The sequence below is a fragment of the Enterobacter cloacae complex sp. 385G4 genome (assembly GCF_057320665.1).
In genome coordinates, this window is sequence record NZ_JBXWDD010000002.1 from 400359 (window position 1) to 458029 (window position 57671).

44 protein-coding genes (2 of these 44 cut by a window edge) are annotated in these 57671 nt (G+C 55.7%); 32 read left to right on the top strand and 12 right to left on the bottom strand.

From position 1 onward, the window contains the following. Together clpA and AC2FAJ_RS09780 are read left to right on the top strand one after the other, a co-directional pair. Positions 1 to 1575, top strand: partial view of an ATP-dependent Clp protease ATP-binding subunit ClpA gene (clpA, locus tag AC2FAJ_RS09775; protein ID WP_028012550.1) — the 3' portion only. It extends 705 nt beyond the left edge of the window; the window shows 1575 of its 2280 coding nt (coding positions 706-2280); its start codon lies beyond the left edge, outside the window; its stop codon occupies positions 1573 to 1575. 724 nt (positions 1576 to 2299) lie between these two features. After that, positions 2300 to 2749, top strand: coding sequence for a hypothetical protein (locus tag AC2FAJ_RS09780; protein ID WP_045630016.1), 450 nt, complete (start codon positions 2300 to 2302; stop codon positions 2747 to 2749). Between the two features lie 70 nt (positions 2750 to 2819). Here AC2FAJ_RS09780 and infA read toward each other — a convergent pair whose 3' ends face one another. The 5 genes from infA to trxB form a co-directional block, all read right to left on the bottom strand. Then, positions 2820 to 3038, bottom strand: a complete 219-nt coding sequence (infA, locus tag AC2FAJ_RS09785) for a translation initiation factor IF-1 (protein WP_002211347.1) — start codon at positions 3036 to 3038, stop codon at positions 2820 to 2822. 284 nt (positions 3039 to 3322) lie between these two features. After that, the gene (gene aat, locus AC2FAJ_RS09790; protein ID WP_041910636.1) at positions 3323 to 4027 is read right to left on the bottom strand and encodes a leucyl/phenylalanyl-tRNA--protein transferase; all 705 of its coding nucleotides are present in this window, start codon (positions 4025 to 4027) and stop codon (positions 3323 to 3325) included. Between the two features lie 45 nt (positions 4028 to 4072). Then, the gene (gene cydC / locus AC2FAJ_RS09795; protein WP_047362713.1) at positions 4073 to 5794 is read right to left on the bottom strand and encodes a heme ABC transporter ATP-binding protein/permease CydC; all 1722 of its coding nucleotides are present in this window, start codon (positions 5792 to 5794) and stop codon (positions 4073 to 4075) included. Next, positions 5794 to 7560 (bottom strand): heme ABC transporter permease/ATP-binding protein CydD, encoded by a 1767-nt coding sequence (gene cydD, locus AC2FAJ_RS09800; protein WP_222566900.1) that lies wholly within the window; start codon positions 7558 to 7560, stop codon positions 5794 to 5796. The genes cydC and cydD overlap by 1 nt, the downstream gene beginning before the upstream one ends. 114 nt (positions 7561 to 7674) lie before the next feature. Then, positions 7675 to 8643, bottom strand: coding sequence for a thioredoxin-disulfide reductase (gene trxB / locus AC2FAJ_RS09805; RefSeq protein WP_028012555.1), 969 nt, complete (start codon positions 8641 to 8643; stop codon positions 7675 to 7677). Positions 8644 to 9187: 544 nt separating this feature from the next. Here trxB and lrp point away from each other — a divergent pair. The 10 genes from lrp (at position 9188) to AC2FAJ_RS09855 (ending at position 23220) form a co-directional block, all read left to right on the top strand. Beyond that, positions 9188 to 9682, top strand: coding sequence for a leucine-responsive transcriptional regulator Lrp (gene lrp, locus AC2FAJ_RS09810; protein ID WP_000228469.1), 495 nt, complete (start codon positions 9188 to 9190; stop codon positions 9680 to 9682). A gap of 135 nt (positions 9683 to 9817) precedes the next feature. Continuing rightward, a complete protein-coding gene (locus AC2FAJ_RS09815) occupies positions 9818 to 13513 on the top strand; it encodes a DNA translocase FtsK 4TM domain-containing protein (RefSeq protein ID WP_309258124.1) in 3696 nt (1231 codons plus the stop codon). A gap of 128 nt (positions 13514 to 13641) precedes the next feature. Then, complete coding sequence (gene lolA / locus AC2FAJ_RS09820) at positions 13642 to 14256, top strand: outer membrane lipoprotein periplasmic chaperone LolA (protein WP_028012557.1); 615 nt, start codon at positions 13642 to 13644, stop codon at positions 14254 to 14256. Between the two features lie 9 nt (positions 14257 to 14265). Next, the gene (gene rarA / locus AC2FAJ_RS09825; protein WP_045630019.1) at positions 14266 to 15609 is read left to right on the top strand and encodes a replication-associated recombination protein RarA; all 1344 of its coding nucleotides are present in this window, start codon (positions 14266 to 14268) and stop codon (positions 15607 to 15609) included. A gap of 92 nt (positions 15610 to 15701) precedes the next feature. Then, positions 15702 to 16994: a serine--tRNA ligase gene (gene serS, locus AC2FAJ_RS09830; protein WP_485454091.1), complete on the top strand. Its 1293-nt coding sequence runs from the start codon at positions 15702 to 15704 to the stop codon at positions 16992 to 16994. A gap of 211 nt (positions 16995 to 17205) precedes the next feature. Further along, on the top strand, positions 17206 to 19650 hold the full coding sequence (dmsA, locus tag AC2FAJ_RS09835; protein WP_485454092.1) for a dimethylsulfoxide reductase subunit A: 2445 nt from the start codon (positions 17206 to 17208) through the stop codon (positions 19648 to 19650). 10 nt (positions 19651 to 19660) lie between these two features. Further along, positions 19661 to 20278, top strand: coding sequence for a DMSO/selenate family reductase complex B subunit (locus AC2FAJ_RS09840; protein ID WP_280027403.1), 618 nt, complete (start codon positions 19661 to 19663; stop codon positions 20276 to 20278). A 1-nt stretch (position 20279) separates the two neighbouring features. Next, the gene (locus AC2FAJ_RS09845) at positions 20280 to 21143 is read left to right on the top strand and encodes a dimethyl sulfoxide reductase anchor subunit family protein (RefSeq protein WP_028012560.1); all 864 of its coding nucleotides are present in this window, start codon (positions 20280 to 20282) and stop codon (positions 21141 to 21143) included. A 275-nt stretch (positions 21144 to 21418) separates the two neighbouring features. Further along, positions 21419 to 22567: an MFS transporter gene (locus AC2FAJ_RS09850; protein ID WP_447088002.1), complete on the top strand. Its 1149-nt coding sequence runs from the start codon at positions 21419 to 21421 to the stop codon at positions 22565 to 22567. Positions 22568 to 22689: 122 nt separating this feature from the next. Further along, entirely contained in the window at positions 22690 to 23220 is a 531-nt protein-coding gene (locus tag AC2FAJ_RS09855) for an anti-virulence regulator CigR family protein (protein WP_047368209.1), read from the top strand. 36 nt (positions 23221 to 23256) lie between these two features. On the opposite strand, the gene pflA is transcribed toward AC2FAJ_RS09855, so the two are convergent. The 4 genes from pflA to ycaO all read right to left on the bottom strand — a co-directional run bounded on the left by pflA (position 23257) and on the right by ycaO (position 29559). Then, positions 23257 to 23997 (bottom strand): pyruvate formate lyase 1-activating protein, encoded by a 741-nt coding sequence (gene pflA, locus AC2FAJ_RS09860; RefSeq protein ID WP_028012563.1) that lies wholly within the window; start codon positions 23995 to 23997, stop codon positions 23257 to 23259. Positions 23998 to 24200: 203 nt separating this feature from the next. Further along, positions 24201 to 26483, bottom strand: coding sequence for a formate C-acetyltransferase (gene pflB, locus AC2FAJ_RS09865; protein WP_023338210.1), 2283 nt, complete (start codon positions 26481 to 26483; stop codon positions 24201 to 24203). A gap of 51 nt (positions 26484 to 26534) precedes the next feature. Further along, positions 26535 to 27392 carry a formate transporter FocA gene (focA, locus tag AC2FAJ_RS09870; protein WP_028012564.1) on the bottom strand — a complete coding sequence of 286 codons (858 nt, stop codon included), beginning with the start codon at positions 27390 to 27392 and terminating at the stop codon, positions 26535 to 26537. Between the two features lie 406 nt (positions 27393 to 27798). Further along, the gene (gene ycaO, locus AC2FAJ_RS09875) at positions 27799 to 29559 is read right to left on the bottom strand and encodes a 30S ribosomal protein S12 methylthiotransferase accessory factor YcaO (RefSeq protein ID WP_447088003.1); all 1761 of its coding nucleotides are present in this window, start codon (positions 29557 to 29559) and stop codon (positions 27799 to 27801) included. A gap of 127 nt (positions 29560 to 29686) precedes the next feature. Between ycaO and AC2FAJ_RS09880 the strand changes: the two genes are divergently transcribed. The 13 genes from AC2FAJ_RS09880 to AC2FAJ_RS09940 all read left to right on the top strand — a co-directional run bounded on the left by AC2FAJ_RS09880 (position 29687) and on the right by AC2FAJ_RS09940 (position 44613). Continuing rightward, entirely contained in the window at positions 29687 to 30379 is a 693-nt protein-coding gene (locus AC2FAJ_RS09880; protein ID WP_028012566.1) for a DUF421 domain-containing protein, read from the top strand. A 162-nt stretch (positions 30380 to 30541) separates the two neighbouring features. After that, complete coding sequence (gene serC, locus AC2FAJ_RS09885) at positions 30542 to 31630, top strand: 3-phosphoserine/phosphohydroxythreonine transaminase (protein ID WP_047362720.1); 1089 nt, start codon at positions 30542 to 30544, stop codon at positions 31628 to 31630. 69 nt (positions 31631 to 31699) lie between these two features. After that, positions 31700 to 32983, top strand: coding sequence for a 3-phosphoshikimate 1-carboxyvinyltransferase (gene aroA / locus AC2FAJ_RS09890; protein ID WP_047362721.1), 1284 nt, complete (start codon positions 31700 to 31702; stop codon positions 32981 to 32983). A gap of 185 nt (positions 32984 to 33168) precedes the next feature. Further along, positions 33169 to 33852 carry a (d)CMP kinase gene (gene cmk, locus AC2FAJ_RS09895; protein WP_013097305.1) on the top strand — a complete coding sequence of 228 codons (684 nt, stop codon included), beginning with the start codon at positions 33169 to 33171 and terminating at the stop codon, positions 33850 to 33852. 111 nt (positions 33853 to 33963) lie between these two features. After that, positions 33964 to 35637, top strand: a complete 1674-nt coding sequence (gene rpsA / locus AC2FAJ_RS09900; protein WP_008499966.1) for a 30S ribosomal protein S1 — start codon at positions 33964 to 33966, stop codon at positions 35635 to 35637. A 170-nt stretch (positions 35638 to 35807) separates the two neighbouring features. Then, positions 35808 to 36095 carry an integration host factor subunit beta gene (gene ihfB, locus AC2FAJ_RS09905; RefSeq protein WP_008499965.1) on the top strand — a complete coding sequence of 96 codons (288 nt, stop codon included), beginning with the start codon at positions 35808 to 35810 and terminating at the stop codon, positions 36093 to 36095. A 214-nt stretch (positions 36096 to 36309) separates the two neighbouring features. After that, a complete protein-coding gene (locus AC2FAJ_RS09910; protein ID WP_041910624.1) occupies positions 36310 to 38574 on the top strand; it encodes a ComEC family protein in 2265 nt (754 codons plus the stop codon). A 36-nt stretch (positions 38575 to 38610) separates the two neighbouring features. Beyond that, positions 38611 to 40359, top strand: coding sequence for a lipid A ABC transporter ATP-binding protein/permease MsbA (msbA, locus tag AC2FAJ_RS09915; protein WP_485454093.1), 1749 nt, complete (start codon positions 38611 to 38613; stop codon positions 40357 to 40359). After that, the gene (gene lpxK, locus AC2FAJ_RS09920; RefSeq protein WP_485454094.1) at positions 40356 to 41333 is read left to right on the top strand and encodes a tetraacyldisaccharide 4'-kinase; all 978 of its coding nucleotides are present in this window, start codon (positions 40356 to 40358) and stop codon (positions 41331 to 41333) included. The genes msbA and lpxK overlap by 4 nt, the downstream gene beginning before the upstream one ends. A 44-nt stretch (positions 41334 to 41377) precedes the next feature. Continuing rightward, positions 41378 to 42607, top strand: coding sequence for a winged helix-turn-helix domain-containing protein (locus tag AC2FAJ_RS09925; RefSeq protein WP_485454095.1), 1230 nt, complete (start codon positions 41378 to 41380; stop codon positions 42605 to 42607). A gap of 45 nt (positions 42608 to 42652) precedes the next feature. Continuing rightward, positions 42653 to 42835, top strand: a complete 183-nt coding sequence (gene ycaR, locus AC2FAJ_RS09930) for a protein YcaR (protein WP_006174474.1) — start codon at positions 42653 to 42655, stop codon at positions 42833 to 42835. Then, a complete protein-coding gene (kdsB, locus tag AC2FAJ_RS09935; protein WP_028012573.1) occupies positions 42832 to 43578 on the top strand; it encodes a 3-deoxy-manno-octulosonate cytidylyltransferase in 747 nt (248 codons plus the stop codon). The genes ycaR and kdsB overlap by 4 nt, the downstream gene beginning before the upstream one ends. 141 nt (positions 43579 to 43719) lie before the next feature. Next, entirely contained in the window at positions 43720 to 44613 is an 894-nt protein-coding gene (locus AC2FAJ_RS09940) for a YcbJ family phosphotransferase (RefSeq protein WP_028012574.1), read from the top strand. Here AC2FAJ_RS09940 and elyC read toward each other — a convergent pair. Continuing rightward, entirely contained in the window at positions 44590 to 45369 is a 780-nt protein-coding gene (elyC, locus tag AC2FAJ_RS09945) for an envelope biogenesis factor ElyC (RefSeq protein WP_028012575.1), read from the bottom strand. The two genes, AC2FAJ_RS09940 and elyC, sit on opposite strands and share 24 nt — an antisense overlap. Positions 45370 to 45493: 124 nt before the next feature. On the opposite strand from elyC, the gene cmoM reads away from it, so the two are divergent. From cmoM to AC2FAJ_RS09980, 7 genes are all read left to right on the top strand, one after another. Beyond that, on the top strand, positions 45494 to 46273 hold the full coding sequence (cmoM, locus tag AC2FAJ_RS09950) for a tRNA uridine 5-oxyacetic acid(34) methyltransferase CmoM (RefSeq protein WP_028012576.1): 780 nt from the start codon (positions 45494 to 45496) through the stop codon (positions 46271 to 46273). Positions 46274 to 46276: 3 nt separating this feature from the next. Further along, on the top strand, positions 46277 to 47599 hold the full coding sequence (mukF, locus tag AC2FAJ_RS09955) for a chromosome partition protein MukF (protein ID WP_041910621.1): 1323 nt from the start codon (positions 46277 to 46279) through the stop codon (positions 47597 to 47599). Further along, a complete protein-coding gene (mukE, locus tag AC2FAJ_RS09960) occupies positions 47580 to 48284 on the top strand; it encodes a chromosome partition protein MukE (RefSeq protein WP_008499954.1) in 705 nt (234 codons plus the stop codon). The genes mukF and mukE overlap by 20 nt, the downstream gene beginning before the upstream one ends. Then, positions 48284 to 52735 (top strand): chromosome partition protein MukB, encoded by a 4452-nt coding sequence (gene mukB, locus AC2FAJ_RS09965; protein WP_041910620.1) that lies wholly within the window; start codon positions 48284 to 48286, stop codon positions 52733 to 52735. The genes mukE and mukB overlap by 1 nt, the downstream gene beginning before the upstream one ends. A gap of 178 nt (positions 52736 to 52913) precedes the next feature. Further along, positions 52914 to 54737 carry a L,D-transpeptidase gene (gene ldtD / locus AC2FAJ_RS09970; protein WP_041910619.1) on the top strand — a complete coding sequence of 608 codons (1824 nt, stop codon included), beginning with the start codon at positions 52914 to 52916 and terminating at the stop codon, positions 54735 to 54737. A 174-nt stretch (positions 54738 to 54911) separates the two neighbouring features. Next, the gene (gene mepK / locus AC2FAJ_RS09975; RefSeq protein WP_028012580.1) at positions 54912 to 55463 is read left to right on the top strand and encodes a peptidoglycan L,D-endopeptidase MepK; all 552 of its coding nucleotides are present in this window, start codon (positions 54912 to 54914) and stop codon (positions 55461 to 55463) included. 20 nt (positions 55464 to 55483) lie between these two features. Then, positions 55484 to 56131: an MBL fold metallo-hydrolase gene (locus AC2FAJ_RS09980; RefSeq protein WP_028012581.1), complete on the top strand. Its 648-nt coding sequence runs from the start codon at positions 55484 to 55486 to the stop codon at positions 56129 to 56131. Between the two features lie 48 nt (positions 56132 to 56179). Here AC2FAJ_RS09980 and aspC read toward each other — a convergent pair whose 3' ends face one another. After that, the gene (aspC, locus tag AC2FAJ_RS09985) at positions 56180 to 57370 is read right to left on the bottom strand and encodes an aspartate transaminase (RefSeq protein ID WP_045630029.1); all 1191 of its coding nucleotides are present in this window, start codon (positions 57368 to 57370) and stop codon (positions 56180 to 56182) included. Positions 57371 to 57554: 184 nt separating this feature from the next. Further along, on the bottom strand, positions 57555 to 57671 hold the 3' portion of the coding sequence (locus AC2FAJ_RS09990; protein WP_041910616.1) for a porin. 990 nt of this gene lie beyond the right edge of the window; 117 of the gene's 1107 nt are visible here — the last part of the coding sequence; its start codon lies off the right edge, out of view; it ends in the stop codon at positions 57555 to 57557.

Consider the following 57671-nt stretch of genomic DNA (forward strand, 5'->3'; position numbering starts at 1 on the left):
GACGTGCCGGAAGTGATTGCCGACTGCACCATCTACTCGCTGGATATTGGCTCGCTGCTGGCGGGCACTAAATACCGCGGTGATTTTGAAAAACGCTTCAAGGCGCTGTTAAAACAGCTGGAGCAGGACACCAACAGCATCCTGTTTATCGATGAGATCCACACCATCATCGGCGCAGGTGCGGCTTCCGGTGGCCAGGTGGATGCTGCAAACCTGATCAAACCGCTGCTTTCAAGCGGCAAGATCCGCGTGATGGGCTCCACGACGTACCAGGAGTTCAGCAACATTTTTGAGAAAGATCGCGCGCTGGCGCGTCGTTTCCAGAAAATCGACGTCACCGAGCCGTCGGTTGACGAAACGGTGCAGATCATCAACGGCCTGAAAACCAAGTACGAAGCGCACCACGACGTGCGTTACACCGCGAAAGCGGTGCGTGCGGCGGTGGAGCTGGCGGTGAAATACATCAACGACCGTCACCTGCCGGATAAGGCGATTGACGTGATTGATGAGGCCGGGGCGCGTGCGCGCCTGATGCCGGCCAGCAAGCGTAAGAAAACCGTTAACGTGGCGGATATCGAGTCCGTGGTCGCCCGCATCGCGCGTATTCCTGAGAAGAGCGTTTCTCAGAGCGATCGCGATACGCTGCGCACCCTCGGCAATCGCCTGAAAATGCTGGTCTTTGGTCAGGATAAAGCCATTGAGGCCTTAACCGAAGCGATCAAGATGGCCCGTGCCGGCCTGGGGCATGACCACAAGCCCGTTGGTTCCTTCCTGTTTGCCGGTCCGACCGGCGTGGGGAAAACCGAGGTGACGGTTCAGCTCTCCAAAGCGCTGGGCATTGAGCTGCTGCGCTTTGATATGTCCGAGTATATGGAGCGTCACACCGTCAGCCGTTTGATTGGTGCACCTCCGGGCTACGTGGGCTTTGACCAGGGCGGCCTGCTCACTGACGCGGTGATCAAGCATCCGCATGCGGTCCTGCTGCTCGATGAAATCGAGAAAGCGCATCCGGACGTGTTCAACATCCTGTTGCAGGTGATGGACAACGGGACGCTGACCGATAACAACGGGCGCAAGGCGGACTTCCGCAACGTGGTGCTGGTGATGACCACTAACGCCGGGGTACGTGAAACCGAGCGCAAATCCATCGGCCTGATCCACCAGGATAACAGCACCGATGCGATGGAGGAGATCAAGAAGATCTTCACGCCGGAGTTCCGTAACCGTCTGGACAACATTATCTGGTTCGATCACCTGTCTACCGAGGTGATCCATCAGGTGGTGGATAAGTTCATCGTCGAGCTGCAGGTTCAGCTGGATCAGAAAGGCGTGTCGCTGGAAGTGAGCCAGGAAGCCCGCAACTGGCTGGCCGAGAAAGGCTACGACCGTGCGATGGGTGCCCGTCCGATGGCGCGCGTGATTCAGGACAACCTGAAGAAACCGCTGGCGAACGAGCTGCTGTTTGGCTCGCTGGTGGACGGCGGCCAGGTGACCGTGGCGCTGGATCAGGCGAAGAACGAGCTGACGTACGATTTCCAGAGTGCGGCGAAGCACAAGCCGGAAGCGGCTCACTGAGTTAAACGTTAAACGTAAAAACCGGGCGAATGCCCGGTTTTTTTATGCCTGCCAGGGTAAAAGCAAAACGACAACAGTGTTGTCGTTTTTAGTGTTTTCTCCCCTCCCTGTGGGCTGAGGAATCCCCAGTAAATTTTTTCCTGAACCGATGAACATTGCTTCAGAGAAATGAATAACTTACAGCGATGTCCTGGTCCGGCTGTAAATCGCTGAGGCGTTTGCCTTCCGCTCGTCCCCGACAAGCCGGAAGGAATAAGCCCAAGGCACCGCGAAGCGGCGATTGAGCCGCCCTGGCACGTTCACAGGTCATGTCATTACAGAGTAGCAAGGAACATAAAGTGAACGGAATGACCACCAGAGCCGTATGTTCCCCCTCACCCCAGCCCTCTCCCTCAAGGGAGAGGGGGTCGTCCGTGCTGGTATTATTTTGTGGGGATCCCTCAGCCCTGTGGGAGAGGGCTGGGGTGAGGCATCAGGCCAAGGTAAAAGCAAAACGGCAACAGGGTTGTCGTTTTTAGTGTTTTCTCCCTCTCCCTGTGGGAGAGGGTTGGGGTGAGGGCATCAGGCCGCAGAGGAATTTTGCGAGGCGCTTTCCAGTTTCTTTCGACGTTAGTTGCTGGATAAATCCACAGTAATAAAATGGCGGCGCACCTGCAAAATCAGGTGCCGGGATTGGCGTCCTGAAAGTGTGCACAAACAATCTTACGTGCATAAAGGATCACATATGACTGATATTAATAATTTCGCCCAACTTTACACCGAACTCTCCCTCAACCCCGATCTCCCCACCCTGGCCGAGCGCTGCAAACTGCTCACCGAAATCCTCCTCGACTGCAAATCACTCCCGCAAACGCAGCCCGTTTGCCGCTGTCTCGGAGCCTACCTGGAAGAGGTAAAAACCGGCCTCACAGAATCAATGCGTGATTTTCAGATAGTGGAATTTGAGAAAGAAGCGGAACAACCGCGACAAAAGGAGTGGCTGCTGGAAGATACAGATACAAAGTGTGATTACTGCCGGGCGTTGAATCATGTGCTGCTGGTGTCGCATTTTGACCGCGATATGCTGCCGCACCTGACGGGATTACTCCATGACATGGCTCATTCTATGGCGGGGGATTTAATCGCTCCTGTACAACCATGGATGACAATACATCTTCCGATGCAACAACACTAACGCCATAAATAAAAAAGGCCGGGATTAACCCGACCTTTTATATATTCATCTGCCATTACAGGCGAAAAAATTAGCGACTACGGAAGACAATGCGGCCTTTGCTCAGGTCGTACGGGGTCAGTTCAACAGTCACTTTGTCGCCCGTCAAAATGCGGATGTAGTTTTTGCGCATTTTACCGGAGATGTGCGCAGTTACCACGTGACCGTTTTCCAGCTCTACGCGAAACATGGTATTAGGCAACGTATCAAGTACGGTACCCTGCATTTCAATATTGTCTTCTTTGGCCATCTAATCCTCTGGGGTATCACTACCAAGTTTTGAACCGGCAAGATAATGCCGAAATTCATCAATTAAGTAAAGAATTGCGCGATTAAAACGCAGCAAAACAGTTTCGGCGCATTGCCCAAGCGTCACGGTACAACCGAACAGGAAGCGCATTCGTAAAGGGGAGACGACAAGATAAACGTCAGGACGTTATCTGAAGCGAGGGTCCCAAACGGCGGCGGGGCAACAGGCAGAAGCTACTCTGCGGCATAATTATAACACCCTCACAAAAAATATGCGGAAAACATTTAAGCATTGGGCATAAAGAGCGTTCTGGGGATCCAGAAGTCGCGCGGGAGCTTCTCCTGACGGCAGGCGTCCAGATGCTCAATATACTGTCGTCGCGGGATGTCAACTGCACCGAGAGAGGCCGTGTGCTCGTTCAGCACCTGACAATCGATCAGGCGTCCGCCGCGCTGGGCAAAGGCCTCGCAGAAGACCAGCAGCGCGGTTTTCGAGGCGTTAACCGCACGGGAGAACATCGATTCGCCGCAAAACAGCGTACCTTGCGCCACACCGTACATGCCGCCAACCAGTTCCCCCTTTTCCCAAACCTCAATGGAGTGGGCGTAGCCAAGCTCATGGAGCTGGTGGTAGGCGTTGACGATATCGCGGGTGATCCACGTCCCTTCATGGCGATCTTCGGCACAGCCTTCGATCACCTGCCCAAAGGCGTGATTCAGCGTGACGCGATATGGGGATTTAGCATGGAAACGCTTCATGCTGCGGCTCAGATGGAACTGCGCTGGCCATAGCACGGCGCGCGGGTCGGGAGACCACCATAAAATCGGGTCGCCGGGAGAAAACCACGGGAAGATGCCACGCTGGTAGGCCATTAATAGCCGCGCAGGGCTAAGGTCACCGCCAAGGGCCAGCAGCCCGTTGGGCTCACGCAGCGCTCCCTCCGGCGAAGGAAACGCGATGTTATGACGAGAAAGCTGGACCAGGCGCATGACAGCAAAACTCCAGTACGCGAGTGAGGACGCTACAAATATAGTCTACAGACGCTGTTTGAACTGGTAGTAGCGACCCTGTTTCGCCAACAGCTCTGCGTGACTACCTTGCTCAATAATGTGTCCGTTGTCCATCACAATTATCCGATCAAAACTTGCCAGCCCGCGCAGGCGGTGCGTCACCATCAGGACGGTTTTTCCTGCCATAACGTTTGCCAGTAAATCAAGGATTTGACTCTCGGTTGTCGCATCAAGCCCTTCTGTAGGTTCGTCGAGCAGCATCAGAGGTGCATCATGCAGCAGCGCACGCGCAATGGCCAGACGGCGCAGCTCTCCGCCGGAAAGCTGACGACCGCCTTCTCCCAGCCAGCTGTTCAGTCCTTCGTCCTCAAGCAGCTTTTGCAGTCCGACCTGCTCCAGTACGGCGCGAAGATCATCGTCCGAAGCCTCTGGCGCGGCCAGCAGCAGATTATCGCGCAGGGTGGCGCTAAACAGATGCACGCGCTGTGGAACAACGCTCACGGTCTTGCGCAGGGCCTGCTCGCTGAAATCAGTCAGCAACGTGTTATTAAAACGAATCTGACCGTGCTGTGGGTCCCAGGCGCGCGTCAGCAGCTGCAGCAGCGTCGACTTACCGCAGCCGGTACGGCCGAGGATCGCAATCCGCTGCCCTGCATTAACGGAAAGATTGATACCCTCCAGCGCGTTCTGCGCCTGTTTGTCATAGGCGAAGGTCACGTTATCAAGCGTCAGCGCCACCTGCTCAGGCACGGTGGTTTGCCCGGCACTGAACGTGACTTCAGGCTCCTGTTCGGCAATCTGAGTGATGCGCAGGGCAGAGGCAATCACCTGTCCAAGATGCTGGAAAGCGCCCGTCACCGGGGCCAGTGCCTCAAATGCGGCCAGCGCGCAGAAAACAAAGAGGGCAATAAGAGGGCCTGGCTGGGTATTACCCCCAATCCCGCCGGATGCCAGCCACAGCATGGCGATCACCGCCACGCCGCCGATTAACACCATCAGCGCCTGCGAGAAGGCCGTCAGTTCCGACTGGCGGCGCTGGGCTTCATGCCAGTTCAGCTCCGTACTTTCCATTCGGGCACGGTAGCGCTTGCTGGCACCAAAAATGGTCAGCTCCGCCTGGCCCTGAAGCCAGGAGGTCAGCTGCTGGCGGTAATCCCCGCGCAGCCGCGTCAGGTTTTCCCCGGTGGATTTCCCGGCGCGATAAAACAGCGGCGGCAGAATGATAAGCGTCAGCAGCATAATTCCACCCAGCGTCAGCGCAACGGGAACATCCAGAACGGATAGCCCCAGCGTAACTACCACAATCACCACAAACGCGCCCACTATCGGGGAGATCACCCTCAGGTAAAGGTGGTCCAGCGTGTCGACATCCGCAACGACACGGTTCAGTAATTCGCCCTGGCGAAAACGCGCCAGCCCGGCAGGGGAGAGGGGAAGCAGTTTGCTGAAGGTGTAAATGCGCAGGTGCTGCAGGACGCGGAACGTCGCGTCGTGGCTGACCAGCCGCTCGAAATAGCGTCCGGCAGTACGGGTAATGGCGGTACCCCGCACGCCTGCCGCCGGCAGCATATAGTTGAAGCTGTATAATCCGGCGAACCCGGCTACGGCGGAGGCCGACAGGAACCAGCCGGAAAGCGTGAGCAGGCCGATGCTGGCAAGCAGCGTTACAATCGCCAGCACGATCCCCAGCGTCAGCATCCACTTGTGGCGTTTATAGAGCGCAAGATAAGGCAGCAGAGCACGCATCAGATGTCCTCCTGACGGTTCGCCAGCAGGGCGGCGAACGGCCCCTGCGCGGCAACAAGCGCGGCGTAATTGCCTTGCTCAACAATATGACCGTTTTCCATCACCCAGATCTCATCCCAGTCAGCAATGCCTTCCAGCTGATGGGTAACCATCAGGGTGGTTTGCTGCAGGGAAGCGGCGCTCAGGGCCGCCATGACGCGCTGCTCGCTGTGTGAATCCAGGCTGGCAGCAGGCTCATCCAGCAGCATCAGCTGGCACGGGTTCAGCAGCGCACGGGCGACGGCCACGCGCTGTGCCTGGCCGACAGACAGCCCGGCAGACTGATCGCCTACCACGGTATCGACACCCTGCGGGAGCAGCGGCAGAAATTCACTGACCCACGCGCGGTCGAGAACGGACTGGAGTTCATCTTCACGAGCATCCGGGCGTGCCAGGAGCACGTTTTCGCGCAGCGTGGAAGCAGGTAGCTGAGGGTTTTGTCCGACCCAACTGAGCTGCTTACGCCAGGCGTCGGGATCGAGATTACGCAGTTCAGTTTTGTTTATCCGCAGCGAACCGGTGTAGGCCATAAAACCGGATAACGCATTCAGTAGCGAACTCTTCCCTGAACCGCTGGTGCCGACCAGCACCACGCGTTTTCCGGCGGGCAGGCTAAAGTCCAGCGGGCCAGCCAACACTTTTCCTTCCGGCGAGAGAATGCAGAAGTCGCTCGCGTCGATGGTTACCGGCTCTTTAGCGTTCAGCGCCACGTCACCGCGCTCCGGGTGCGCCAGCGGCGTCTCCAGGAAGGTTTTCAGGCTGTCGGCCGCGCCAACGGCCTGCGCTTTGGCATGATAGAAGGTCCCCAGGTCGCGAAGCGGCTGGAAAAACTCCGGAGCCAGGATGAGCGCGAGGAAACCTGCAGAGAGGGTCACCGCCGTGCCGTAGTGGCCGAAATCCAGCGCGCCGAGATAGGAGAAACCGAAATAAACCGCCACGAGGGCAATCGACAGCGAGGTAAAGAATTCCAGCACGCCGGACGAGAGGAACGCCAGGCGTAACACTTCCATCGTGCGCTGGCGGAAGTCCTGTGATGCCAGGCGAATGTTCTCGGTTTCCGCTTCACCGCGACCAAAAATACGCAGGGTTTCCATCCCGCGCAGACGATCGAGGAAATGTCCGCTCAGCCGGCCCAGCGCCAGGAAGTTGCGGCGGTTGGCATCAGCCGCACCCATGCCGACCATCGCCATAAACAGCGGGATTAGCGGGGCGGTCCCCAGCAGGATCAGCGCCGCCACCCAGTTAACCGGGAAGATGGCAATAACAATCAACAGCGGCACAAAAACCGCCAGCGCCATCTGCGGAAGATAGCGCGCGTAGTAATCGTGCATATCGTCGATCTGCTCAAGGATCAGCGTCGCCCAGCTTCCGGCCGGTTTACCCTGGATCCACGCGGGCCCGGCTTCCTGCAGGCGGTCGAGCACCTGACGACGGATCTCGTAGCGGATATGCTGTCCGGCGTGGAAGCCGACACGTTCACGCAGCCACACCACCCAGGCGCGCAGGACAAAAACCAGGATCAGAACAATAAAGGGCAGCAGGAGCGCTTCGCGGGGAATGTTCTCCATGATCATGTGATTAAGAATGCGGGCCAGCAGCCATGCCTGGGCAACAATCAACAGACCGCTAACGAACCCCAGAAGACGGGAGATCGTAAGCCAGCGGCGGGAAATAACGCTTTGCTGTTTCAGCCAGCGTGTTAACTCTTGTTGACGGGTTTTTTCCATTGCGTATTTTGCAGGTGACGTTATAAGAAATTAGACATCTGCATGTTACACGCGAGCAAAAATAAAGGCGACCTGTGGCCGCCTTTATTTACGTTTGTTACTGACTTGTAAAGATTATTTACCTTGTTCAGCCAGTCCGTCGAGGTAGCGTTCAGCGTCCAGCGCGGCCATACAGCCGGTGCCCGCAGAGGTGATCGCCTGACGATAAATATGGTCCATCACGTCACCGGCAGCGAACACGCCCGGGATGCTGGTCTGGGTCGCGTTACCGTGAATGCCGGACTGCACTTTGATATAGCCGTTTTCCAGCTCCAGCTGGCCTTCGAAGATCGCGGTGTTCGGGCTGTGGCCGATTGCGACAAACAGGCCCGCCACTTCCAGCGTTTCGACGTTATCGGTGTTCTGGGTATCACGAATGCGCAGACCCGCAACGCCCATCTGATCGCCGGTGACTTCTTCCAGGGTACGGTTGGTGTGCAGAACGATGTTGCCGCTCGCCACTTTATCCATCAGGCGCTTAATAAGGATCTTCTCGGCGCGGAAGGTGTCACGACGGTGGATCAGATGCACCTCAGAGGCAATGTTCGCCAGGTACAGCGCTTCTTCCACCGCGGTGTTACCGCCGCCGATAACCGCGACTTTCTGGTTACGGTAGAAGAAACCGTCGCAGGTCGCACAGGCAGAGACGCCGCGGCCTTTGAACGCTTCTTCAGACGGTAGGCCGAGGTAGCGGGCAGAGGCGCCGGTGGCAATGATTAGCGCATCGCAGGTGTATTCACCGCTGTCACCCGTCAGGCGGAACGGACGGTTCTGCAAATCCACTTTATTAATGTGGTCGAACAGGATTTCGGTTTCGAATTTGGCGGCATGCTCGTGCATGCGTTCCATCAGCAGCGGCCCGGTCAGATCGTTCGGGTCGCCCGGCCAGTTTTCCACTTCCGTGGTGGTGGTCAACTGACCGCCTTTTTCCATGCCGGTGATCAGAACCGGCTGCAGGTTTGCGCGTGCAGCATAGACCGCCGCGGTATATCCCGCAGGTCCAGAACCAAGGATTAACAACTTACTGTGTTTGGTCGTGCCCATGAGATCCCCATTGTTGTTGGCAGGCAATGGGCTGGATTGTAGGGAATTTGTTGCCGTAAAAAAAGAGCACTGGGATTTTGCTTTCGATATATGCAATAGCTGCGCCCGATGAATACAGTGCCGTTACGTCACATTTTCTACTGAAAACCGCTCGTTTATAAAGCAGTAAAATGAGGATTAATACCCCCCCGTAATGAATATCCGGCATCTTGTACTAAAAAACGATGTTTTGCTTTGACAATCCCCTGCGCATTTGCGAAAACATTCAAGGAAGAAAAAAAACCGCGTTAACCGTATGCCGCATAGGCATGCACGTAAATGCCATTTTTACCGTGTCAGTGAAATCTACGCATGGCGTGGACAGACGCCATACGTGATGTCGGTGACAGCCTTCGGGCAGCGGTCTTCTTACCAACAGAACCCGAATCCGCATCGCGTCTAATACATAACCAGGCGATGTGATGACTAACGGGTACAGGCTCTGAACAGTGATGTGCACAGGGTCCAGGCAGGAGTAGGGAAGGAATACAGAGAGACAATAATAATGGTAGATAGCAAGAAGCGCCCTGGCAAAGATCTCGACCGTATCGATCGTAACATTCTTAATGAATTGCAAAAGGATGGGCGTATTTCCAACGTCGAGCTTTCAAAACGTGTGGGACTTTCCCCGACGCCGTGCCTTGAGCGTGTGCGCCGACTGGAAAGACAGGGTTTTATTCAGGGCTATACGGCTCTGCTGAACCCGCATTATCTGGATGCCTCACTTCTGGTATTTGTTGAGATTACTCTGAATCGTGGTGCGCCGGATGTGTTTGAGCAATTTAACGCCGCTGTACAAAAACTTGAAGAAATTCAAGAGTGTCATCTGGTGTCCGGTGATTTCGACTACCTGTTGAAAACCCGTGTGCCTGATATGTCCGCCTACCGTAAGCTGCTGGGGGAAACCCTGCTGCGTCTGCCAGGCGTGAACGACACCCGTACCTATGTGGTGATGGAAGAGGTCAAACAGAGCAATCGTCTGGTTATTAAGACGCGCTAACACGGAACAGGTGCAAAATCAGCGTAGTTTGATTACACTCCTGTTAATCCATACAGCAACAGTGCCGGGGAGCCCCGGCGCTGTTGTCCGTTTTAGCAAACAGGCAGGATATGCCTGATACCTGGAGAGCCTTTCTTGAGCCAGGAATACACTGAAGACAAAGAAGTCACACTATCGAAGCTAAGCAGCGGACGTCGTCTCCTCGAGGCTTTGCTGATCGTTATTGCCCTTTTTGCCGTCTGGCTGATGGCAGCCTTACTCAGTTTCAACCCCTCCGATCCCAGCTGGTCGCAAACCGCGTGGCATGAGCCTATCCATAATTTAGGCGGCGTACCCGGAGCCTGGCTTGCGGACACGCTCTTTTTCATTTTCGGTGTGATGGCCTACACCATTCCCGTCATAATCATTGGCGGATGCTGGTTTGCATGGCGTCATCGTCAGAACGATGATTACATCGACTATTTTGCAGTTTCCCTGCGCCTGATTGGCGCCCTGGCGCTGATCCTCACCTCCTGCGGGCTGGCGGCGATTAATGCCGATGATATCTGGTACTTCGCCTCCGGTGGGGTGATTGGCAGCCTGCTGAGCTCTGCGCTACAGCCGATGCTTCACAGCAGCGGCGGTACGCTGGCGCTGCTCTGCATCTGGGCGGCCGGGCTGACGCTGTTTACCGGCTGGTCATGGGTGAGCATTGCCGAAAAGATCGGCAGCTTTATTCTGACGATACTGACCTTCGCGAGCAACCGTACCCGCCGCGACGATACGTGGGTCGATGAAGAAGAATATGAAAATGAGTACGAAGAGGAAGACGATGCGCCGGTGCAACGTCGTGAATCTCGTCGTGCCCGTATTCTGCGCGGTGCCCTGGCGCGTCGCCAGCGCGTTGCTGAAAAATTTGCCAACCCGCTTGGACGTAAAACCGACGCGGCGCTCTTCTCCGGTAAGCGTATGGATGAAGACGAGCAGGTGGAGTACCGCGCAGCGGGTAGTGCAGTCGATCCTGATGATGTGCTTTTCTCCGGCAACCGTGCGATGCCGGGTGATTTCGATGAATACGATCCGCTGCTTAACGGCCATACCGTTACCGCGCCGGTTGCCGCGGCCGCAGCCGCAACGACAGCATCACAGGCGTATGCCGCGCCTGTCGAAGCCGTGATGCCATCCGCGCCGGTTCCGCCTCCGGAATCCGCTATTCAGCAGCCTCAGGTTGCCTGGCAGACCGCGCCGGGTGTCCACACGCCGGAGCCTGTTATCGCGCCGGAACCAGAGAGCTATATCCCCGTGCAGCAGGAGCAGTGGCAGCAGCCTTATCAGCCGCCGCAACCTGAGTATGAACAGCCGCACTATGAGCAGCCTGTGGCCCAGCCTTATCAGGAGTACGTGCCTGAACCGGTTGAACCTGTGCAGCCTTATGTCGAGCCTCAGCCTGAACCTGAGGTGGTGGAAGAGGTGAAACCGTCTCGTCCGCCAATGTACTATTTTGAAGAAGTTGAAGAACGCCGTGCTCGTGAGCGCGAACAGCTGGCGGCATGGTATCAGCCTGTGCCTGAACTGGTGCAGGAACCTGCTCCAAAAGCCCCGTCGGTTTCGGTTCCACCGGTCGACCCGACGCCTGCTGTTGCCCCCGTAGCGGAAAGCGTGAAGCAGGCTACCGCAGCCGCAGCGGCGGCGGCACCTGTCTTTAGCCTGGCAACGGGCGGTGCGCCGCGTCCGCAGGTGAAAGAGGGAATTGGTCCGCAACTGCCTCGCCCTAACCGCGTCCGCGTTCCAACCCGTCGTGAGCTTGCCTCCTATGGGATCAAGCTGCCTTCCCAGCGGATGGCCGAAGAGAAAGCGCGTGGGACGGACTACGAAGATGATGCTGATGAAATGCAGCAGGACGAGCTGGCGCGCCAGTTCGCCGCGCAGCAGAATCAGCGCTACGGCGAAGACTATCAGCATGATGAACCGATGCTGGAAGACGAAGATGACGCGGCTGAAGCTGAATTAGCGCGTCAGTTTGCGGCAACCCAGCAGCAGCGTTACTCAGGTGAACAGCCAGCGGGTGCGAACCCGTTCTCATTATCGGATTTCGAGTTTTCGCCGATGAAAGATCTGGTGGATGATGGCCCGAGCGAACCTCTGTTCACCCCAAGCGTGATGCCTGAAGCAGAGCCTGTGCGTCAGCCGCCAGCGCCGCAGGCACAGACTTACGCGCAGCCGCAGCAACCTGTTCAGCAGCCGTATGCGCAACCGCAGCAGCCACAACAGCAGCCGCCGCAGTACCAGCAGCCAGCACCGCAGCCGCAGGAGAGCCTGATTCACCCGCTGCTGATGCGTAACGGTGATAGCCGTCCGCTGCAGCGTCCGAGCACGCCGCTGCCGTCGCTGGATTTGTTGACGCCGCCACCGGCTGAAGTCGAGCCGGTTGATACGTTTGCCCTGGAGCAGATGGCCCGTCTGGTGGAAGCCCGTCTGGCAGACTTCCGCATCAAGGCGGACGTGGTGAACTACTCGCCGGGTCCGGTGATCACCCGTTTCGAGCTGAACCTGGCGCCGGGCGTCAAAGCCGCGCGTATTTCTAACCTCTCCCGCGACCTGGCGCGTTCTCTGTCGACCGTGGCGGTACGTGTGGTGGAAGTGATTCCGGGTAAACCGTACGTTGGCCTTGAGCTGCCGAACAAGAAACGTCAGACCGTTTACCTGCGTGAAGTGCTGGATAACACCAAGTTCCGCGATAACCCATCTCCGCTGACCGTGGTGTTGGGTAAAGATATCGCCGGCGACCCGGTAGTGGCAGACCTCGCGAAAATGCCTCACCTGCTGGTAGCGGGTACCACCGGTTCCGGTAAATCGGTCGGCGTGAACGCCATGATCCTGAGCATGCTCTACAAAGCGCAGCCTGAAGACGTGCGTTTCATCATGATCGACCCGAAAATGCTCGAACTGTCGGTCTATGAAGGCATTCCGCACCTGCTGACGGAAGTGGTCACCGACATGAAGGACGCCGCCAACGCCCTGCGCTGGAGCGTCAATGAAATGGAGCGTCGCTACAAGCTGATGTCGGCGCTGGGCGTGCGTAACCTGGCCGGTTATAACGAGAAGATCGCCGAGGCGGCGCGCATGGGCCGTCCAATCCCGGATCCTTACTGGAAACCGGGTGACAGCATGGATGCTCAGCATCCTGTGCTGGAGAAACTGCCTTATATCGTCGTGCTGGTGGATGAATTCGCTGACCTGATGATGACCGTCGGGAAGAAAGTGGAAGAGCTGATCGCGCGTCTGGCACAGAAAGCGCGTGCGGCAGGTATTCACCTGGTGCTGGCGACCCAGCGTCCGTCCGTGGACGTTATCACCGGTCTGATTAAGGCGAATATACCGACCCGTATTGCGTTTACCGTTTCGAGCAAAATCGACTCCCGTACCATTCTTGACCAGGGCGGCGCTGAGTCGCTGCTGGGAATGGGTGACATGCTGTACTCCGGCCCGAACTCCACCTCTCCGGTGCGCGTACACGGCGCGTTTGTTCGCGACCAGGAAGTACACGCCGTGGTGCAGGACTGGAAGGCGCGCGGACGTCCGCAGTACGTTGACGGCATTACCTCCGACAGCGAAAGCGAAGGCGGCGGTGGTGGCTTTGACGGCGGCGAAGAGCTGGATCCGTTATTCGACCAGGCGGTTAATTTCGTTACTGAAAAACGCAAAGCGTCCATCTCTGGCGTGCAGCGTCAGTTCCGCATCGGCTATAACCGCGCGGCGCGCATCATCGAGCAGATGGAAGCGCAGGGCATTGTGAGCGAGCAGGGGCACAACGGTAACCGTGAGGTGCTGGCTCCGCCGCCGTTTGATTAACCTTCAGCGATTGCAAAGAAGGGTAAATCAGCAAAAATTAAGCATATTCTTCTGTCGCCTGCCTTCGGGCAGGTCCAGAATAGAAACGGAAACCCCATTTTCGGGAAGACGTATTTTAAGGAATAACAATGAAAAAAATCGCCATCGCCTGTGCATTACTCACCAGTTTTGTAGCCAGCAGCGTCTGGGCTGATGCAGCCAGCGACCTTAAAAGCCGACTGGATAAAGTAAGCAGCTTCCACGCCAGCTTCACGCAAAAAGTGACGGACGGCAGCGGCAACGCGGTGCAGGAAGGACAGGGTGATTTGTGGGTGAAACGCCCCAATCTGTTTAACTGGCATATGACCCAGCCGGATGAGAGCATCCTTGTTTCTGACGGTAAAACCCTGTGGTTCTTCAACCCGTTTGTTGAGCAGGCCACTGCGACCTGGCTGAAAGACGCGACCAGCAATACGCCGTTTATGCTGATCGCCCGCAACCAGACCAGCGACTGGCAGCAGTACAACATTAAACAGAACGGTGATGAATTTGTCCTGACGCCGAAAGGCAGCAACGGCAATCTGAAGCAGTTCACCATCAACGTAAGCACCAACGGTACCATTAATCAGTTCGGCGCGGTTGAGCAGGACGATCAGCGTAGCAGCTACCAGCTTAAGTCTCAGCAAAACGGCGCCGTTGACGCATCGAAATTCACCTTTACCCCGCCGCAGGGCGTAACGGTGGACGACCAACGCAATAAGTAAGAGGCGTGAGTGAGCAACCTGTCGCTCGATTTTTCAGATAATGCGTTTCAACCTCTGGCCGCCCGTATGCGGCCAGAAAATTTAGCGCAGTACATCGGTCAGCAGCATCTGCTGGCTGCGGGGAAACCCTTGCCGCGCGCTATTGAGGCGGGGCATCTGCACTCCATGATCCTCTGGGGGCCGCCCGGCACCGGAAAAACCACGCTCGCTGAAGTGATCGCCCGCTATGCCAACGCGGACGTTGAGCGTATCTCGGCGGTAACGTCTGGCGTGAAGGAGATCCGCGAGGCGATCGAGCGCGCGCGTCAGAACCGCAATGCCGGACGCCGCACCATTCTCTTTGTCGATGAAGTCCACCGCTTCAACAAGAGCCAGCAGGATGCTTTCCTGCCGCACATTGAAGACGGGACGATCTTCTTCATCGGCGCCACCACGGAAAATCCATCGTTTGAACTCAACTCGGCGCTGCTGTCCCGCGCCCGCGTCTACCTGCTTAAATCCCTGACCACGGAAGATATCGAAAAGGTTCTGACGCAGGCAATGGACGACAAATCGCGCGGCTACGGCGGGCAGGATATCGTTCTGCCTGACGACACGCGACGTGCGATTGCGGAGCTGGTCAACGGCGATGCGCGCCGCGCGCTGAACACGCTCGAAATGATGGCTGATATGGCCGAAGTGGACGATGCGGGCAAGCGCGTATTGAAGCCTGAACTGCTCACCGAAATTGCCGGCGAGCGCAGCGCGCGTTTCGATAATAAAGGCGACCGTTTCTACGACCTGATCTCGGCGCTGCATAAGTCCGTACGCGGCAGCGCGCCGGATGCGGCGCTCTACTGGTACGCACGTATCATTACCGCAGGTGGCGATCCGCTATACGTTGCGCGCCGCTGTCTGGCGATTGCGTCAGAAGATGTTGGCAATGCTGATCCACGCGCCATGCAGGTTGCGCTTTCAGCCTGGGACTGCTTCACCCGCGTAGGCCCGGCGGAAGGCGAACGCGCCATTGCGCAGGCGATTGTCTATCTGGCCTGCGCGCCGAAAAGCAATGCGGTCTATACCGCGTTCAAAGCGGCGATGTCGGATGCGCGCGAGCGCCCGGACTATGATGTGCCGGTTCATCTGCGCAATGCGCCAACCAAACTGATGAAAGAGATGGGTTACGGGCAGGAGTATCGCTACGCCCATGATGAGCCTAACGCCTACGCTGCCGGGGAGGAATATTTCCCGCAGGAGATGGCACAAACGCGCTATTATCATCCCACAAACAGAGGTCTTGAAGGCAAGATTGGTGAAAAGCTCACCTGGCTCGCCGGACAGGATCAAAATAGCCCTATAAAACGCTACCGTTAGTTCAATCGTTGCGGTAATGTTGGCAATTGTATCCTTGTGACCGCAGGCTGTGGTCACATTTCCTATTTTAATTCGATAAGCACAGGATAAGCATGCTCGATCCCAATCTGCTGCGTAATGAGCCAGACGCAGTCGCTGAAAAACTGGCACGCCGGGGCTTTAAGCTGGATGTAGATAAGCTGCGCGCTCTTGAAGAGCGTCGTAAAGTACTGCAGGTACAAACTGAAAATCTGCAGGCAGAGCGTAACTCTCGATCGAAATCCATTGGCCAGGCGAAAGCGCGCGGGGAAGATATTGAGCCATTACGCCTGGAAGTGAACAAGCTGGGTGAAGAGCTGGGTCAGGCGAAGGCGGAGCTGGACGTTCTTCAGGCCGAAATTCGTGACATCGCTCTGGCTATCCCGAACATTCCTGACGACAGCGTGCCTGTCGGCAAAGACGAGAACGACAACGTTGAAGTGAAGCGCTGGGGTACGCCTCGCGAGTTTGACTTCGAGGTGCGCGATCACGTGACGCTGGGCGAAATGCACGCGGGCCTGGACTTTGCCGCTGCGGTTAAGCTGACCGGCTCTCGCTTCGTAGTGATGAAAGGTCAGATTGCCCATCTGCACCGCGCCCTGGCGCAGTTCATGCTGGATCTGCACACCGAGCAGCACGGCTACAGCGAAACCTATGTTCCGTATCTGGTTAACCACGATACGCTGTACGGTACGGGCCAGCTGCCGAAATTTGCAGGCGATCTGTTCCATACTCGTCCGCTGGATGAAGAAGCAGACAGCAGCAACTATGCGCTGATCCCAACCGCGGAAGTGCCGCTGACCAACCTCGTGCGTGATGAGATCATTGACGAAGACGATCTGCCAATCAAGCTGACGGCACACTCTCCGTGCTTCCGTTCAGAAGCCGGTTCTTACGGTCGCGACACCCGTGGTCTGATCCGTATGCACCAGTTCGACAAAGTCGAGATGGTGCAGATTGTCCGTCCGGAAGAATCCATGGACGCGCTGGAAGAGATGACTGGCCATGCGGAAAAAGTGCTGGAGCTGCTGGGCCTGCCGTATCGCCGCATGGCGCTGTGCACCGGTGACATGGGCTTTGGTGCCTGCAAAACCTTCGACCTGGAAGTCTGGGTGCCCGCACAGAACACCTACCGTGAAATCTCCTCCTGCTCTAACGTCTGGGATTTCCAGGCGCGCCGCATGCAGGCACGCTGCCGCAGCAAATCTGACAAGAAAACCCGTCTGGTGCATACCCTGAACGGTTCTGGTCTGGCTGTTGGCCGTACGTTGGTTGCTGTGCTGGAAAACTACCAGCAGGCAGATGGCCGCATCGAGATCCCTGAAGTGCTGCGTCCATACATGAAAGGCCAGCAGTACATCGGCTAATTCTTTGCCTCACAACAAAAAAGCGCCTTCGGGCGCTTTTTTTATGCCTCTGAATTGACACGACGCAATACCCCCTCCCTCTAAAGTAGTAATACTCCTCCGAATGAAAGTCAGCATAAGACGCTGATAACGAAGAAATTCGTTATTTACAAAACTATATAGCGGTTCGTGCCGCCTCTTTTTTCTTTGTGAGCAACCAAAGTGAGTCTCTATGAAAATCAAAGCGCCTGAAGCGTTAATGGCTGCCGAGGTCACTCGCCGTGGGTTGATGAAAACCACGGCAATAGGCGGCCTGGCTGTAGCCAGCAGCGCCTTCACGCTCCCTTTTACCCGGCTGGCGTCGGCGGCGGACGCACTATCCGCAGCCGCAGCTCCGGAAAAAGTGGTGTGGAGTGCGTGTACCGTAAACTGCGGTAGCCGTTGTCCGCTGCGTATGCACGTGGTGGATGGCGAAATTAAGTATGTCGAAACCGACAACACCGGGGACGATAACTACGAAGGGTTACACCAGGTTCGCGCCTGCCTGCGGGGTCGCTCCATGCGTCGCCGCGTCTACAACCCGGATCGTCTGAAATACCCAATGAAGCGTGTCGGTAAGCGTGGGGAAGGGAAGTTTGAGCGCATTAGCTGGGACGAAGCCTACGACATTATCGCCACCAACATGCAGCGCCTGATCAAAGAGTACGGCAACGAGTCCATCTACCTGAACTATGGCACCGGGACGCTGGGTGGCACGATGACCCGCTCCTGGCCACCGGGTAAAACGCTGGTCGCGCGTCTGATGAACTGCTGCGGCGGTTATCTCAACCACTACGGCGACTACTCTTCTGCACAGATTGCCGCAGGTCTGAACTATACCTACGGCGGCTGGGCCGACGGCAACAGCCCGTCCGATATCGAAAACAGTAAGCTGGTCGTCCTGTTCGGTAACAACCCGGGCGAAACCCGCATGAGCGGCGGCGGGGTGACGTACTACCTCGAACAGGCCCGCGCCAAATCTAATGCCCGCATGATCATTATCGATCCGCGCTATACCGACACCGGTGCCGGGCGCGAAGATGAGTGGATCCCCATTCGTCCTGGTACCGATGCGGCACTGGTTTCCGCGCTGGCGTGGGTGATGATTACTGAAAACCTCGTCGATCAGCCGTTCCTTGATAAATACTGCGTCGGTTATGACGAGAAAACGATGCCAGCCAGTGCCCCTGCCAATGGTCACTACAAGGCATATATTCTCGGCCAGGGCAGCGACGGCGTAGCGAAAACGCCGGAGTGGGCCTCCACCATCACCGGTATTCCGGTCGAGCGCATTGTTCAGCTGGCGCGTGAGATTGGTTCAGCTAAACCGGCCTACATCAGCCAGGGCTGGGGACCGCAGCGTCATGCGAACGGTGAAATCGCCACCCGCGCTATCTCTATGCTTTCAATTCTGACCGGCAACGTCGGCGTTCATGGCGGTAACACCGGCGCGCGCGAAGGTTCTTATGAAGTGCCGTTTGAGCGGATGCCGACGCTGGATAACCCGGTTCAGACCAGCATCTCCATGTTTATGTGGACTGACGCGATCGAGCGCGGCCCGGAAATGACCGCGCTGCGCGACGGCGTTCGGGGCAAAGACAAGCTGGATGTGCCGATCAAGATGATCTGGAACTACGCCGGCAACTGCCTTATCAACCAGCACTCGGAAATCAACCGCACCCATGAAATTCTGCAGGACGACAAGAAGTGCGAGATGATTGTGGTGATCGACTGCCACATGACCTCCTCGGCAAAATATGCCGATATTCTGCTGCCGGACTGCACCGCGTCTGAGCAGATGGATTTCGCGCTGGACGCTTCCTGCGGCAACATGTCCTACGTGATCTTTACCGACCAGGCCATCAAGCCGCGCTTCGAGTGCAAAACCATCTATGAGATGACCTCAGAACTGGCGAAGCGATTAGGCGTCGAACAGCAGTTTACCGAAGGGCGTACTCAGGAAGGGTGGATGCGCCATCTGCACGAGCTCTCTCGTAAAGCAATTCCCGATCTGCCGGACTTCGACACCTTCCGCAAGCAGGGCATGTACAAGCAGCGTGACCCGGAAGGGCATCACGTGGCGTATAAAGCGTTCCGTGAAGATCCGCAGGCGAATCCGCTGACCACGCCGTCGGGCAAAATCGAAATTTACTCCGAAGCGCTGGCAAAAATCGCATCTACCTGGGAGCTGCCGGAAGGAGATGTTATCGATCCGCTGCCGATCTACACGCCGGGGTTCGAAAACTATAACGATCCGCTGACGGCGAAATTCCCTCTGCAGCTGACCGGTTTCCACTACAAGGCGCGCGTGCACTCCACCTACGGTAACGTTGACGTACTGAAGGCCGCCTGCCGCCAGGAGATGTGGATCAACCCGATGGATGCCAAAGCACGTGGTATCCGTAACGGGGATCGCGTGCGTATCTTTAACGGTCGCGGCGAGGTACACATTGAAGCCAAAGTGACACCGCGCATGATGCCTGGCGTAGTGGCACTGGGGGAAGGGGCCTGGTACAGCCCGGATGCCAACCGCATCGACCAGGCAGGCAGTATTAACGTCCTGACCACGCAGCGTCCGTCGCCGCTGGCGAAAGGCAACCCGTCTCACACAAACCTTGTCCAGGTTGAAAAGGTTTAAGGAGTAACCGATGACAACCCAGTATGGATTTTTCATTGATTCCAGCCGTTGCACCGGGTGCAAAACCTGCGAGCTGGCCTGTAAAGATTATAAAGATCTCACCCCGGACGTGAGCTTCCGCCGAATTTACGAATACGCCGGGGGCGACTGGCAGGAAGATAACGGCGTCTGGCATCAGAACGTCTTTGCCTATTACCTGTCGATTGCCTGTAACCACTGTGAAGATCCGGCCTGCACCAAGGTGTGCCCGAGCGGGGCGATGCACAAGCGGGAGGACGGTTTTGTGGTGGTGGATGAAGATGTCTGCATCGGCTGTCGCTACTGCCATATGGCGTGCCCGTACGGCGCGCCGCAGTACAACGCCGCTAAAGGACATATGACCAAGTGCGACGGCTGCCACAGCCGCGTAGCGGACGGCAAAAAGCCAATCTGCGTCGAGTCCTGCCCGCTGCGCGCGCTGGATTTTGGTCCGATAGAAGAGCTGCGTCAGAAACACGGTCAGCTTGCCGCAGTGGCACCGCTGCCGTCCGCGCACTTCACCAAGCCGAATATTGTCATTAAACCTAACGCCAACAGCCGTCCGACGGGTGACACCACCGGCTACCTGGCAAATCCGAAGGAGGTGTGAGATGGGAAGTGGATGGCATGAATGGCCGCTGATGATCTTCACGGTCTTTGGGCAGTGCGTAGTGGGCGGCTTTATTGTTCTGGCGCTGGCGCTGTTAAAAGGGAACCTCAATGCCGAACAGCAGCAGCGTTTGGTGTTGAGCATGTTTGGCCTGTGGGTGCTGATGGGGATTGGATTTATCGCCTCTACGCTGCACCTGGGCTCACCGATGCGCGCGTTCAACTCCCTGAACCGCGTGGGGGCGTCGTCGCTCAGTAACGAAATTGCCAGCGGGGCAATCTTCTTTGCCGTCGGCGGGCTGGGGTGGCTGCTGGCTGCGTTGAAGAAATTGCCTGCGGGCCTGCGCAGCCTGTGGCTGATCGTCACCATGGTACTGGGCGTGGTGTTCGTGTGGATGATGGTGCGCGTCTATAACACCATCGATACCGTTCCTACCTGGTACAGCGTCTGGACGCCGATGAGCTTCTTCCTGACGATGTTTATCGGCGGGCCGCTGCTGGGCTACCTGCTGCTGCGTGTGGCGGGGGTAAACGGTTGGGCAATGCGTCTGCTGCCAGCCGTTTCGCTGCTGGCGCTGGTGGTGAGCGCGATGGTCGCCCTGATGCAGGGGGCTGAGCTGGCAACCATTCACAGCTCTATCCAGCAGGCTTCTGCGCTGGTGCCGGACTACGGTTCGCTGATGGCCTGGCGTGTGGTGTTGCTGGCAGCTGCGCTGGTGTGCTGGATCGGCCCTCAGCTTAAAGGTTATCAGCCTGCACTGCCGCTCCTGTCACTGGCTTTTGTGCTGGTGCTGGCAGGGGAGTTAATTGGTCGCGGTGTGTTTTACGGCCTGCATATGACGGTCGGTATGGCTATCGCCAGCTAATTTCATTTTTCGTTATAAAAAGCCGGGACATAGCGCCCGGCTTTTCTTTTTTTCATTCATGAAATTTTTCGACTGTCGTTTTGTTTTAATTTCGGTCATTAATAAATAAAAACAGATACATAATTAATATCTATAGCAGGCGCTGCATTAGCAGGATAAGTTTTTTAAATCGACAGGGAACATATTGTGCGAGCCGGCTAAATCTGTGGATTGACTTTGTTTTTGCCAGTGGCATGATGCGCACGAAATCTGAACTTCCTCACGGTTTTTAATCCATGACCACCTATACCCGGCCAGTGCTCCTGTTGCTCTGTGGCCTGCTTCTGTTGACCCTGGCGATCGCCGTGTTAAACACGCTCGTCCCGCTGTGGCTCGCCCATGAAAACTTACCGACCTGGCAGGTGGGTATGGTCAGCTCGTCCTTTTTCACCGGGAACCTGTTGGGCACATTATTAACCGGTAGCCTGATTAAGCGTTTTGGCTTTAATCGCAGCTATTATCTGGCCTCGCTGATTTTCGCTGCCGGGTGCGCCGGTCTGGGTCTGATGGTGGGCTTCTGGGGCTGGATGGCATGGCGCTTTATCGCCGGCGTCGGCTGCGCGATGATTTGGGTGGTGGTTGAAAGCGCGCTGATGTGCAGCGGTACCTCCCGCAACCGCGGACGTCTGCTGGCGGCCTATATGATGGTTTACTACGTCGGTACCGTGCTGGGTCAACTGATGGTCAGCAAGCTGCCAACCGATCTGATGAGCGTTCTGCCGTGGGTAACGGGCATGGTGCTGGCCGCGATCCTGCCGCTGCTCTTTACGCGCATTGTGAACCAGAACAGTGAACATCAGGAAGCAACGCACGTCTGGCCGATGCTGAGACTGCGTCAGGCGCGTCTGGGGGTTAACGGCTGTATTATCTCAGGGATTGTACTCGGCTCGCTCTATGGCCTGATGCCGCTCTATTTGAACCATCAGGGCGTGAGCGATTCCGGGATTGGTTTCTGGATGGCGGTAATGGTCAGCGCCGGTATTGTCGGGCAGTGGCCAATTGGTCGCCTGGCGGATCGTTTTGGACGCCTGCTGGTGCTGCGCGTTCAGGTCTTCGTGGTGATCATGGGATGCCTTGCGATGCTCAGCAACGCCGCGATGGCGCCTGCACTGTTTATTCTCGGGGCCGCAGGATTCACGCTTTACCCGGTCGCAATGGCGTGGGCCTGTGAGAAAGTAGAACATCACCAGCTTGTGGCAATGAACCAGGCGCTATTATTAAGCTATACCATCGGTAGCCTTCTGGGACCGACATTTACCGCGATGCTGATGCAGAATTATTCCGACAATTTGCTGTTTATTATGATTGCCAGCGTGTCGTTTATTTATCTCCTGATGCTGCTGCGCAAAGCGGGCGAGCATCCAACCCCTGTGGCGCACGCCTGATTAAATAAAAGCCTGTCGATGACAGGCTTTTTTGTCCCTGTCACATATAAGACTTTTACGCATTGTTTGTTTTCTCCGCCTGGCGATAATTCAAATGAGTTCTACCACAAAAGGCAACAATCATGTCTATACGTCGTTTTTCCACTACCGCACTTGCCGTAGTGTTGTCTTTAACGTTTGCAACGGCTCCGGTCATGGCTAATCCTGGAAACGGGAATGGCGGTGGTCATGGAAACAGTGGCGGACAAGGTAATGGCGGCAATCATGGTAACGGGAATTCTGGTAATTCCGGTAACCATGGTAATAAGCAAAATAGCGGAAAGGAAAACCCTGGAAAATCGGATAAGAGCTTCAAAAACAGCAAAGATGTCGGTAATGACGTCGACGCTCGCGTGAGCTTCGATCATGCCCGCCACCTGGCATTGAATTATGGCTTAACGGGCTATGAGTCTCTTCCTCCGGGGATTGCGAAAAACCTCGCACGCGGTAAACCGCTTCCTCCGGGCATTGCGAAGAAGACCGTACCAGCCTCTATGCTCGGCCAGCTTCCTTCCTACCCGGGCTATGAATGGCGTGTAGTCGGGGACGATCTGGTCTTAATTGCGCTGAGTACGGCGATTGTGACCTCCGTAATTAACGGCGTCTTTAAATAGAATATAAAAAGGCCCGGTTCTTACCGGGCCTTCTCTTTAATACATGACCTTGTGGCCGTACTGCTCAAGAATACCTTTCACGCGTTCCATCGTCTCTTTTTTCGGCGGCTTCACGCCATCAAGCTTGTACTCTTCGCCCATCGCCACCCATTTATGTTTACCCAGTTCGTGATAGGGCAGAAGCTCAATTTTCTCGACGTTGCCCATGTCGCGGGTAAATTCACCCAGGCGATGTGCGGAGTCATCGTCATCTGACCAGCCGGGAACAACAACGTAGCGGATCCAGGTTTTGATGCCTTTATCGGCGATGTATTTGGCAAACTCCAGCGTACGGTGGTTAGAAACGCCAACCAGATTCTGGTGGATCTCATCGTTCATCTGTTTGAGATCGAGCATCACCAGATCGGTCACGTCGAGCAGTTCATCAATGACCGGATCGTAGCGGCGCACAAAGCCGTTGGTGTCGAGACAGGTATGAATGCCTTCTTTATGGCAGGCGCGGAACCAGTCGCGGACAAACTCAGCCTGAAGAATAGCTTCACCGCCGGACGCGGTCACGCCACCGCCGGATGCGTTCATAAAGTGGCGGTAGGTCACCACCTCTTTCATCAGATCTTCCACGGTGACTTCTTTACCGCCGTGCGTGTCCCAGGTGTCGCGGTTATGGCAGTACAGGCAGCGCATCAGGCAGCCCTGGAAAAAGGTAATAAAGCGGATACCCGGGCCATCGACGGTGCCACAGGATTCAAAGGAGTGAATGCGACCAATAGTTGACATTGCGGTGATATCTCCGAATTTGGCCCATCCGGGGGCCTGTGTAGTTGCACAGCTCAAAGGCTATGTCGAGTCTGTTTTGGCTGTTATCCATAAAGTATAGATAGCGGACAAAAGAGACTGGTGAAGCGAGGGTGTTAAAAAGGCCCCACTTGCGTGGAGCCTTTATTGTACGCTTTTTAACGCGTGATTTCAGTCAATTCCACTTACATGGACTGAGTGAAAGTACGGGTGATAACGTCCTGCTGCTGTTCTTTCGTCAGGGAGTTAAAACGTACTGCGTAGCCAGATACGCGGATGGTCAGCTGAGGATATTTCTCAGGATGTTCCATCGCGTCGAGCAGCATTTCACGGTTCATTACGTTCACGTTCAGGTGCTGACCACCTTCGATGGACGCTTCGTGGTGGAAGTAACCATCCATCAGACCCGCGAGGTTAGTTTTACGCACTTCGTCGTCTTTACCCAGGGCGTTTGGCACGATAGAGAAGGTGTAAGAGATACCATCTTTCGCGTAAGCAAACGGCAGTTTAGCAACGGAGGTCAGAGAAGCTACAGCACCTTTCTGGTCACGACCGTGCATTGGGTTAGCACCTGGGCCAAATGGCGCGCCAGCACGACGACCGTCTGGAGTGTTACCGGTTTTCTTACCATACACAACGTTAGAGGTGATGGTCAGAACAGACTGAGTCGGGATAGCGTTACGGTAGGTAGTGAGTTTCTGAATTTTCTTCATGAAACGTTCTACCAGGTCAACCGCCATGTCATCAACGCGAGCGTCGTTGTTACCAAACTGCGGGTATTCGCCTTCGATTTCGAAGTCTACGGCCAGGCCGTCTTCGTCACGAATTGGTTTAACTTTCGCGTATTTGATTGCAGACAGGGAGTCAGCCGCAACGGACAGACCTGCGATACCACACGCCATGGTGCGGATAACGTCACGGTCGTGCAGCGCCATCAGAGAGGCTTCGTAGCTGTACTTGTCGTGCATGTAGTGGATAACGTTCAGCGCGGTCACGTACTGCTTAGCCAGCCAGTCCATGAAGTGGTCCATGCGCTCCATGACTTCGTCATAGTTCAGCACGTCGCCTTTGATTGGCTCAGACTTAGGACCAACCTGCATTTTCAGTTTTTCATCAACGCCGCCGTTGATAGCGTATAGCATGGTTTTCGCCAGGTTTGCACGCGCACCGAAGAACTGCATTTGTTTACCAACAACCATTGGGCTCACGCAGCAAGCGATAGCGTAGTCGTCGTTGTTGAAGTCCGGACGCATCAGGTCATCGTTCTCGTACTGCAGAGAAGAGGTGTCGATGGACACTTTAGCGGCGAATTTCTTGAAGTTCAGAGGCAGTTTTTCAGACCACAGAACGGTGATGTTCGGCTCCGGAGAAGGACCCATGGTGTACAGGGTATTCAGGAAGCGGAAGCTGTTTTTGGTAACCAGCGTACGGCCGTCAACGCCCATACCGCCGATTGATTCGGTTGCCCAGATTGGGTCACCAGAGAACAGTTCATCATATTCTGGGGTACGCAGGAAGCGAACCATACGCAGTTTCATGACCAGGTGGTCAATCATTTCCTGAGCGTCTTGCTCGGTGATTTTACCTGCTTTCAGGTCACGTTCGATGTACGCATCCAGGAAGGTGGATACACGGCCGAAGGACATTGCTGCACCGTTCTGAGACTTAACAGCGGCCAGGTAGCCGAAGTAGGTCCACTGAATAGCTTCCTGAGCGTTGGTCGCAGGACCAGAGATATCGCAGCCGTATTTAGCCGCCATCTCTTTAATCTGACCCAGCGCGCGGTGCTGTTCAGCAATTTCTTCACGCAGACGGATAGTCGCTTCCAGGTTTACGCCGTTTTCCAGGTCAGACTGCAGGGAAACGAACTGCGCGTATTTGTCTTTCATCAGGAAGTCGATACCGTACAGCGCAACGCGACGGTAGTCACCGATGATACGGCCACGGCCATAGGCATCTGGCAGACCAGTCAGAACGCCAGATTTACGGCAGTTCAGAATGTCTTTGGTATAAACATCGAATACGCCCTGGTTATGGGTTTTGCGGTATTCGGTGAAGATTTTTTTCAGCATTGGGTCCAGCTCGCGGTTATACGCTTTGCAGGAACCTTCAACCATTTTGATACCACCGAACGGGATGATGGCGCGTTTCAGTGGTGCTTCAGTCTGCAGACCAACAATTTTCTCAAGGGCTTTGTTGATGTAGCCAGCATCGTGAGAAGTGATGGTGGATGCAACGGAGGTGTCAAAATCAACTGGCGCGTGAGTGCGGTTTTCCAGTTTAACGCCTTCCATTACGCTGTCCCACAGCTTGGTGGTCGCGTCAGTTGCGCCAGCCAGGAAGGATTCGTCACCTTCATACGGGGTATAGTTTTTCTGAATGAAGTCACGGACGTTGACTTCATTCTGCCAGTCACCTTTCGCAAAACCTTCCCAGGCTGTGGCTAACTTTTCATTAAGCTCGGACATGTAACACCTACCTTCTTAAGTGGATTTTTTATTTACTGCCTGAGACAACCATTAATGATGGTCGCCGCCACGCAGGTAAATGACCCAGTATGTCAACCCAACTAACAGACCCCCACCGATAATGTTCCCGATAGTGACGGGGATCAGGTTATCAGTAATGAAATTCATAATAGTCAGGTGAGAGAAACTTTCCGGGGATGAACCAACTGCGGTCCAGAACTCCGGGCTTGCAAAGTTGCGGATAACAATCCCCATCGGGATCATGAACATATTCGCAATACTGTGCTCGAAGCCGCTGGCAACAAACATCGCAACCGGCAGAACCATAATCATGGCTTTATCCATCAGGCTACGGCCAGAGTAGCTCATCCAGACCGCCAGGCAGACCATCAGGTTTGCGAGGATGCCGAGAGCAACGGCTTCGATAAATGTGTGATGCATTTTGTGGTCAGCGGTTTGCAGGACATTAAGCCCCCAGCCACCGTTGGCGGTCATATACTCGCCAGAGAGCCACATCAACAGAACAAAGAGCAGACAGCCAATCAGGTTACCAACGTAGACGTTAAGCCAGTTGCGCGCCAGTTGACCCCAGGTAATTCTTCCGCTGGCTTTCGCCACAACAATCAGCACCGTTGAGGTGAAGAGGTCGGCGCCGCAAATGACGCAGAGAATCAGACCCAGTGAGAAGCAAATGCCGCCAATCAGTTTGGCCATGCCGAAAGGCATTCCGGCAGTACCGGTGGTGGCGGTGATGTAGAAGACGAAAGCGATAGAGATGAACACACCTGCAGTGATCGCCAGATAGAACGTCTTCATCGGGTGTTTCGTTGCTTTATAGACACCCGCTTCTTCGGCAACTTTTGCCATCGCGGCGGGGAGTAAAAGATCAAAAGGGTTGTCAGCTTTCACACTAACTCTCTCTTTATTAAGTCGGCGACGAGATACTAACAAAGCATTATAGAAGAGAAATTGATATAGATCATATCTCGCCTGGCTTATAGGCCCGCAGTATGTATGGTTTCACAGCAAATGCGGAGTAAGTATTTGATTATCCGTATAAAAATAAATTTTAAAAGTTATGAAAAGAGTTGAATTTTTTCGTTCGGCCCCCTTCGAAACAGTTAATTAATATGGAGTAATTACCATAAAAAGTAACAATAAAGCCCAGGCAAATATTATTATATTTACCCGTGTTTAACTTTATTATTACAATCAACAATCATTGCCGAAGAGAATAAAAAACGGGGCAATGAAATTGCCCCGTAATATAGCCCAGACGATTGAATACGCCTACTGCCGTTAATGTTATATGCGCTTATTTTGACCAGTAAGCAGCTTTTGCTTTCTGCAGTTTTTCATAGGCCTTCAGCAGAGACTGATGCGCCGGGAAGGCTTTCAGATCGCTGTCAACCGCCTGCAGACCGTAGAACGGCTCTTCACCGCTCAGCGCCGCGCTGGCGGCTTCAACCGCTTCAGCACCGTACATACGTACGAAAGCGTTCAGGTACTGCAGTGGCTCGCGATCGTCTTCCTGCGCAAGCAGCAGCAGGGTTTGCAGGCAGCGGTAATAGTTGGTGCGCTCGGCGGAGAAGACCGACTGGTTAAACTCCATGGTCCATTCTGTCCAGGCCAGAGCCTGATCCAGATCGCCGCCCGCGAGGGCCAGCATCGCTTTCAGTTCACCGATGCGCAGCGTGTACCAGCCGTTGTCTTTCCCGGTCGCCAGACCCAGCAGCTCGCGCACGCGGGTAAAGTCATCGTGGCCTTCATCGTCCAGCTGGGCTATCAGGTTGAGATAATCTTCTTTTTCCCACTCGCTGCCCGGCAGGGAGAGTAGGGTTTCACGCAGGTGCGCGCCCATGCTGTTGTTTGCGAGCCACAGATCTTCCGCCGGATAGATATCAGACATGCCAGGCACGATGATGCGGCACGCGTAAACGCCCAGGTGCTCGTAATCGGCAATGTACACTTCCTGGTCTTCCGCGTTAAAGATCGCCATCAGCGTCGCGAACTCTTCTTCCGTGGTACCGGCAAAGCTCCAGTCCACGAACGGATAGTCCGCGTCCTGCTTGAACATATCCCAGGAGATCAAACCGCTGGAGTCGATGAAGTGGGTTTCGAGGTTGGTGTGCTCGGCCACTTCTTCATCGTCAAACGTTGGCGGGGTGAATACGTCGAGATCTTTCAGGCTACGGCCCTGCAGCAGCTCGGTCACGGTACGCTCCAGCGCCACGCCGAAGTCAGGATGCGCGCCGAAGGAGGCGAAGCAGGTTCCGTTAGTCGGGTTAAACAGCACGACGCAGATAACCGGATATTTACCGCCCAGCGAGCCGTCATACGCAAAGATTGGGAAACCTTCGGCTTCCAGTTTGGCGATGGATTCCACCACCCCCGGGTAGCGCGCCAGCACGTCTGCCGGAATTTCAGGCAGGCTGATGGATTCGGCGATAATGCGGTTTTTGATATGACGCTCGAAGACTTCAGAGAGACCCTGCACGCGCGCTTCATTACGGGTGTTACCGGCGGACATACCGTTGGACACATACAGGTTGCCGACGATGTTCATCGGAATATGCACGGTCTGCTCGTCAGACTGACGGGTGAACGGCAGGGCGCAGATCCCACGCTCTTCATTCCCAGACTGCAGATCGATCAGCATGCTGGCGGTCAGTTCGTTTTCCGGATCGTAGAAGGCACGCAGACGGGCATCCAGAATGCCTTCCGGCAGTTCATCGTCTTCGGTCAGCGGGAACCATTTTTCGTTCGGATAGTGAACGAACGGGCCGTTGGCGATGGTTTCACCCAGCCAGAAGTCAGCGAAGAAGTAGTTGGTGGACAGACGCTCAAAATACTCACCCAGCGCAGAGGCCAGTGCCGCTTTTTTCGTCGCACCTTTACCGTTGGTAAAGCAGAGCGCGCAGTCTTTGTCGCGAATGTGCACGGACCAGACGTGAGGCACCGGGTTCAGCCAGGAGGCTTCTTCGATGTTAAAGCCCAGGTCGGTCAGTTTCTGCTGGAAGCGAGCGATGGAATCTTCCAGAGCGGCGTCTTTGCCGGGGATAAACGTTTGAGTCATGGCGTTCACTTTTATCGTACGTAAAGCGCGCAATGATACGGGTTTTGCGTGACGGGTGCTATCTCCGGCGAAAATAAATGGCTGGGCTATGCTTAGTAGCAGTAACTGACTGTTAAGGCATAGAAAAATGAAAGCATTTGATCTCCAGCGGATGGCGTTTGATAAAGTTCCACCTGAATTTCTGGGCGAAGTGGCGCTGCGCAGCCTGTATACCTTCGTACTCGTCTTCCTGTTTCTCAAAATTACCGGCCGTCGTGGCGTTCGTCAGATGTCGCTGTTTGAAGTGCTGATCATCCTGACGCTGGGCTCGGCGGCGGGGGACGTCGCGTTTTATGACGACGTGCCGATGGTGCCGGTGTTTATCGTTTTTGTTTCCCTCGCCTTGCTTTACCGGTTGGTGATGTGGCTGATGTCAAAAAGTGAAAAGCTGGAAGATCTGCTTGAAGGGAAACCGGTCGTTATTGTCGAGGACGGTCAGCTGGCCTGGGAAAATGTGCAAAGCGCCAATATGACCGAGTTTGAGTTCTTTATGGAGCTGCGCCTGAATAGCGTTGAACAGCTCGGACAGGTGCGGCTGGCGATCATGGAAACCAATGGGCAAATCAGCGTCTATTACTATGCTGATGACGACGTTAAGCCCGGCCTGTGTATCCTGCCGGATATGTTAGTAGAACGGTTCAGGGTGATACCTGAAACCGGGGAGTATGCATGTATAAAATGTAGTCATGTTGTGGGGATGCATGCGGGCGATCATCAATTATGCCCTCGTTGTGCAAATCCGGAATGGACAAAGGTTAGCCGGGCTAAACGCCTCGTCTGACAGCGATTTTGTCGGTTTTGTGACGACGAGGCGGCAGATTGTTTTGTGTGACGAAGGGCACATTTCCCCGGTCATTAGTTTTAGACATTGCGGCGCGTGTCACTGAATGATAAAACCGATATCCACAGTTATAACTTATGGCTTTTAGCGTGGTGAGGGGAAATGGCTCAAGTCTTTAATTTCAGTTCAGGTCCGGCAATGTTACCGGCAGACGTGCTCAAACAGGCTCAACAGGAGCTGTGTGACTGGAACGGTCTGGGTACGTCGGTGATGGAAATCAGCCACCGTGGTAAAGCGTTTATTCAGGTGGCGGAAGAGGCAGAAAAGGATTTTCGCGATCTGCTGAACATTCCCTCGAACTACAAAGTATTGTTCTGTCACGGCGGCGGACGCGGCCAGTTTGCGGGCATCCCGCTCAATCTGCTGGGCGACAAAACCACCGCTGATTACGTCGATGCCGGCTACTGGGCAGCCAGTGCGGTAAAAGAAGCGCACAAATACTGCACGCCGAACGTTATCGACGCCAAAGTGACCGTTGACGGTCTGCGCGCCGTGAAGCCGATGAGCGAGTGGCAGCTGTCTGACAACGCCGCGTATCTCCACTACTGCCCGAACGAAACCATCGACGGCATCGCCATTCACGAAGAGCCAGACTTTGGCGACAATGTCATTGTGACGGCGGACTTCTCTTCAACCATTCTGTCCACTCCGCTGGACGTCAGTCGCTACGGCGTCATTTACGCAGGTGCTCAGAAAAACATCGGTCCTGCTGGGCTGACTATTGTCATCGTCCGTGAAGACCTGCTGGGGAAAGCCCATAAGTCCTGCCCGTCGATTCTCGATTACACCGTCCTGAATGACAACGACTCAATGTTCAACACCCCACCTACGTTTGCCTGGTATCTCTCCGGCCTGGTCTTCAAATGGCTGAAGCAAAACGGCGGCGTGGCGCAGATGGACAAGATCAATCAGCAGAAAGCCGAACTGCTGTACGGCACGATCGACAAGAGCGATTTCTACCGTAACGATGTGGCGAAAGCGAACCGTTCGCGCATGAACGTGCCGTTCCAGCTGGCGGACAGCAACCTGGACAAAGTGTTCCTGGAAGAGTCCTTCGCCGCAGGTCTGCATGCGCTCAAAGGTCACCGTGTCGTGGGCGGCATGCGTGCCTCCATTTATAACGCCATGCCGCTGGAAGGCGTTAAAGCCCTGACCGATTTCATGATCGACTTCGAACGTCGTCACGGTTAATTTGCTGTTTTTCACCCCCGCAGCGTCCCTGCGGGGTTTTTATTATGTTGAGTTGAGAGTTTAGTTTTCATGGAATCCCTGACGTTACAACCTATCGCGCGGGTAGATGGCACCATCAATCTGCCTGGTTCAAAAAGTGTCTCGAACCGTGCTCTGCTGCTGGCAGCTCTGGCAAACGGCACCACCGTCCTCACCAACCTGCTGGACAGCGATGACGTGCGCCATATGCTCAATGCGCTGAAAGCGTTGGGCGTTCATTACACACTCTCTGACGATCGCACCCGCTGCGAAGTGACCGGCAACGGCGGCGCGCTGCAGGCGAGTGAAGAGCTTGAGCTGTTTCTGGGTAACGCGGGTACCGCGATGCGTCCGCTGGCGGCGGCCCTGTGCCTCGGGAGCAATAACATCGTGCTGACCGGCGAGCCGCGCATGAAGGAGCGTCCGATCGGCCATCTGGTAGATGCCCTGCGTCAGGGCGGCGCGCAGATTGAGTATCTGGAGCAGGAAAATTACCCGCCACTGCGTCTGCGCGGGGGCTTTACCGGCGGTACCGTCGAGGTTGACGGCAGCGTCTCCAGCCAGTTCCTGACGGCGCTACTGATGACCGCGCCGCTGGCCCCGCAGGATACGGTTATCACGATTAAAGGTGAGCTGGTCTCCAAACCGTATATTGATATTACGCTGCATCTGATGAAAACCTTCGGCGTTGAGGTTGAAAACCAGTCTTATCAGCGCTTTGTCGTGCGTGGGGCGCAGCAGTACCAGTCGCCGGGTAACTACCTGGTTGAAGGCGATGCTTCATCCGCGTCCTATTTCCTTGCCGCTGGCGCGATTAAAGGCGGTACGGTAAAAGTGACCGGCATTGGCCGCAACAGCGTGCAGGGCGATATTCGTTTTGCTGACGTGCTGGAAAAAATGGGCGCGGTTGTCACCTGGGGAGATGATTTCATCTCCTGTACCCACGGTGAGCTGAACGCCATCGACATGGACATGAACCATATCCCGGATGCGGCGATGACCATTGCCACGGCGGCGCTGTTTGCCAAAGGCACCACCACGCTGCGCAACATCTATAACTGGCGCGTAAAAGAGACGGACCGCCTGTTCGCGATGGCAACCGAGCTGCGTAAAGTCGGCGCTGAGGTAGAAGAGGGCGAAGATTACATTCGCGTTACCCCTCCGGCAAAACTGAACTTTGCTGAAATCGGGACCTATAACGATCACCGTATGGCGATGTGTTTCTCGCTGGTGGCGCTGTCCGATACCCCTGTGACCATTCTCGATCCGAAATGTACGGCGAAAACCTTCCCGGACTATTTCGAACAGCTGGCGCGCATTAGCACCCTGGCATGATGAAGTCTTGCCGCATCACCTGATGCGGCATTTCCTTACGCTTCCTGACGATCTTTCCCGCTCATTTCTTCTACACTCTGCTTCTATCATTCCGTAATTTGCACGCAAAGGTAACAGTTGCGCACGTTGGCGCGTATAATGCGCGGCGTTCATGTTAACGGTATGCCTTATTTAAGGAGAAAAAGATGACGGCAGTTGCCCCGGTAATCACCATTGATGGGCCGAGTGGCGCAGGGAAAGGTACTCTGTGCAAAGCGATGGCGGAAGCATTGCAATGGCATCTTTTAGATTCGGGAGCAATCTATCGCGTGCTGGCGCTGGCTGCGCTGCATCATCACGTGGATGTCGCCTCTGAAGAAGCGCTGGTACCGCTGGCTGCGCATCTGGATGTGCGTTTTGTTTCTACCGATGGCAACCTGGAAGTGATCCTGGAAGGGGAAGACGTGAGCGGCGAAATCCGTACGCAGGAAGTCGCTAATGCGGCCTCCCAGGTGGCGGCTTTCCCACGCGTTCGCGAGGCGCTGCTGCGTCGCCAGCGAGCGTTTCGTGAAGCCCCGGGTCTGATCGCTGATGGACGCGACATGGGAACCGTGGTCTTCCCTGATGCGCCAGTAAAAATCTTCCTTGACGCCTCTTCGGAAGAACGTGCTCAACGCCGTATGCTTCAGTTGCAGGAAAAGGGGTTTAGTGTTAACTTTGATCGCCTTTTATCCGAGATAAAAGAGCGCGATGACCGCGATCGTAACCGCGCCGTCGCACCGCTTGTTCCTGCAGAAGATGCATTAGTTCTGGATTCAACCAGTTTAACTATTGAGCAAGTGATTGAAAAAGCGCTACAATATGCGCGCCAAAAACTGGCACTCGCGTAATCGCGACCGATTTAGCAGTACCCCCGCTGCAATGGATTGACGGCGGGTATGTGAAACAACCCCATCCGGCACGGAGCCAGGTGGACGTTAATATTAACCTGAAGATTAAACATGACTGAATCTTTTGCTCAACTGTTTGAAGAATCCTTAAAAGAAATCGAAACCCGTCCGGGTTCCATCGTTCGCGGTGTTGTTGTTGCTATCGACAAAGACGTAGTACTGGTTGACGCCGGTCTGAAATCTGAGTCCGCCATTCCGGCTGAGCAGTTCAAAAACGCCCAGGGCGAGCTGGAAATCCAGGTTGGTGACGAAGTTGACGTTGCTCTGGACGCAGTAGAAGACGGCTTCGGCGAAACCCTGCTGTCTCGTGAGAAAGCTAAACGTCACGAAGCATGGATCACGCTGGAGAAAGCTTACGAAGAAGCTGAAACTGTGGTCGGTGTTATCAACGGCAAAGTTAAAGGTGGCTTCACTGTTGAGCTGAATGGTATTCGTGCGTTCCTGCCAGGTTCACTGGTAGACGTTCGTCCAGTCCGTGACACCCTGCACCTCGAAGGCAAAGAGCTTGAGTTCAAAGTAATCAAGCTGGACCAGAAGCGTAACAACGTTGTTGTTTCCCGTCGTGCCGTTATCGAATCCGAAAACAGCGCAGAACGCGATCAGCTGCTGGAAAACCTGCAGGAAGGCATGGAAGTCAAAGGTATCGTTAAGAACCTCACTGACTACGGCGCATTCGTTGACCTGGGCGGCGTTGATGGCCTGCTGCACATCACCGACATGGCGTGGAAACGCGTTAAGCACCCAAGCGAAATCGTGAACGTGGGCGACGAAATCACTGTTAAAGTGCTGAAGTTCGACCGCGAGCGTACTCGTGTATCCCTCGGCCTGAAACAGCTGGGCGAAGATCCATGGGTAGCTATCGCTAAGCGTTACCCAGAAGGTACTAAACTGACTGGTCGCGTAACCAACCTGACCGACTACGGCTGCTTCGTTGAAATCGAAGAAGGCGTTGAAGGCCTGGTGCACGTTTCCGAAATGGACTGGACCAACAAAAACATCCACCCATCCAAAGTTGTTAACGTTGGTGATGTAGTGGAAGTGATGGTTCTGGATATCGACGAAGAACGTCGTCGTATCTCCCTGGGCCTGAAGCAGTGCAAAAACAACCCATGGCAGCAGTTCGCGGAAACCCACAACAAGGGCGACCGTGTTGAAGGTAAAATCAAGTCTATCACTGACTTCGGTATCTTCATCGGCCTGGATGGCGGCATCGATGGCCTGGTTCACCTGTCTGACATCTCCTGGAACGTTGCAGGCGAAGAAGCAGTTCGTGAATACAAAAAAGGCGACGAAATCGCTGCAGTTGTTCTGCAGGTTGACGCAGAGCGTGAGCGTATCTCCCTGGGCGTTAAACAGCTCGCAGAAGATCCGTTCAACAACTGGGTTGCACTGAACAAGAAAGGCGCAATCGTAAACGGTAAAGTGACTGCAGTTGACGCTAAAGGCGCAACCGTAGAACTGGCTGACGGCGTTGAAGGTTACCTGCGCGCTTCTGAAGCTTCACGTGACCGCGTTGAAGATGCCACTCTGGTTCTGAACGTAGGCGACGACGTTGAAGCTAAGTTCACCGGTGTTGACCGTAAGAACCGTGCAATCAGCCTGTCTGTTCGTGCTAAAGACGAAGCTGATGAGAAAGATGCAATCGCAACTGTTAACAAACAGGAAGATGCAAACTTCTCTAACAACGCAATGGCTGAAGCTTTCAAAGCAGCTAAAGGCGAGTAATATCAGGTTCTCAGCATCATTTGAGCTGTAACGCATTTACAGCGCGAAGGATGATGAGCAGACTTGACAGATTGCAGGATTCGTCCTGTAATCAATAACAAAGGGCGGCTACGGCCGCCCTTGTTTAATGAGCTGTTCAGCTAATTGGTTTGAAAGGAACCGGAGGAATCATGACCAAGTCAGAATTGATTGAAAGACTTGCCAGTCAGCAACCGCATATCCCTGCCAAGGCAGTGGAAGATGCCGTAAAAGAGATGCTGGAGCATATGGCCTCCACTCTTGCCCAGGGCGAGCGCATTGAAATCCGCGGTTTCGGTAGTTTTTCTCTGCACTATCGTGCTCCACGTACCGGGCGTAACCCGAAAACTGGTGATAAAGTCGAGCTGGAAGGTAAGTACGTTCCACACTTTAAGCCGGGTAAAGAACTGCGCGATCGCGCCAATATTTACGGCAACTGAGTTTAGCCAGCCGGTTAAACTGGGTTCGAAAGAAAGCACCTGCGGGTGCTTTTTTTGTCTCCGTCACTTTCATTCTGAAGGTGTCTCGCATTTTAAGTTGCGTTTTCTGCAACGCGCTAAAAACCTTGCAGCGCTTGCTGTAGATTGCATTTTTCACGCCTGACACCCCGCTCGATCTGCCCGCATACTGCCACCCAGAAACAGGGAGGTAGCAATGGGAATTCCCGCTTTAGGTATCTGCGCCATTCTGGCGATAGCCCCGTTACTCTGGTTACCTGAACTGCCATCGCGTTATACCATCTGGATAATGATGGCTGGCGCAGTTGCACTGGCCGCACGCCAAAACGTACGGCTGAAGTATGTGGGGTTGACGCTGTTATTTTGCGTGTGGGGCATTCTGGCCGCGCAAGAGAGCGTCTGGCCGATGCAGCATTTAACCGCAGGTGCCGTACAGGCCGAGGTGGAGATCGCCGCGACTGATGGTGCCACTGTGCATCAGGGAAAAATACTCACCGTTGATGGCCATCGCTGGTGGGCGTCAACAGGCGTAACGCTTTATGGTCATTATCTGCCGCAGAAAGCGTGTGCCGGTCAGCGCTGGGCGATGACGCTCCGGCTCAGGCCTGTACACGGCGAACTGAACGACGGAGGGTATGACCCCCAGCGCAGCGCTATTGCCCGCCATCAAACGCTAAGTGGGCGTTTTACCCATGCAGAACTCATCGATGGACGCTGCAGCCTGCGAGCGCAATACCTGACATCGCTGCAAAACCGACTTTCAGTTTATCGCTGGGGCGCGGTTATCCTCGGGCTGGGCATGGGAGAACGTCTGGATGTCCCCAGGGAAATAAAAGACCTGATGCGTGAAACCGGCACGCTGCATCTGATGGCGATTTCGGGTCTGCATATCGCGCTGGCGGCCTCCATCGTCTGGTTTCTTGTGCGCGGGCTTCAGTTTTTATTACCTTGCCATCGGGTCAACTGGCAAATGCCTCTGCTGGCAGGGTTATTCTTTGCTGCTTTCTACGCCTGGCTGACCGGTCTGCAACCGCCCGCGCTACGCACGGTCATCGCACTTGCTGTACTGGCGGCGCTGCGGATCGGTTCCCGGCAATGGTCTCCATGGCAGGTGTGGATCTGCTGTGTCGCGGCGATCCTGATAAGCGATCCCTTAGCCATACTTTCGCAGAGTCTGCTTTTGTCTGCATTTGCCGTCGCCGCGCTGATTTTCTGGTTTCAGTGGTTGCCGCTTCCTCACTGGCAGTGGGCTCGCCGGATACGTCCGCTGCTGAACCTTGTCTATCTGCAGGTCGGCATGCTGTTACTTCTCATGCCGCTACAGGTTCTGATTTTCCATGGCTTTAGCATTTCATCGTTGATCGCCAACTTCTTTGCCGTGCCGTTGGTGACGTTTGTCTGCGTACCGCTGATTTTACTTGGCATGCTGCTCCATCTGCTGCCGCTGGCGGGGCTGGAAAGCGGCATCTGGTATGCAGCCGATAAGACGCTTGCCGGGTTGTTCTGGTTGCTGATGCGCCTGCCAGACGGCTGGCAGAGTGTGGACCAGCGCTGGCAGTACATGACGTTACTGCCGTGGCTTATCCTCATCGGCTGGCGTTTCCGCGCCTGGAAAACCGTTCCTGCCGTTTGTCTGGCGGGAAGTGTCTTGCTGGCTTCTCCCCTCTGGCGAACGGCGAAAAGCGACGCCTGGACGCTCCATATGCTGGACGTGGGGCAGGGGCTGGCAATGGTTATTGAACGACAGGGAAAAGCCATTCTTTACGATACCGGGCTTGCCTGGCCGGGCGGGGATAGTGCACAGCGGTTAATTATTCCATGGCTGCGCTGGCATCATCTGCAGCCGGAAGGCGTTATTCTCAGCCATGAGCATCTCGACCATGCGGGAGGTCTTGTATCGCTGCAAAAAACATGGCCCGAAATGTGGGTAAGAAGTCCGTTGCACCAGACTGGGCATCGTCCCTGCTTTCGCGGGCAAAGATGGCAATGGCAGGGGTTAACGTTCACCGTCCACTGGCCCACTGAAAATTATCCGGCTCAGGGTAACAATCACTCCTGCGTGGTAAAAATTGACGACGGCGAGCAGAGCGTTCTGCTGACGGGAGACATTGAAGCACAGGCAGAACAGGCTATGCTTAGCCATTACTGGCAGCATCTGACGTCCACCCTCATACAGGTACCTCATCACGGCAGCAATACCTCGTCTTCATTGCCGCTGGTACAGCGCCTGGAAGGGGAGATTGCGCTGGATTCAGCGGCCCGCTATAACGCATGGCGATTCCCGTCGGCTAAAGTAGTCCGGCGCTATCGAAAAGAGGGATATATCTGGCACGATACCCCCCATTCCGGGCAAATATCGGTGACATTTTCGCACCATCGCTGGCAAATCCGGCGCGTGCGGGATCAATTTTTACCCCCCTGGTATCATCAGTGGTTTGGCGCGCCCGTAGATAACGGGTAGAATATGCGGCTATTTCAACAAATGCTGGTTTTTTGAATGCATAACGACAAAGATCTCTCCACGTGGCAAACCTTCCGCCGACTCTGGCCGATGATTGCTCCCTTTAAAGCAGGCCTGATCGTGGCGGGTGTAGCGTTAATCCTCAACGCAGCCAGCGATACTTTTATGTTATCGCTCCTCAAACCGTTACTGGACGACGGTTTTGGTAAAACGGATCGCTCAGTGTTGCTATGGATGCCTCTGGTGGTTATCGGGCTGATGATCTTACGTGGTATCACCAGCTATATCTCCAGCTACTGTATCTCCTGGGTTTCCGGGAAAGTGGTTATGACCATGCGCCGTCGTCTGTTCAGCCACATGATGGGCATGCCGGTTTCATTCTTTGACAAGCAATCCACCGGGACGCTGCTGTCTCGTATTACCTACGATTCAGAGCAGGTTGCCTCCTCCTCTTCAAGCGCGCTGATTACCGTCGTGCGCGAAGGAGCGTCGATCATCGGTCTGTTTGCAATGATGTTCTATTACAGCTGGCAGCTGTCGCTGATCCTTATCGTGCTGGCACCGGTCGTGTCCATTGCTATCCGCGTCGTCTCAAAGCGCTTCCGCAATATCAGTAAGAATATGCAGAACACCATGGGGCAGGTGACGACCAGCGCAGAACAGATGCTGAAAGGGCACAAAGAAGTGTTGATCTTCGGCGGTCAGGAAGTTGAAACCAAACGCTTTGACAAAGTCAGCAACAAAATGCGTCTGCAGGGGATGAAGATGGTCTCGGCCTCTTCCATCTCTGACCCGATCATTCAGCTGATTGCCTCACTGGCGTTGGCGTTCGTTCTTTATGCGGCAAGCTTCCCGAGCGTAATGGAGACGCTGACGGCGGGTACTATCACCGTAGTCTTCTCCTCGATGATTGCCCTGATGCGCCCGCTGAAATCCCTGACCAACGTGAACGCCCAGTTCCAGCGCGGGATGGCCGCCTGCCAGACGCTGTTCAGCATTCTGGATTCTGAACAGGAAAAAGACGAAGGTACACGCGAGGTAGAGCGCTCGCGTGGCGACGTGGAGTTCCGCAACGTGACCTTCACCTATCCAGGCCGCGAAACGCCGGCTCTGCGCAATATCAACCTGACGATTCCGGCAGGTAAAACCGTTGCGCTGGTAGGCCGCTCCGGCTCCGGTAAATCCACCATTGCGAGCCTCATCACTCGTTTCTACGATATTAACGAAGGTGAGATCCTGCTGGATGGTCACGACCTGCGGGAGTACACCCTGCAGTCGCTGCGTAACCAGGTTGCGCTGGTTTCTCAGAACGTGCATCTCTTCAACGATACGGTTGCCAACAACATTGCTTATGCGCGCACTGACGAGTACAGCCGCGAGCAGATTGAGAACGCCGCGCGTATGGCGTATGCAATGGACTTTATCAACAAGATGGATAACGGTCTGGATACGATCATCGGTGAAAACGGGGTACTGCTCTCCGGCGGTCAGCGCCAGCGTATTGCCATTGCGCGCGCGCTGCTGCGCGATAGCCCGATACTGATCCTGGACGAAGCAACATCTGCACTGGATACGGAATCTGAACGCGCGATTCAGTCGGCGCTGGATGAACTGCAAAAGAACCGTACGTCGCTGGTGATTGCGCACCGTCTGTCCACTATTGAGCAGGCAGATGAGATCGTCGTGGTTGAGGACGGCATCATTGTTGAACGCGGAAGCCATGCCGATCTGCTGGAACATCGTGGCGTTTACGCCCAGCTTCATAAGATGCAGTTCGGCGAATGATTGCACGCATCTGGTCAGGTGAATCCCCGCTGTGGCTGCTGCTTTTGCCGCTCTCCTGGCTGTACGGCCTGGTAAGCGGCATTATTCGCCTGTTTTACCGTCTGGGGATCAAGCATGCCTGGCGCGCGCCGGTTCCGGTAGTCGTGGTGGGTAACCTCACGGCGGGCGGCAACGGCAAAACGCCAGTGGTGATCTGGCTGGTGGAGCAGTTGCAAAAACGCGGCATCCGCCCCGGCGTGGTGTCGCGTGGGTATGGTGGTAAAGCGGCGCACTACCCATTGCTGCTGTCGGCGGAAACCACTACCGCAGAAGCGGGTGATGAGCCAGTATTGATTTTCCAGCGTACCGGTGCGCCGGTTGCGGTCTCCCCGGTGCGCAGCGACGCCGTGCAGGCCCTGCTTGCTGAACACGCGGCACAGATCATCATCACTGACGACGGCCTGCAGCATTACGCTCTGGCGCGTGATAAAGAGATTGTAGTTATCGACGGCGTTCGTCGTTTCGGCAACGGCTGGTGGCTGCCCGCTGGCCCCATGCGTGAACGGGCTTCGCGTCTGAAGTCCGTTGATGCGGTGATTGTTAACGGCGGTGAAGCAAAGTCGGGTGAAATTCCTATGCGTCTGTTACCGGGAATGGCGGTCAACCTGGTGACGGGTGAACGCCGGGCGGTTGCAGAACTGCCTTCGCTGGTGGCTATGGCGGGTATTGGTCATCCGCCGCGCTTCTTCGCGACGCTGGAACAGTGTGGCGCCCGGCTGGAAAAACGCGTTCCGCTGGCTGACCATCAGGCGCTGGTGGCAGAGCAGGTTGAGGCGCTTACCGCGCCTGGCCAGACGCTCATTATGACCGAAAAAGATGCGGTGAAATGCCGTGCCTTTGCGAAAGATAACTGGTGGTATCTGCCCGTTGACGCTGAACTCAGCGGCGAACAGCCGGAACAATTGCTTAAGGAACTGATTGCGTTGGTGCAGTAGAGGCTTACGCGGTTCTGGTGGCGCTTTGACTGACAGGAAAACGCATGTCTTTACCGCAACTCTCGCTTTCAGCCGCACGTCATTTACACCTTGCCGCGCAGGGGCTGCTCAAAAAGCCCCGTCGCCGCGCGCAGCCTGCCGATATCCTCTCTACCGTCCAGCGCATGTCGCTGCTCCAAATCGACACCATTAACATTGTCGCCCGTAGCCCTTACCTGGTGCTGTTTAGCCGCCTGGGGAGTTATCCTCCGCAGTGGCTGGATGAGGCGCTCTCCAAAGGGGAGCTGATGGAGTACTGGGCTCACGAAGCCTGCTTCCTGCCCCGTAGCGATTTCGCCCTGGTGCGTCACCGTATGCTTGCTCCGGAAAAGATGGGATGGAAATACCGGCAGGCGTGGATGGAGGAACATGAGGCCGAAATAGAGCAGCTTATCAGCCATATTGAGGAAAACGGCCCCGTTCGATCCGCCGATTTTGAACATCCGCGCAAAGGTGCAGGCGGATGGTGGGAGTGGAAGCCGCACAAGCGTCATCTTGAAGGGTTGTTCACGTCAGGCAAAGTCATGGTCATTGAACGGCGTAATTTTCAGCGCGTTTATGATCTGACGCATCGCGTGATGCCTCACTGGGACGACGATCGGGATCTGCTTACTCAGGAGGCGGCCGAGGCCATCATGCTGGAGAACAGCGCCCGCAGCCTGGGCATTTTCCGTCCGCAATGGCTGGCAGACTATTACCGCCTCCGTCAGCCTGCGCTGAAGCCTCTGCTGGAGATGTGGCAGCGCGAACAGCGAGTTGTTCCCGTTATGGTGGAAACGCTGGGAGAAATGTGGCTGCATGCGGATCTTGTCCCTCTGCTGCCCGAGGCTCTGGAGGGGAAACTCCGGGCGACCCACAGCGCGGTATTGTCGCCGTTCGACCCGGTTGTCTGGGACAGAAAACGCGCCGAGCAGCTGTTTGACTTCAGCTACCGGCTGGAATGCTATACCCCGGCGCCAAAGCGGCAATACGGCTACTTTGTTTTACCGCTGCTGCACAAGGGACAACTGGTCGGACGCATGGATGCCAAAATGCACCGCAAGACCGGCACGCTTGAAGTCATTGCCCTTTATCTGCAAGAGGGCATCAGGGTCACGGCGAGCCTGGAAAAAGGGTTAACGTCCGCCATTAGCGAGTTCGCGCGCTGGCAGGAGGCTCGCGACGTAACGCTTGGCCGGGTACCTGACGGGTTATTCACATCCTGTCGAAGTGGCTGGGAAACAGGCACGCCCTGAAAAGGGAATGTGTTAAGCTTTAGCGATTACCCATACGGAGGAACTATGGATCACCGTTTACTTGAAATTATTGCCTGCCCGGTATGCAACGGCAAACTTTACTACAGCCAGGACAAACAGGAGCTGATCTGCAAGCTGGACAGTCTGGCCTTCCCGCTGCGTGACGGCATTCCGGTACTGCTGGAAAATGAAGCCCGTTCCCTGGTGGCAGAAGAGAGCAAACCATGAGTTTTGTTGTCATTATTCCTGCACGTTATGCCTCAACGCGTCTGCCGGGTAAACCGCTGGTAGATATCAACGGCAAGCCGATGATTGTGCATGTCCTTGAGCGGGCGCGTGAGTCCGGTGCCGACCGCATTATCGTTGCAACCGATCATCCTGATGTCGCCCGTGCGGTTGAGGCCGCAGGCGGTGAGGTGTGCATGACCCGCGCCGATCACCAGTCCGGCACCGAGCGTCTGGCTGAAGTGGTTGAGAAATGTGGTTTCAGTGACGATACGGTCATCGTAAACGTGCAGGGCGACGAGCCGATGATCCCGGCCGTTATTATCCGTCAGGTGGCGGAAAACCTGGCGCAGCGTCAGGTCGGTATGGCGACGCTCGCGGTGCCTATTCACCACGCTGAAGAGGCATTCAATCCGAATGCGGTGAAGGTGGTGATGGATGCCGAAGGCTATGCGCTCTATTTCTCCCGCGCTACGATTCCGTGGGATCGCGATCGCTTTGCGCTCTCTAAAGAGACCATCGGTGATTCTTTCCTGCGTCATATTGGGATCTACGGCTATCGCGCCGGCTTTATTCGCCGCTATGTAGCCTGGGCACCGAGCCCGCTGGAGCATATCGAAATGCTGGAGCAGCTTCGCGTGCTCTGGTATGGCGAAAAAATCCACGTTGCCGTTGCCCGCGAAGTACCGGGAACGGGCGTTGATACGCCGGAAGATCTTGAGCGCGTCCGCGCCGAGTTGCGCTAATCCCGCCTGCATCCCTCCTTTCGGAGGGATGTCCTCTCCCCGCAAATTCCCCTTTCTTTACCCTAATTGATCTCTTCCGGGTGACATCTTCACGCTGTGCGCTCATTATAAAAGCAGTAGTCTTAATGGGGGTAATCTCATATGGAACAGCTGCGTGCCGAACTTAGCCATCTGCTGGGTGAGAAGTTAAGCCGGGTCGAATGCGTGAGTGAAAAGGTCGATACCGCGCTCTGGTCGTTGTATGACGGCCAGGGCAACCCGATGCCGCTGATGGCACGAAGCTTCTCGTCGCCGGGCGTCGCCAGGCAGCTTGCCTGGAAAATGTCGATGCTGGCACGGGAGGGAACCGTCCGTATGCCGACCGTGTACGGCGTGATGACCCACGAGGAACATCCCGGCCCGGACGTACTGCTGATTGAGCGTTTACGCGGTGTGCCGGTAGAAGCGCCCGCGCGTACGCCGGAACGCTGGGAACAGCTGAAAGATCAGATTGTTGAGGCGCTGCTGGCCTGGCACCGACAGGATAGCCGAGGGCTTGTTGGTCCGGTTGACAGCACCCAGGAAAACCTGTGGCCGCTGTGGTATCGCCAGCGGGTGGAAGTGCTGTGGGGGACGCTTAACCAGTTCAACAATACCGGCTTGACCATGCAGGACAAACGTATTCTGTTTCGCACCCGCGAGTGCTTACCGGCGCTGTTCGACGGCTTTAACGACAACTGCGTGCTGATCCACGGCAATTTTACTCTGCGCAGTATGCTCAAAGACTCCCGCAGCGATCAGCTCCTGGCGATGCTAGGGCCGGGGATCATGCTCTGGGCACCGCGGGAATATGAGCTGTTCAGGCTCAGCGACAGCGGGGCGGCGGAAGGTTTACTGTGGCACTACCTTCAACGCGCGCCCGTTGCAGAGGCGTTTCTCTGGCGTCGCTGGCTTTATCTGCTCTGGGACGAAGTGGCGCAACTGGTCAACACCGGACGTTTCAATCGCGCCAACTTCGATCTGGCGGCTAAATCACTCTTGCCCTGGCTCGCCTGACGAGCCTTTCAGCCACTGCCAGAGGCGTCCGAGCGTCTCGTAGCCAACGCGATCGCTATGCATCAACCACATCGGAGAGGGGATCACCCGTTCCCATGGGTTGAGCGGCGCGCTGATGGCCATCTGGTTTGCCGGTGCGGGAAGCGGGTGCAAACCTTGCTTCTCGAAGAAAATCATCGCTCTTGGCAGGTGCGAGGCGGAGGTCACCAGTAAGAACGGAACATCGCCAATCGCCTGCTTCACCGCGGCAGCCTCTTCCTCGGTATCCTTTGGGCTGTCCAGCGTGATGATAGAGGAACGCGGTACGCCGAGCGATTCCGCGATTCTGGCCCCCGCTTCAGCCGTACTCACCGGGTTGGTTTTGGCCGCTGCGCCGGTGAAGATCATTTTTGATCCCGGATTCGCCAGCCACAGGCGAATACCTTCGTTTAGCCGCGGCAGGCTGTTGTTGATCAGGTTCGAACTGGGGGCCCAGTCAGGGTCCCAGGTATACCCGCCGCCCAGCACAACGATGTAATCAACTTTCTGGTTTCCCTGCCACGTAGGGTACCTGTTTTCGATGGGGCGCAGCAGTCCATCCGCCACCGGCTGCAGGCTCAGCAGCAGCAGGACCAGCCAGCCGAACGTAATAAGCGTTTTGCCACTCTTCTGAAAGCGACTAAACCACACCAGCGCCAGCCCCAGCGCGATGATGATAAGCAGCAGCGGAAGGGGAAGCATCATCCCTCCAACGTATTTCTTAAGGGTAAAAAGCATCCTTTTTGGTTCCTTTTTTGACCATACAGCAGATGATTACCGGTGATATTACACCAGAGAGGTTCATTCTCCGCGCGGGTGTGACAAAATAGCGGTTTTGCAGTTAGCGAGTGGAACTCTCCCAATGCGGGATCGCAATTTTGATGACATCGCGGAAAAGTTTTCGCGCAACATTTATGGCACCACGAAAGGGCAGCTCCGTCAGACGATCCTCTGGCAGGATCTGGACACTATTCTGGCGACGTTCGGTGGTCAAACGTTGCGCGTGCTGGACGCCGGTGGTGGTGAAGGGCAGACGGCGATAAAAATGGCTGAACGCGGTCATCACGTCACGCTTTGCGATCTTTCTGCTGAAATGGTCGCCCGCGCGACGCGTGCGGCAGAAGAGAAAGGTGTGAGCGACAACATGCATTTTATACAATGCGCCGCTCAGGACATCGCGCAGCATTTGGAAACCCAGGTTGATCTGATATTGTTTCATGCGGTGCTGGAGTGGGTTGCCGATCCGCAAAGCGTGTTACAAACCCTGTGGTCAATGTTACGTCCGGGCGGTACGCTGTCGCTGATGTTCTACAATGCTAACGGCTTCCTGATGCACAACATGGTGGCAGGGAACTTCGACTATGTTCAGGTCGGGATGCCGAAAAAGAAAAAACGCACGCTTTCCCCGGACTATCCGCGCGATCCGCAGCAGGTTTACGGCTGGCTGGAAGAGATTGGCTGGCAGATCGTCGGGAAGACGGGCGTCAGGGTGTTTCATGATTATCTGCGTGAAAAACACAAACAGCGTGACTGTTTTGACACCTTAACAGAATTAGAAACGCGGTATTGCCGCCAGGAGCCGTTCGTCAGCCTTGGCCGCTATATTCACGTCACCGCGCACAAGCCGCAGATGCAAGGATAACCTATGAGTGAATTTTCCCAGACAGTCCCCGAACTGGTTGCCTGGGCCAGGAAAAACGATTTCTCCATCTCGCTGCCGGTAGACAGACTCTCTTTCCTGCTGGCGGTTGCCACGCTGAACGGCGAACGGCTGGATGGTGAAATGAGCGAGGGTGAATTGGTGGATGCGTTCCGCCACGTCAGTGATGCGTTTGAGCAAACCAGCGAAACCATTAGCGTGCGTGCCAATAACGCAATCAACGATATGGTGCGTCAACGTCTGCTGAACCGCTTTACCAGCGAGCAGGCGGAAGGAAACGCCATCTATCGCCTGACGCCGCTGGGCATCGGCATCACCGACTACTACATTCGCCAGCGCGAATTTTCCACGCTGCGTCTCTCCATGCAGCTCTCGATCGTGGCGGGTGAGCTTAAACGTGCCGCTGACGCGGCCGATGAAAACGGTGACGAATTCCACTGGCACCGCAACGTTTACGCGCCGCTGAAATACTCGGTGGCCGAGATTTTCGACAGTATCGATCTCACTCAGCGTCTGATGGACGAGCAGCAGCAGCAGGTGAAAGATGATATCGCGCAGCTGCTGAACAAAGACTGGCGTGCGGCCATTTCCAGCTGTGAACTTTTATTGTCAGAAACCTCCGGTACGCTGCGTGAGCTGCAGGATACGCTGGAGGCCGCAGGGGACAAGCTGCAGGCCAACCTGCTGCGCATCCAGGATGCGACCCTGGCGCACGACGATCTGCATTTTATCGACCGTCTGGTGTTTGATCTGCAGAGCAAACTTGACCGCATTATCAGCTGGGGCCAGCAGTCGATCGATCTGTGGATCGGCTATGACCGCCACGTGCATAAATTTATCCGTACCGCGATTGATATGGATAAAAACCGCGTCTTTGCTCAGCGTCTTCGTCAGTCGGTACAGACCTACTTTGATGCACCGTGGGCGCTGACCTATGCCAATGCCGATCGTCTGTTGGATATGCGCGACGAAGAGATGGCGCTGCGCGATGAAGAGGTCACCGGTGAACTGCCGCCGGATCTGGAGTACGAAGAATTCAACGAAATTCGTGAGCAACTTGCGGCGATGATCGAAGAACAGCTCGCCGTCTACAAAACCAGACAAGCGCCGCTGGATCTTGGGCTCGTGGTGCGCGACTATCTGGCGCAATATCCGCGCGCGCGCCACTTCGACGTTGCCCGCATTGTGGTAGACCAGGCGGTGCGCCTGGGTATCGCGCAAGCAGACTTCACCGGACTGCCGCCGAAGTGGCAGCCAATTAACGATTACGGAGCCAAGGTACAGGCGCATGTCATTGACAAATATTGAACAAGTGATGCCAGTTAAGCTGGCACAGGCGCTGGCGAATCCGTTATTTCCGGCGCTGGACAGCCAGCTGCGTGCCGGTCGTCACATTGGCCTGGACGAGCTGGATAATCACGCCTTTTTGATGGACTTCCAGGAGTACCTGGAAGAGTTTTACGCCCGCTATAACGTGGAGCTTATCCGCGCGCCGGAAGGCTTTTTCTATCTGCGCCCGCGTTCCACGACCCTGATCCCGCGCTCCGTGCTCTCCGAGCTGGACATGATGGTTGGCAAAATTCTTTGCTATCTCTACCTCAGCCCGGAACGCCTGGCAAATGAAGGCATCTTCACCCAGCAGGAGCTGTACGATGAACTGCTGACGCTGGCGGATGAGAGCAAGCTGCTTAAGCTGGTGAATAACCGTTCGACGGGGTCGGATCTTGACCGTCAAAAATTACAGGAAAAGGTTCGCTCTTCCCTGAACCGTCTGCGCCGTCTGGGGATGGTCTGGTTTATGGGCCACGACAGCAGCAAATTCCGCATCACGGAATCGGTCTTCCGCTTCGGCGCCGACGTGCGTGCGGGCGATGATGCGCGTGAAGCGCAGCTTCGCATGATCCGCGACGGTGAAGCGATGCCGGTGGAAAACCATTTGCAGCTCAATGATGAGCATGAAGAGAATCTGCCGGATAGCGGGGAGGAAGAGTAATGATTGAACGCGGTAAATTTCGCTCACTGACGCTGATTAACTGGAACGGCTTCTTTGCCCGAACCTTCGATCTGGATGAGCTGGTCACGACGCTCTCAGGTGGTAACGGGGCGGGTAAATCCACCACCATGGCGGCGTTTGTAACGGCGCTAATCCCCGACCTGACGCTGCTTCACTTCCGTAACACCACCGAAGCGGGCGCGACAAGCGGCTCCCGCGATAAAGGCCTGCACGGTAAGCTGAAAGCGGGCGTCTGTTATTCCGTGCTGGACGTCATCAACTCCCGTCACCAGCGCGTGGTGGTGGGCGTACGTCTGCAACAGGTTGCCGGCCGCGACCGTAAAGTGGATATCAAACCGTTCGCCATTCAGGGGCTGCCAACCTCCGTACAGCCGACCGCGCTGCTGACGGAAACGCTGAATGAACGCCAGGCGCGCGTCCTGACGCTGCAGGAGCTGAAGGACAAGCTTGAAGCCATCGAAGGGGTGCAGTTTAAGCAGTTCAACTCGATTACTGACTATCACTCACTGATGTTCGATCTGGGCGTGGTGGCGCGCCGTCTGCGCACCGCTTCAGACCGTAGTAAATACTACCGTCTGATCGAAGCGTCCCTGTACGGCGGTATCTCCAGCGCCATTACCCGTTCCCTGCGTGACTATCTGCTGCCGGAAAACAGCGGCGTGCGTAAGGCCTTCCAGGACATGGAGGCGGCACTGCGTGAAAACCGCATGACGCTGGAAGCGATTCGCGTTACCCAGTCTGACCGCGACCTGTTTAAACACCTGATCAGTGAAGCGACCAACTACGTGGCGGCGGACTATATGCGCCACGCCAACGAGCGCCGCGTCCATCTCGATCAGGCATTAGAATATCGCCGCGAACTGTTTACCTCCCGTAAACAGCTGGTGGCCGAGCAGTACAAGCACGTCGAAATGGCGCGCGAGTTGGGTGAGCACAACGGTGCCGAGGGCGACCTGGAAGCCGACTACCAGGCCGCCAGCGATCACCTGAACCTGGTGCAGACCGCGCTGCGTCAGCAGGAAAAGATCGAACGCTACGAAGCGGACCTCGATGAGCTGCAAATTCGTCTCGAAGAGCAAAATGAAGTAGTGGCCGAAGCCGCCGAGATGCAGGAAGAGAATGAAGCCCGCGCCGAAGCCGCCGAGCTGGAAGTGGACGAGCTGAAAAGCCAGCTTGCGGACTACCAGCAGGCGCTGGACGTGCAGCAGACGCGTGCGATTCAATACAACCAGGCGCTGCAGGCGCTACAGCGTGCGAAAGAGCTGTGTCATCTGCCGGATCTGACGCCGGAAAGTGCCGACGAGTGGCTGGACACCTTCCAGGCCAAAGAGCAGGAAGCCACCGAGAAACTGCTCTCGCTTGAACAGAAAATGAGCGTCGCGCAAACGGCGCACAGCCAGTTTGAACAGGCTTATCAGCTGGTAGTTGCCATTAACGGCCCGCTGGCGCGTAGCGAAGCCTGGGACGTTGCCCGTGAACTGCTGCGCGACGGCGTCAACCAGCGCCATCTGGCCGAGCAGGTGCAGCCGCTGCGTATGCGCCTGAACGAGCTGGAACAGCGCCTGCGCGAGCAGCAGGAAGCCGAACGTCTGCTGGCCGAGTTCTGCAAGCGTCAGGGTAAACATTACGATTTCGACGAGCTCGAGGTGCTGCATCAGGAACTGGAAGCGCGTATTGCGGCCCTGTCCGATACCGTATCAAATGCCAGCGAACAGCGTATGACGCTGCGTCAGGAGCTGGAGCAGCTTCAGTCCCGTTCGAAGGCGCTCCTGCAGCGTGCGCCGGTCTGGCTGGCAGCGCAAAGCAGCCTGAACCAGCTCAGCGAACAATGCGGCGAGCAGTTCGAGTCCAGCCAGGAAGTGACCGAATACCTGCAACAGCTGCTGGAGCGCGAGCGCGAAGCCATTGTTGAACGTGACGAAGTGGGTGCCCGCAAGCGTGACGTCGATGAAGAAATCGAGCGCTTAAGCCAGCCGGGCGGGTCAGAAGATCCGCGTCTGAACACCTTAGCCGAGCGTTTTGGCGGCGTACTGCTGTCTGAGATTTACGATGACGTTGGCCTGGACGATGCGCCGTACTTCTCCGCGCTGTACGGTCCATCCCGCAACGCAATTGTGGTGCCGGATCTGTCGCTGATTTCTGAGCAGCTCGCAGGGCTGGAAGATTGCCCGGAAGATCTCTATCTGATCGAAGGGGATCCGCAGTCGTTCGATGACAGCGTCTTCAGCGTTGACGAGCTGGAAAAAGCGGTGGTGGTGAAAATCGCCGATCGCCAGTGGCGTTACTCCCGCTTCCCGGAGCTGCCGCTGTTTGGCCGCGCCGCGCGCGAAAGCCGCATCGAGAGTCTCCACGCCGAGCGTGAAACGCTGTCTGAACGCTTTGCCACTCTGTCGTTTGACGTACAGAAAACCCAGCGTCTGCACCAGGCGTTCAGCCGCTTTATCGGCAGCCATCTGGGCGTGGCGTTTGAAGCCGACCCGGAAGCGGAAATCCGCAAGCTCAACACCCGCCGTGGCGAGCTGGAGCGCGCGATTGCCAGTCATGAAAGTGACAACCAGCAGAGCCGCGTCCAGTTCGAACAGGCGAAAGAGGGCGTCGCTGCCCTTAACCGCATTCTGCCGCGCCTGAACCTGCTGGCGGATGACACGCTGGCCGACCGCGTGGATGAGATCCAGGAACGTCTGGATGAAGCCCAGGAAGCCGCGCGCTTCGTGCAGCAGCACGGCAACCAGCTGGCGAAGCTGGAGCCCGTCGTGTCTGTACTGCAGAGCGACCCGGAACAGTTCGAGCAGTTAAAAGAAGATTATGCCTGGTCGCAGCAGGTGCAGCGCGAAGCACGTCAGCAGGCGTTTGCCCTGACGGAAGTGGTGCAGCGTCGTGCGCACTTCGGCTACTCCGATTCGGCTGAAATGCTGAGCGGTAACAGCGACCTGAATGAAAAACTGCGCCAGCGCCTTGAGCAGGCGGAAGCGGAACGTACCCGCGCTCGCGAAGCGATGCGCAGCCACTCCGCTCAGCTGAACCAGTACAACCAGGTGCTGGCCTCGCTGAAAAGCTCCTTCGACACCAAGAAAGAGCTGTTAAACGACCTGCAGAAAGAGCTGCAGGACATTGGCGTTCGTGCCGACAGCGGGGCGGAAGAACGCGCGCGCATTCGTCGTGATGAGCTGCATAGCCAGCTCAGCAATAACCGCGCGCGTCGTAATCAGCTGGAGAAAGCGCTCACCTTCTGCGAAGCGGAAATGGATAACCTGACCCGCCGCCTGCGCAAGCTGGAGCGCGACTATCATGAAATGCGCGAGCAGGTCGTGACGGCGAAAGCGGGCTGGTGCGCCGTGATGCGGATGGTGAAAGACAACAACGTTGAACGTCGCCTGCACCGTCGCGAGCTGGCATACCTTTCTGCCGATGAGCTGCGTTCGATGTCGGATAAGGCGCTGGGTGCGCTGCGTCTGGCGGTGGCGGATAACGAACACCTGCGCGACGTGCTGCGCATGTCAGAGGATCCGAAACGTCCTGAACGTAAAATCCAGTTCTTCGTTGCGGTTTATCAGCACCTGCGCGAGCGTATTCGTCAGGACATTATCCGTACCGACGATCCGGTCGAAGCCATCGAACAGATGGAAATCGAGCTGGGCCGCCTGACGGAAGAGCTGACCTCCCGCGAGCAGAAGCTGGCGATCAGCTCCCGCAGCGTGGCGAATATCATTCGCAAAACCATTCAGCGCGAGCAGAACCGTATCCGCCAGCTGAACCAGGGGCTGCAGAGCGTCTCGTTTGGTCAGGTCAACAGCGTGCGTCTTAACGTCAACGTGCGGGAAGCCCACGCGACGCTGCTGGAAGTGCTCTCTGAGCAGCACGAGCAGCATCAGGATCTGTTCAACAGCAACCGTCTGACCTTCTCCGAAGCGCTGGCGAAGCTGTATCAGCGCCTGAATCCGCAGATTGATATGGGCCAGCGTACTCCGCAAACCATCGGTGAAGAGCTGCTGGACTATCGTAACTACCTGGAAATGGAAGTTGAGGTAAACCGTGGTTCAGACGGCTGGCTGCGTGCGGAATCCGGAGCGCTGTCGACCGGTGAAGCCATTGGTACCGGGATGTCGATTCTGGTGATGGTGGTACAGAGCTGGGAAGATGAAGCGCGCCGCCTGCGCGGGAAAGACATCTCCCCATGCCGACTGCTGTTCCTCGATGAAGCGGCGCGTCTTGATGCCCGCTCGATTGCCACGCTGTTTGAGCTTTGCGAACGTCTCGATATGCAGCTCATCATTGCGGCACCGGAAAACATCAGCCCTGAAAAAGGCACCACCTATAAGCTGGTGCGTAAAGTGTTCCAGAACAGCGAACACGTGCATGTTGTCGGGCTGCGTGGCTTTGCGCCGCAGCCGCCGGAATCATTGCCGGAAACCACGGCAGACGCTTCCTGAGGCGTTTTGTTACAAAGAGCGGCGCAGAAGCGCCGCTTTTTTTATTCTCTTAACTTGTGTTCAGGGCTGCGTTATCTTTAAACTTCTTTACATAAGGTAAGGCAACAGAGTTGTCGTCTACCTATAATAAAAGAAAGCCCCACCGTGATGGGCATGTCGTGAAAACAGGGGGCAAGGGATGTTGCTAAAGAAAGAATGTGGTCGTCAACTGTCAGCGCTGAGTTTATGTCTGGCAGTGATGTTTGCTCCACTGTTAACCGCCCAGGCCGACGAGCCTGAAATTGTGCCGACTGACAGCACCGCAACGACAGGCGCGCAGCCGACGTCATTGTCTCAGCCGCTGGAACAGTCTACGGCAACGGCCATCATGGCCGGGATTAAGCCGCTGCCGGAAGGCATCGACGTTGAATCGCTCAGCCAGCAGCTCCAGACAGGCCTGCCTTCAGGCTACACGCCTGCCTATATCAATCAGCTCACGCTGCTATATGCTGCCCGCGATATGAAACCCATGTGGGAAAATCGTGAAGCCGTGCGCGCCTTCCAGCAACAGCTGGCGGAAGTGGCGATTGCGGGATTCCAGCCGCAGTTTACGAAGTGGGTTGAGCTGCTAACCGATCCTGCCGTCACCGGTCAGGCGCGGGACGTGGTCCTTTCCGATGCCATGATGGGTTACCTGCAGTTTGTGGCGGGTATTCCGGTCAATGGCAACCGCTGGCTGTACAGCGATAGGCCCTATAAGCTGGCGACGCCAGCCCTGTCGGTGATTAACCAGTGGCAATTAGCGCTGGATAACGGCGACCTGCCGCACTTCATTACCAGCCTCGCGCCGGCGCATCCACAGTATGCCACGATGCACCAGTCGCTCCTCGCGCTGGTGGGGGACTCGCGTCCATGGCCGCAAATGCGGGGGACCGCAACGCTGCGTCCGGGTCAGTGGAGCAGCGATGTGCCAGCCCTGCGCGAGATCCTTAAACGCTCCGGTATTCTTGATGGCGGGCCGAAGATTGCCCTGCCGGGCGACGATCCGCAAAGCGCGGTGGTCAGCCCGTCAGCGCCCATAAAAGAGAACAAGGCCACTACCCTGAGCAATAAGCCCGAGGCTTACGATCGCGAGCTGGTCGCCGCGGTTAAACAGTTCCAGGCCGCTCAGGGGCTGGGAGCCGATGGCGTCATTGGACCCTCAACGCGTGACTGGCTTAACGTATCGCCTGCGCAGCGGGCCGGGGTGCTGGCGCTTAATATTCAGCGTTTGCGTTTGCTGCCGGGCACGCTGTCTACCGGCATTATGGTCAATATCCCGGCCTATTCACTGGTTTATTATCAGGACGGTAGCGAGAAGCTGGCCTCGCGCGTGATTGTCGGGCGTCCGGATCGCAAAACGCCGATGATGAGCAGCGCGTTAAATAACGTGGTGGTTAACCCGCCGTGGAACGTGCCGCCGACGCTGGCGCGTAAGGACATTCTGCCTAAGGTCTGGAACGATCCGGGTTATCTGGAACGTCACGGCTATACGGTCATGCGTGGCTGGAACAGTAAAGAGGCGATCGATCCTTACATGGTCGACTGGTCGACGATCACGGCCTCCAACCTGCCGTTCCGCTTCCAGCAGGCTCCCGGAGCCCATAACTCGCTGGGGCGCTACAAATTCAACATGCCAAGTTCAGATGCTATCTATCTGCACGATACGCCGAACCACAATCTGTTCCAGAAAGATACCCGGGCACTGAGTTCAGGCTGCGTGCGGGTGAATAAAGCCTCGGAGTTGGCCAACATGCTGCTGCAGGATGCGGGCTGGAACGATACGCGTATTTCTGACGCCCTGAAGCAGGGTGATACGCGCTACGTGAATATTCGCCACAACATTCCGGTTAATCTTTATTATCTGACAGCGTTTGTGGGTGAAGACGGTCGCACGCAGTACCGTACAGATATTTACAATTATGATCTCACCGCGCGATCCGGCGCACAAATTTTGCCAAAAGCGGAACAATTAATCAGGTAAATGAAGTAGTTCGGGAAAAATGATTGTCGTAAGTTATGGTGAATCGGGGCCAATATCGCTGTAAGCCGCGTATTCACTGGGGTTGGGCGCCTTGACGTACCCTGTTTTGCCAGTTAAGGTGCCCTTCGTGCGCTAAGCATATTACGATTTCATTGACCTGTAGACCTGATTATCATGGACAAATTTGACGCTAATCGCCGCAAGCTGCTGGCGTTAGGTGGTGTTGCGCTTGGCGCAGCGGCCATCTTACCGACGCCAGCATTTGCCACCCTCTCTACACCTCGTCCGCGCGTTTTAACGCTCAGCAATCTTCACACCGGTGAGTCGCTAAAAGCGGAGTTTTTCGATGGCAGAGGCTATATTCAGGATGAATTAGCAAGACTCAACCATTTTTTCCGTGATTTCCGCGCGAATAAAGTAAAAGCCATCGACCCAGGACTGTTTGATCAGCTTTTCCGCCTTCAGGGCCTGCTGGGCACCAGCAAGCCGGTGCAGCTTATTTCTGGTTATCGCTCAATTGATACCAACAATGAACTGCGCGCCCATAGCCGTGGGGTAGCGAAAAAAAGCTACCACACGAAGGGACAGGCAATGGATTTCCACATTGAAGGCGTTTCGTTAGCCAATATTCGCAAAGCCGCGTTATCTATGCGCGCTGGTGGTGTAGGATATTACCCACGTAGCAACTTTGTGCATATTGATACCGGGCCGGTTCGGCACTGGTAATAACGAAACACAGGAGCAGTATGAACTATCGTATTATTCCGGTTACCGCGTTCTCCCAGAACTGTTCATTAATCTGGTGCGAGCAAACCAAACTGGCCGCGCTTGTCGATCCCGGCGGTGACGCTGAGAAAATCAAGCAGGACGTTGCCGACAGCGGCGTGACGCTGATGCAGATTTTACTGACGCATGGTCACCTCGACCACGTAGGCGCAGCGGCTGAACTGGCTAAACACTACGGTGTGCCGATTATTGGCCCGGAAAAAGAAGATGAGTTCTGGCTGCAGGGGTTACCCGCCCAAAGCCGCATGTTTGGCCTTGATGAGTGTCTGCCATTGACGCCCGATCGCTGGCTGAACGAAGGAGAGCGCGTTAACGTAGGGAATGTGACTTTACAGGTGTTGCATTGTCCTGGGCACACGCCAGGCCATATCGTCTTCTTTGACGACCAGTCCCGTCTGCTGATTTCCGGCGATGTGATTTTCAAAGGTGGCGTAGGACGCAGCGATTTTCCGCGCGGCGATCACGGGCAGCTGATTCAGTCGATTAAACAGAAGTTATTGCCGCTGGGTGATGACGTAACGTTTATCCCTGGACACGGTCCGATGTCGACGCTGGGCTATGAACGGCTCCATAACCCGTTCCTTCAGGATGAAATGCCTGTCTGGTAACCAGCATAAAAAAAGCCTGCTTAACGCAGGCTTTTTTGTGGGCGCAAATTACAGGACGGCGACAATCGCTTCGCACAGTGGTGCCATGTTGTCAGGGGTCATGCCTGCAACGTTTACGCGGCCAGAGGCTACGGCGTATACGCCAAACTCTTCACGCAGACGCAGAACCTGCTCTTTGGTCAGGCCGCTGAACGAGAACATACCGTTCTGTTTGATGATGAAGCTGAAGTCGCGTTCAGCGCCTTTCTCCGCCAGGGTGTTCACAAACAGCAGGCGCATGCGCTGGATACGCTGACGCATATCGTTCAGCTCTTGTTCCCAAATCGCGCGCAGCGCATCGTTGCTCAGAATGGTCGCAACAACAGACGCACCGTGTGCCGGCGGGTTAGAGTAGTTTGCGCGGATAACGGATTTCATCTGGCTAAACGCGCGATCGACAGTCTCATCGTTAGCCGCAACCAGCGTACAGGCGCCTACACGCTCATTGTACAGACCAAAGTTCTTGGAGTAGGAGCTTGCAACGATCAGCTCCTGATGCACGGCTGCGAACGCGCGCAGGCCTTCAGCATCTTCTTCCAGACCGCGGGCGAAGCCCTGGTAAGCAAAGTCAAACAGCGGCAGCCAGCCTTTCTCAACGGAGAGCTTTGCCAGGTGTTCCCACTGCTCAAGCGTTGGATCGATACCGGTTGGGTTGTGGCAGCAGCCGTGGAACAGCACCACGTCACCCGCCTGCGCTTCGCTCAGGCTTGCCAGCAGGCCGTCAAAGTCCAGAGAGTGATTGGCCGCGTCGTAGTAAGCATATTCACGCACTTCCAGGCCGGCAGAGTTAAAGACGCTCTTGTGGTTCGGCCAGCTTGGGTTGCTCACCCAGACGCGCTTCACAGAGGTGTTTTTCGCAAGGAAATCCGCCGCCACGCGCAGCGCGCCGGTACCGCCAGGGGTCTGCGCCGTGCGCGCACGTTTGTCACTCACAATTGCGCTGCCTTTACCGAACAGCAGCTCCTGGGTGCAGCGACCAAATTCAGGGATACCATCAATACCGAGGTAGTTTTTGGTGGTTTCATTTTCCAGCAGATACTGCTCAGCTTTCTTAACGCTGGTCAGTACCGGAGTTTTGCCGGTTTCATCTTTATATACACCAATACCCAGGTTGATTTTGCCAGGGCGGTCGTCGGCACGAAACAGATCGGCCAGGCCCAGAATAGGGTCGGCAGGAGCGGCGGTAATGTTCTCAAACATGACGAAGTTCCATTGTGATTACAGAAGTGAAATCCGCTATCAGGTTAACGGTAGATTTACAAAATGCCAACCGTTTGCGACGAAAAGCGTGCGGCTTTTCAAAAGTCGCCATTATTTTCTGTCAGGCATAAAAAAACAGGGCCGAAGCCCTGTTCATTATGCATATAACAAAGTGGTGTTCTGATTAGAACTGGTAGGTTACACCCACAGCAGCCATATCGTCGTTGCCGTTCAGACCGCCAACAGCTTTCGCGTAGTCGGTGTCTTTATCCAGCAGGTTGATGTAGTAGTCAGCCCACAC

Bases quoted from the DNA above. Each gene is read 5' to 3' on its own strand.
- ldtD (WP_041910619.1), top strand. From the start codon at position 52,914: ATGTTGCTAAAGAAAGAATGTGGTCGTCAACTGTCAGCGCTGAGTTTA.
- aat (WP_041910636.1), bottom strand. From the start codon at position 4,027: ATGCGCCTGGTCCAGCTTTCTCGTCATAACATCGCGTTTCCTTCGCCG.
- cmk (WP_013097305.1), top strand. From the start codon at position 33,169: ATGACGGCAGTTGCCCCGGTAATCACCATTGATGGGCCGAGTGGCGCA.
- mukF (WP_041910621.1), top strand. From the start codon at position 46,277: ATGAGTGAATTTTCCCAGACAGTCCCCGAACTGGTTGCCTGGGCCAGG.
- msbA (WP_485454093.1), top strand. From the start codon at position 38,611: ATGCATAACGACAAAGATCTCTCCACGTGGCAAACCTTCCGCCGACTC.
- pflA (WP_028012563.1), bottom strand. From the start codon at position 23,997: ATGTCAACTATTGGTCGCATTCACTCCTTTGAATCCTGTGGCACCGTC.
- mukB (WP_041910620.1), top strand. From the start codon at position 48,284: ATGATTGAACGCGGTAAATTTCGCTCACTGACGCTGATTAACTGGAAC.
- aroA (WP_047362721.1), top strand. From the start codon at position 31,700: ATGGAATCCCTGACGTTACAACCTATCGCGCGGGTAGATGGCACCATC.
- ycaO (WP_447088003.1), bottom strand. From the start codon at position 29,559: ATGACTCAAACGTTTATCCCCGGCAAAGACGCCGCTCTGGAAGATTCC.
- lpxK (WP_485454094.1), top strand. From the start codon at position 40,356: ATGATTGCACGCATCTGGTCAGGTGAATCCCCGCTGTGGCTGCTGCTT.
- ihfB (WP_008499965.1), top strand. From the start codon at position 35,808: ATGACCAAGTCAGAATTGATTGAAAGACTTGCCAGTCAGCAACCGCAT.
- AC2FAJ_RS09940 (WP_028012574.1), top strand. From the start codon at position 43,720: ATGGAACAGCTGCGTGCCGAACTTAGCCATCTGCTGGGTGAGAAGTTA.
- AC2FAJ_RS09845 (WP_028012560.1), top strand. From the start codon at position 20,280: ATGGGAAGTGGATGGCATGAATGGCCGCTGATGATCTTCACGGTCTTT.
- aspC (WP_045630029.1), bottom strand. From the start codon at position 57,370: ATGTTTGAGAACATTACCGCCGCTCCTGCCGACCCTATTCTGGGCCTG.
- AC2FAJ_RS09840 (WP_280027403.1), top strand. From the start codon at position 19,661: ATGACAACCCAGTATGGATTTTTCATTGATTCCAGCCGTTGCACCGGG.
- AC2FAJ_RS09980 (WP_028012581.1), top strand. From the start codon at position 55,484: ATGAACTATCGTATTATTCCGGTTACCGCGTTCTCCCAGAACTGTTCA.
- lrp (WP_000228469.1), top strand. From the start codon at position 9,188: ATGGTAGATAGCAAGAAGCGCCCTGGCAAAGATCTCGACCGTATCGAT.
- mepK (WP_028012580.1), top strand. From the start codon at position 54,912: ATGGACAAATTTGACGCTAATCGCCGCAAGCTGCTGGCGTTAGGTGGT.
- cydD (WP_222566900.1), bottom strand. From the start codon at position 7,560: ATGGAAAAAACCCGTCAACAAGAGTTAACACGCTGGCTGAAACAGCAA.
- rpsA (WP_008499966.1), top strand. From the start codon at position 33,964: ATGACTGAATCTTTTGCTCAACTGTTTGAAGAATCCTTAAAAGAAATC.
- cmoM (WP_028012576.1), top strand. From the start codon at position 45,494: ATGCGGGATCGCAATTTTGATGACATCGCGGAAAAGTTTTCGCGCAAC.
- elyC (WP_028012575.1), bottom strand. From the start codon at position 45,369: ATGCTTTTTACCCTTAAGAAATACGTTGGAGGGATGATGCTTCCCCTT.
- AC2FAJ_RS09910 (WP_041910624.1), top strand. From the start codon at position 36,310: ATGGGAATTCCCGCTTTAGGTATCTGCGCCATTCTGGCGATAGCCCCG.
- lolA (WP_028012557.1), top strand. From the start codon at position 13,642: ATGAAAAAAATCGCCATCGCCTGTGCATTACTCACCAGTTTTGTAGCC.
- AC2FAJ_RS09855 (WP_047368209.1), top strand. From the start codon at position 22,690: ATGTCTATACGTCGTTTTTCCACTACCGCACTTGCCGTAGTGTTGTCT.
- cydC (WP_047362713.1), bottom strand. From the start codon at position 5,794: ATGCGTGCTCTGCTGCCTTATCTTGCGCTCTATAAACGCCACAAGTGG.
- pflB (WP_023338210.1), bottom strand. From the start codon at position 26,483: ATGTCCGAGCTTAATGAAAAGTTAGCCACAGCCTGGGAAGGTTTTGCG.
- AC2FAJ_RS09850 (WP_447088002.1), top strand. From the start codon at position 21,419: ATGACCACCTATACCCGGCCAGTGCTCCTGTTGCTCTGTGGCCTGCTT.
- serC (WP_047362720.1), top strand. From the start codon at position 30,542: ATGGCTCAAGTCTTTAATTTCAGTTCAGGTCCGGCAATGTTACCGGCA.
- AC2FAJ_RS09780 (WP_045630016.1), top strand. From the start codon at position 2,300: ATGACTGATATTAATAATTTCGCCCAACTTTACACCGAACTCTCCCTC.
- kdsB (WP_028012573.1), top strand. From the start codon at position 42,832: ATGAGTTTTGTTGTCATTATTCCTGCACGTTATGCCTCAACGCGTCTG.
- ycaR (WP_006174474.1), top strand. From the start codon at position 42,653: ATGGATCACCGTTTACTTGAAATTATTGCCTGCCCGGTATGCAACGGC.
- AC2FAJ_RS09880 (WP_028012566.1), top strand. From the start codon at position 29,687: ATGAAAGCATTTGATCTCCAGCGGATGGCGTTTGATAAAGTTCCACCT.
- serS (WP_485454091.1), top strand. From the start codon at position 15,702: ATGCTCGATCCCAATCTGCTGCGTAATGAGCCAGACGCAGTCGCTGAA.
- mukE (WP_008499954.1), top strand. From the start codon at position 47,580: ATGTCATTGACAAATATTGAACAAGTGATGCCAGTTAAGCTGGCACAG.
- AC2FAJ_RS09925 (WP_485454095.1), top strand. From the start codon at position 41,378: ATGTCTTTACCGCAACTCTCGCTTTCAGCCGCACGTCATTTACACCTT.
- infA (WP_002211347.1), bottom strand. From the start codon at position 3,038: ATGGCCAAAGAAGACAATATTGAAATGCAGGGTACCGTACTTGATACG.
- trxB (WP_028012555.1), bottom strand. From the start codon at position 8,643: ATGGGCACGACCAAACACAGTAAGTTGTTAATCCTTGGTTCTGGACCT.
- dmsA (WP_485454092.1), top strand. From the start codon at position 17,206: ATGAAAATCAAAGCGCCTGAAGCGTTAATGGCTGCCGAGGTCACTCGC.